Here is a 50389-nt window from a genome sequence, read left to right as displayed (position 1 = left end):
TCCCCCGTCCTCTTTCCTCTCCCCCCCCCCCCCCCCCCCCCCCCCCCCCCCCCCCCCCCCCCCCCCCCCCCCCCCCCCCCCCCCCCCCCCCCCCCCCCCCACCTCCGGAGACTCCTGCCGAGGCGGTTCCGCGGCAGCAGCTGCGCACCGAGTTCCCCTTCGAGCTGCCGCGCGGCTACGTCGACGACTCGGGCACGGTGCACCGGGACGGCGTGATGCGCCTGTCGACGGCGCGGGACGAACTCATCCCGCTGCGCGACGTGCGGGTGCAGGAGAACCCGGCCTACCTGTCGGTGGTGCTGCTCGGCCGGGTGATCACCCGGCTGGGCACCCTGGCGATGGTGCACGACGGGATCGTGGAGAACATGTTCGCCTCCGACCTCGCGTTCCTCCAGGACTTCTACCGGCAGATCAACGCGGAGGGCCACACCCGCGCGGCCGTCCAGTGCCCGCACTGCACGGAGCCCTTCGAGGTGGAACTCGGCGGGAGCCGCCTGGGGGAATCGTGACGTACGCGACCGACCGGCTGCACGAGGAGATCGCGTACGTCGCCTACCACTTCCACTGGAGCCTGGAGGCGATCCTGGACCTGGAGCACCAGGACCGCCGCCGGTACACGGACCAGATCGCGTCCCTCGTGACGCGGGGCGCGGCGGAGGGCTGATCGGTGGGATTCCTGGACCGGCTGCGAGGCCGTGGCGCCGGCACGCCGGACGGCGCGGGCACGGGCGGGGGCGGGGGTACGGCGGACACGTCGGGCACGGCGAGTGCGTCGCGTCCGGCCGGGGCGTCGGGTACGACCGCTTCCGCGCCCGCTAACGCTACGGCGCCCGCTTCCGCTCCCCCGCCCGTGGCCGTCGCCGCCTGGTCGGGTCTGCCGCCGATCCAGCGGGCCACGGGGGGCGCCCGTACGGGGGTCGCGGACGCCGGGTTCGGCGGCCGGCTGCCGACCTGGCAGAACCCGTCGTTCACGGGAGCGCCGTCCCCCGCGGTGCTGGACCCGGCGGCGGGCCACGGCATGCTGTCCGGCGCGTTCGCCGAGTCGGCCCGGCCGGGAGCGGGGCCCCAGGGTCCCGCTCCGTCCCAGCCGCCGTCGGCGCCGGCGGGCGCGGCCCCGGTGCAGCGGATGCCGGTCGTGCCGCTGCGGGCGATACCCACGACGGCCCCGTCGACGCCCACGGGCCCCGTGCGGGGCGCGGGTACGGGCGCGGGTACGGGGGCGGAGGCGGCCGTCCCGCCCGCGACAGCGCCCGCACAGGCCGCGCCGGTCCGGCGGGCGCGGTCCACCGACCCGGCGTCGTCCGACGCACCGGCCACCACGCCGCCCCGGGCCGCCCGCGGGGTCCGCGTGTCACCGGTGCCGTCCGCGGCACCTCACTCCCGGACTCCGCTGACCAGGGCTCCCTCCGGGTCGGCGGCCGTGCAGCGCCGGTCCCTGCCCGCGAGCCGCCGGACCACCGACGCCCCGGCGGCCGCACCGGGCCCGGCACCGTCGTCGGCGGACGGCGACCGAGCGGACCCCGGCCCGGCCCCGGTCCCGGCCGCGCCCTCCCCGGCCCGCCCGTCCGGCGCCGCGCCGTCCCCACCGACGGCACCGAGATCCGCCCCGCCGCCCCCGTCCGGCGGCGGCGACACCACCGGCCTGCCCGTACAGCGCGCGGTGCCGCGCTCCGATGCCGGTCAGCGGCCCGCGGGCCGCCGTACCGCCCCGGCCTCCGCGCCTCCCGCGCGCGGCACGGGACCCACCCGCGCTGCCACCGGCGAGGCCGGCACCCCCGTACCGCGCGCCACACCGCAACCCGGCCCCGCGCCGACGACCCCCGCCCGGCAGACCGCCCCGGCGCCCGCACCCGCCCCGTCCGGCGACAGCCCGCCGAACGCTGCCCCCGTCCAGCGCGCGCGGGCCCGGACCGGCCCCGCACCGGCCACCACCCCGGCCACCGCGCCCGGCGCCCCACCGCGCCCGACGGTGAACGGCCCCGCTCCCGCCCCCGGTTCCGGCGCCGCGAGCACGGCCGGCCCCGTCGCGGACGGCCGGACCGCCGCACCGGACGCCCCCGGCAGAGCGGTGCGGCGCGTCGTACCGCAGCCCGGCACCACGGCGGGCGACGGCGGCGCCGCACGGGCGGCCCGGACCACGCCCCCGGCCGGCGCCGACACGCCGGTGCAGCGGGCGGTGACCCGGCCCGGACCCACCCGGAGCGACGTGAGCGGCAGCCGTCCGGCATCCCCGGCGGTGCCCGCGTCCCCGCCCGCCTCCGGCCGGTCGGCCACCTCGGCCGACGGTGCGCCGGGCACATCACCCGTGCGGCCTGCGGCGGCGCACCCCGCCCCCGTCCCGCCGTCGTCCGGCGCCGGCCCCGCGCGTTCCGTCCGCACCCCGGGGGCGCCGTCCCCGGGCCCGGCACCGTCGCCGGCACCGTCACGGCCACCGGCCCATGCGTCGGCACCGTCGCCGTCTCCGTCGGGTGCCACCCCGCCCGTCCAGCGGGTCACCGCACCGCGCAACCCCTCCACCACCGGCCGCACGGCGCCCCCCGGCACCCCGGCCCGGCCCACCGCCTCACCGTCCGACCGCTCCCCCGCGGTCCCCGGGAAGCGCGACGCGCGCCGAGCCGAAACGGCCCCCCAGGGCACCGCCCCCCGGCCGGCGGCCCCGCCCCCGCCGGTGCAGCGAGCGGCGATCCGGACCGGCCCCACGTCCACCCCGGGCCACGCCACCGGCACACCCCCGGCGTCCCGCCCACCGACCGGCAACACCCCGCCGACCGGCAACAATTCGACGTCCGGCGGCGCGACGACCGCACCGTCAGGCCGCCCCGCAGCCGGGGGAAGCGCGCCCGCGCCCTCCCGCGGCCCCCGTGGCACGACCGAGCCGCCGCGCCCCGCCCCCGCCTCGCACCCCGCCCCCGCCTCACCTCCCGTCGCCCCGCCCGGCGGCGCCCAGCCCCCCGTACAGCGGCAGGCGGCACCCGCCGACCTGGCGAAGCCGCCCCACCCCACGCAGCCCACGCACCCCCGGCAGCCCACGCAACCCCGGCAGTCCGCGCAGCCCCCGCGCCCCGCCCCGGCCCGCCACGCCCCCGCCGCACCCACCCCGGCCGCGTCCACGCCCACGGCCGCCGCCCCGCCCCCGGTACAGCGCTCCGCGGCAGCCCGGGCGGCCACGGCACCGAACCCGCCCGCCGCCGCGCATCCCGCCACCTCACCGCCCGCCGGCACCGGCGCGGGACCGGCCGCCGTTCCTCTCTCCCACCCGGGGGCCGAGAAGCCGACCGCCGCCGCCCCCGCACGACCGGTGCAGCGCAGCGTCACGGCGCCCCGGCCGGGGCTCGGCGCTCCCCTGTCGTCCCGACCCGCCGCCCCGGCAGGCCAGCCCGTGGGACCCGCCGCCGCCTCGCGCCCGGCCCCCGGCCCGGCACCGTCGGCACCGTCGGTCCCTGCCACCCCGGCCCCCCGCCCCGCACCGGCGGCCCCCTCCTCCCCGGCGCCGCGGCGTTCCCCCCTCGGTGCTCCCCGCTCCGCCCCGCCGGCCGACGCCACCTCCCTCACCGCACGCTCGTCGGCGGCGGTACCAACCCCCGGCACCGGCCGCGCCGCCGCCCGTTCACCGTTGCCGTCGCCGTTGCCGCCGGTCCAGCGGGCCACCGCCCCGTCCGGCCCGGCCCCCACCGTCACGGCACCGGCGCCGCCCTTCACATCCGCGCCCCCCGCCGTACCCGTACCGGCGCCCCCGACCGGCCCCTTTCCCACCCCCGTACCGGCACCCCCGTCCGGCCCGGCCTCCGCCCTCCCGGCACCGGTCCCGCCCGTCACCCCGGCGCCCCCCGCCGTACCCGTACCGGCGTCCCCGACCGGCCCCGCGCCCACGACCGCCGCGCACCGGACCGAACGCCCCGTCGTCCAGCGCTCCGCCCGGCCCGCCCCCGCCCGGGCCGTACCGCTGCGCCGGCCCGCGCCCGCCGGGGCCACGGCCACCGGGGCCCCGCTCCCCGTGGCCCCCCTCGCTCCCCCCGCGCCGTCACCCTCGGACCCGCCGCGGCCGGTCGTCGCACCGACGGCGCCGCCGGCACCCACGGCACCCGGAGCCGCCTCCGCACCCGGCGCCGCCCCCGCGCCCCCCGTCCAGCGCCTCTTCGGCCGGCACCGCACCACCGGTGCCCTCGCCGCCGCGACGTCGGTCGCCGTGGCCGAGACCCTGAGCCGCCTGCACACCCCGCCGCGCCGGCCCGCCCCGGCCGACCCGCCGCCGCCCTACAGCCCGCCGGAGACCCCGGGCGCCGCACCGCCCGGCGGCCCGCCCCCGCAGTCGCCGCACGCCGCCTCCCCGGCCCGGGAGGACCCGCCCCCGGCGTACACGGCGGTCCCGGCCGGCGGCTTCGACCCGCGCGCACTCACCGAGTTCCAGCTGGACGAACTGGTGCACCGCATCGTCGGCCGCGTCACCCGCCAGGTCCGTACCGAACTGCGCATGGACCGCGAACGGATCGGCAGACTCCGCGACCCCCGCCACTGACCGGCCCACCGCTCCCCGCACCCCACCCGCTCCCGACCGCGACGCGCCTGCCCCACCTGCCCCGCCCGACAGAAAGGCCCACCCCCGATGCCCCGCCAGGACCCGGGCTCCACGATCTGGTTCACCCTCACCATCGACGGCGAGAGCCTCGGCTACTGGAACGGGTGCGAAGGCCTGTCGTCCCAGGTGGAGATCGAGCAGCGCCAGGAGGGCGGCAACAACGGGTTCGTGTGGCAACTGCCCACCCGTGTCTCCTTCTCCAACATCCGCCTGACCCGCCCCCTCACGCCGGACACGACCAAGGTCGCCAAGTGGATCTCCTCCGTCCAGACGGGGATCAAGCGGCCGACCGCGCAGATCTCCGCGCTGCGCGCGGACGGCTCGCTGGTCGCCCGCTGGGGGCTCATCGACGTACTGCCCGTCAGCTGGCAGGGCCCCAGCCTCGACCCCGGCAACCCGGCCGTGGCCAACGAGGTACTGGAGATCACCCACCACGGCTTCACCGACTGACGGCGTCGCGGAGCAGAGAGGAAGACCCATGGCACAGAGCGGCAAGGGCGCCGGCAAGAGCCTCGTACGCGCCAACCTCGCCATCCACGAGCCCCCCACCGGCACGACCACCACACCCGGGGCGCTGATGCGCACCTTCGGCTTCGAGTTCAACCCGGCCCAGCTGTCCCTCTCCCAGCGGACCCAGTGGAAGGCGACGCCGACGGCGGCCGTGCGCAAGGCCGCGAAGCCGCAGTTCATGGGCGCCGAGCCGCGGGAGATGACGCTGGAGATCTTCCTGGACTCCTCCACCAGGCCGGGCGGCAACACCGTTCTGAAGAAGGTCGAGTCGCTGCTGCGCTGCTGCGAGGTGACCGCCAAGAGCCTCGCCGCCGACCAGCCGTCGCCGCCCTGGGTGGTCTTCGAGTGGGGCTCCTTCTCCACGGCCCGGTTCACCGCGTACGTCGCCTCCGTCGAGGCCTCCTACACCCTCTTCGGCACCACCGGCATCCCCATCCGCGCCACCTGCCAGGTGCACCTCGTCGAGATCCCCGGCCCGACCCGGGGGCAGAACCCGACCTCGGGCGCGCTCACCGCCCAGCGCGTGCACCGGGTCGTCGCCGGGGACTCGCTCCAGTCGCTGGCCTGGCGCGAGTACGGCAGCGCGAACGCGTGGCGGGCGATCGCCGAGGCCAACGGCATCGACGACCCCGCGCGCCTGCCGACCGGCACCGAACTCATGCTGCCCGCCGCCGAGGAGGTGCCGCACTGATGGTGCGCCCCGCGTTCTCCAGCATCGTCCAGGTCCGGATCGGTGCCGCGAAGCTGCCCGACGACATCGCCCTGATGCTCGTCGACGGCTGGGTCGACCAGGGCATCGGCGTGCCCGCCGCCTTCCGCATCACCTTCCGCGACCCCGACCACCTGGTCCTCGGCAAGCTGAACGTGCAGTTCGGCACCCGGGTGGTGATCACCCCGGTGGCCGACGGCCAGGGCGTCGGCAAACCCCTGCTGACCGGCGAGGTCACCGCCATGGAGGCCGACTACGACGGCACCGGCAGCTACACCGTCATCCGCGGCTACGACTTCGGGCACCGCATGATGCGCCAGCGCCGCGTGGCCGCCTACCGCAACCAGAAGGCCTCCGACATCGCCCGCAAACTCGCCGCCATGGACGGCGTGTCCATCGGCCGGATCGAGCCGACGAAGGGCGCATACGGGTTCATCAGCCAGTCCAACGTGACCGACTGGGACTTCCTCGCCCGGCTCGCCGACGAGAACAACATGGTGATGTCCGTGGACGCCAAGGGGAAGTTCCGGTTCGTCAGGCCGACCCCGGCCGCCGGGGCGCCCTCCCCGAAGACCGACGGCGACCAGAGCGCCTTCGTCCTCCAGGCCCGGCACGACATCATGCGGCTGCGGGCCGCGGTGACCGCCGCCGACCAGACCGGCAAGGTCGAGTCGCGCGGCTGGAACGTCACCACCAAGAAGAAGATCACCGAGGTCGCGCCCGCCACCACCGACCCGGGCCTCACCATCGGCTCCACCCCGGGCGAGGCCGCCGGCAGGTTCAAGGCGGCCAAACTCGTCGAGACCGCCAACCCCTACGACCGCCAGGACGAGGTCCGGCACGCCGCGCAGTCCCTCGCCGCCGACGTCACGTCCTCCTTCGCCGAACTGGAGATCGCGGTCAAGGGCAGCCCCGACCTGCGGCCCGGCGTACCCGTGGCGCTCAGCGACGTCGGCAAGCCCTTCGAGGGCAAGTACACCGTCACCTCCGTACGCCACCACTTCGGCGACAGCGAGCCCTACCAGTCCTGGATCACCGTCAGCGGACGCCAGTGGCGCTCCCTGTACGGGCTGGCCTCGGGCGGCGGCGGCGGTGCGGACCCGGCGAGCGCCGCCCGCATCCCCAGCGTCGCCAACGCCATCGTCACCGACGTCCAGGACCCGCTGAAGCAGGGCAGGGTCAAGCTCCAGTTCCCGTGGCTGGACGACGCCTACGTCAGCGACTGGACGCGCAGCGTGCAGCTGGGCGGCGTGGGCGGCGGCGGCGTCTTCCCCATGGACGTCGGCGACGAGGTGCTGGTCGCCTTCGACCGGGGGGCACTGGACCACCCGTTCGTCATCGGCGGGCTCTACAACGGCCGGGACCTGCCCACCAAGGTCGACGTCCCGCTGCACGACGGCCTGAAGAAGAAGGCCGCCCGGCACACCCTGTCCGACCGCCAGGGCAACCGCGTCGACCTGCTCAGCCAGCGCACCGGCGGGCGCAGGCAGGGGGTCCGCATCGCCAGCGGCAACGACAAGCTCACCATCAACCTCGACCGCACCAAGACCGAGATCACCGTGGACAGCGCGGGCACGGTCAGCATCACCGGCAGCCGCTCGGTGTCGGTGGAGGCGGGCACCAGCCTGTCGCTCAGCGCCGGACGCTCCCTGACCATCAAGAGCGGCGGCCCGCTCACCCTCCAGGGCGGCAGCGTGATCAACATGCGCAGCGCCGGCCAGATCGGGGTGAACGCGGGAGGTGCCCTGAACCTGGTGGCGGGCGGCGCGGCGAGCCTGACCGGCGGGGCCGCCACGAACATCACCGGCGGCGCCAGCCTCCAGCTCAACTCCGCCACGACGAGGGTCGTCGGAGCGAGCTTCTCCGTCCTGGCCCCCTCGTTCAAGGTCATCACGATCCCCGTGCCGGGTGCGTCGTGAACCGTCCCCGCGGAAGGCAGGTGGCCCTCTGATGGCCGAACAGTTCGTCGGCTCCGGCTGGTCGTTCCCGCTGCGCATCGGGCCGACCGGCGGCATCGCCCTGGTCAGCGGCGAGCGCGAGATCGAGGAGGCCATGCAGCTGGTGCTGGCCACCGCCCCGGGCGAGCGGCCGATGCGGCCCGAGTTCGGCTGCGCCATCCACGACCTGGTCTTCGCCCCGGTCAACGAGCAGACCGCCGGCCGCATCCAGCACGAGGTGTACACGAGCCTGGACCGCTGGGAGCCGCGCATCGAGGTCCACCAGGTGGAGGTCACCACCGGCGGCGACCAGAGCGTCCTCTACATCGACGTGCGCTACTCGATCCGCGGCACCAACAACCCGCGCAGCCTCGTCTTCCCGTTCTACGTCATCCCCTCCCACGACGAGCCGGACCTCACCGAGGGTCCCGCCGGCCCCGCGGGCCTCCCGGGCTCTCCCGAAAGCGACCGCTGATGTCCCTGCCCTCCCCCAACCTCGACGACCGCCGCTTCCAGCAGTTCGTCGACGACGCCAAGCGCTACATCCAGCAGCGCGCCCCGGAGTGGACCGACCACAACGTCTCCGACCCCGGCGTCACCCTCGTCGAGACGGTCGCCCACATGGCCGACCAGATCGTCTACCGGCTCAACCGGGTACCGGAGAAGAACCACCTCGCCTTCCTCGACCTGGTCGGCATCACCCTCTTCCCGCCGTCCGCCGCCCGCACGGACGTCACCTTCTGGCTGTCCGCGCCGCAAGAGGACACGGTCCTGGTCCCGGCCGGCACCGAGGTCGCCACCCTGCGCACCGAGCGGGACGAGGCCGTCGTCTTCGCCACCGTCGGCGACCTGACCGTCCTGCCGTGCGCGCTCGGCCGGCTGATGGTGCAGCACCGCGGCGAGGCCGTCACCGACCGGACCACGGACCTCGCCGAGGGCCAGCACCTGATGTGCTTCTCCGAGGCCCCGGCCCCCGGCGACTGCATGCTCATCGGCCTCACCGCGGCCGTCCCGCACTGCGCGCTCGCCCTGGAACTCGACAGCCGCGTCGACGGCGTCGGCGTCGACCCCCGCCAGCCGCCCCTGGTGTGGGAGGCCTGGACCGAGGACGGCTGGCAGCCCTGCGAGGTCGACCGGGACGGCACCGGCGGCCTCAACCGCCCCGGCGACATCGTGCTCCACGTCCCCGGCGGGCACGTCCTGTCCCGCAACGGCGGCCAGGAGGCCGGCTGGATCCGCTGCCGGGTCACCGACCCGCTGCCCGGCCAGCCGTTCTACACGACCTCGCCGACCATCCACTCCGCCGAGGCGTACACCATCGGCGGCACCACCGGCACCGTGCACGCCGAGACCGTGCACGACGAGGCCCTCGGCGAGTCCACCGGCCTGCCCGGCCAGCGGCTGCGGCTCGAACACGCCCCCGTCGTCGCCGACGACCCGCCCGTCGTCCTCCAGACCGCCGCCGACGACGGCTGGCAGGACTGGCAGGTCGTCCCGCACTTCGCCGGCTCCCGGCCCGGCGACCACCACATCACCCTGGACGCCGCGACCGGCCGGATCGCCTTCGGCCCCGCCGTCCGCGAGGCCGACGGCACCCTGCGCCAGTACGGCGCCGTCGCCCCCAAGGGCGCCGTCGTCCGCGCCCTGCGCTACCGCACCGGCGGCGGCCGGGCCGGCAACGTGGCCCGCGGCGCCGTCCAGGTGCTGCGCACCTCCATCCCGTACGTCTCCGAGGTCGTCAACCGCGAGGCCGCGCGGGGCGGTGTGGACGGCGAGACCGTCGAGGAGGCGAAGCTGCGGGCCCCGATCACGCTACGGGCCCAGGAGCGCGCCGTGACCCTGCGGGACTACGAGGAACTCGCCCGCCGGGCCGCCCCCGAGACCGCCCGGATCACCTGCCTGGAGGGCGAGGAGGGCGACCACGGGGCCTACGCGGTCCGCGTCCTGGTCGTGCCGCAGGCCGTGCCCGACCCCGGCGGGCGGCTCCGCTTCGAGCAGCTCGTCCCCGGCGACGCCCTGCTGGACCGCATCACCCGCCACCTCGACGAACGCCGCCTGATCGGCACCCGTCTCGCCGTCGGCCCGCCGTACTACCAGGGCGTCACCGTCGTCGCGACCGTGCACGCCTTCCGCGGCGTCGACACCGACCGCGTCCGCCGCCGGGCCCACGACGCCCTCTACCGGCACCTGGACCCGCTCACCGGCGGCGCCGACGGCACGGGCTGGCCCTTCGGCCGCCCCGTGCAGGCCGGCGAGGTCTTCGCCGTCCTCCAGCGGGTCCCCGGCGTCGAACTCGTCGACGAGGTCGTCCTGCACCCCGCCGACCCGCTCACCGGCAAGCGCGGCGACCCCACCGACCGCATCGACCTCGAAGCGCCCGCGCTGGTCTTCTCCTTCGACCACCGGGTCCGCGTGATCGGGGACAACGGGTGACGGCCGGCTCCCGCCGGGGCTCCGTCGACGGCCTCGGCTCCTCGTTGCCCATCGGCTCGATGCTCCCGGCCGTCTTCGCCGACGACGACCTCGCCCAGCGCTTCGTCGGCGGCCTCGACGACGTCCTCGCCCCGATCCTGAACGTCCTGGACTGCCTGGACGCCTACTTCGACCCCGCCCTCACCCCGGCCGACTTCGCCCGGTGGCTCGGCACCTGGGTCGGCGCCGAGACCGACGGCACCGAACCCGAGGACCGGCTGCGCGCCGCCGTGTCCGCCGCCGCCCGCCTGCACCGCGTACGCGGCACCCGGCGCGGTCTGTCCGAGGCGGTGCGGCTCGCGTTCGGCGTCGCACCCGAGATCACCGAGAGCGGCGGCGCCGCCTGGAACGCCCGCCCGCTGGGCCCCTTCCCCGGCGCCCCGCGCCCCCGCCTCCACGTCGCCCTGCGGCTGCCCGACCCGTCCCCGGCCGACACCCACCGCCTGGACCGGCTCGTCGCCGCCGCCCGCCCCGCCCACATGCCCTACACCGTCGAAGTGACCGCCCCCGAAAGGACCCCGGAGAGATGACCACCCAGAACTGCGCCGAGTGCGGAACCCGCGCGGAACCGGGCCAGTCCTTCTGCGACGCGTGCGGCGCCGTACTCCGCTGGGACCAGGCCGGCGGCGCCCGCACCACGCAGCCGGCGGCCTCCTCGCCCGACCGGGACCCCGGCTGGGACGCCTTCTCGCGCCCCGGCCCGGGCGGCACCGGCGTGCCCCCCGCCCGCAACGGCCTGCCCGCCCCGGAGCCCACCGGCGGCAGGCGCGGGGACGACGGCACCGCCGGCCCGCCGATGGTGCCGCACCCGCGCCGCCCGGCCGACGCGGACGGCCCCGGCGGAACGGACCCCGCGGGACCGGCCGCCGCCGCGCACGCACCGGGCACCCCGGACCGCACCGCCGACGACCCGGCGGCCCCGCCCCGGGAACCCGGCGCCGCGACCGCGGGAGCCGCGGGGACCACCGCGGGACCGGCCGCACCCCGCGTACCCGGGACCGCCGCCGGAGGCACCGCACCCTCCGCACCCCCCGCCACCGGCCCCCGCACCCCCGACGTCGACGAGACCGCCCCCACCACGCCGGTACCGTCCGCCCCGGCCCCGAACGCCCTCACCGACACCATGTCCGACCGGGCCCGCTCCCTCCTCGTCCCCGTCGCCGACCCGAACGCCCCCGCGCCCGCCGCGCCCCCCGCCGTCGCGCCCGTCCTGCCCGGCCGCCCCGACGCCGACCGGCCTCAGGTCCGCGCGCCCGGCCACCAGCCGGACTTCGCCGACGGCCCGCCCTGCCCGTGGTGCTCCACCCCCAACCGCCCCGACCGCCACTACTGCGCCCGCTGCGCGATGCCCCTGGTGCGCACCGGCGAGCACACCACCGCGCCCGCCCCCTGGTGGCGCCGCCTCTTCGGCGGCCGGCGCCGCGAGACCCCCTGGGCCGGCGACCGCCCGCGCCTGCGCCGGGTGTTCGACCGCATCGGCACCTGGATCACCCTCGCCGTCGTCGTCACCCTGGCGGTCCTCGGCTTCGTCTACATCCCCGACGGCATCCAGGCCACCCGCGACCACTTCGCCAAGCGCGCCCCGGTCTCCCCGGACCGGATCACGGCCTCCCGGTCCTACGCCGGCCACAAGCCGGAACTCCTCATCGACAAGCTCAGCAACACCTGGTGGGGCCCGGGCATCTCGCAGTCCGGCCAGGGCCAGTGGTTCGAGGTCTCCTTCACCGAGCCCACCCGCCTGCTGGACCTGATCATCACCCCGGGCGTGTCCACCAAGGCCGACCAGCTGAGCGAGTCCGCCCTGCCGCACCGCGTGCGGGCCGCCGTCACCACCAAGGACGGCCGGACCACGACCCGCGACCTCACCCTCGACCAGGGCCCCGGCGGCCAGCGCCGCCCCTTCCGCGTCGGCGAGGTCACCAAGGTCCGCTTCACCATCGAGTCGGCCCACGCGGCCTCCGCCGACAAGCAGGTCGCCATCGCCGAGATCGAGTTCTTCGGCCCCTCCAGCGCGAACCGCTGACCCACCCGGACACGACGTCGGCCCCCCGGCTCACAGGCCGGGGGGCCGACGTCGTACGGAGCCCCCTGTCGGATTCGAACCGACGACCTACGCATTACAAGTGCGTTGCTCTGGCCATCTGAGCTAAGGAGGCGTCGCGCGGCTGCGCGCGCGGAGGCTGCTCCACTGTACACAGCGGCGGTGAACGATGTGATGCGAAAATTTCGGCGAAGTTCACAGGCCCACAGGTACTGACAGACCAGGTGAACGCCAGGTACCGTCCTGACCCAGTTCACCCGTGTGGACTACACCACACCACCTTCCTACAACGGATCGTCCGGCACGTTCCTGCCGGTAGAAGGGGGCCCATCACCATGGCCACTGTTACGTTCGACAAGGCGACCCGCGTCTACCCGGGTTCCACCAAGCCCGCCGTCGACGGTCTCGACATCGCGATCGAGGACGGCGAGTTCCTCGTCCTCGTCGGACCCTCCGGCTGTGGCAAGTCCACCTCGCTCCGCATGCTCGCGGGGCTCGAGGACGTGAACGGCGGCGCCATCCGCATCGGCGACCGCGACGTCACGCACCTGCCGCCGAAGGACCGGGACATCGCCATGGTGTTCCAGAACTACGCGCTGTACCCGCACATGACGGTCGCCGACAACATGGGCTTCGCGCTCAAGATCGCCGGCGTCAACAAGGCGGAGATCCGGCAGAAGGTCGAGGAGGCCGCGAAGATCCTCGACCTCACCGAGTACCTGGACCGCAAGCCGAAGGCCCTCTCCGGCGGTCAGCGCCAGCGTGTGGCGATGGGCCGCGCGATCGTGCGTGAGCCGCAGGTGTTCCTCATGGACGAGCCGCTGTCCAACCTGGACGCCAAGCTCCGCGTCTCCACCCGTACGCAGATCGCCTCGCTCCAGCGCCGCCTCGGCATCACCACCGTCTACGTCACCCACGACCAGGTCGAGGCCATGACGATGGGCGACCGCGTGGCGGTCCTCAAGGACGGTCTGCTCCAGCAGGTCGACTCGCCGCGCAACATGTACGACAAGCCCGCGAACCTCTTCGTGGCCGGCTTCATCGGCTCCCCCGCCATGAACCTGATCGAGGTGCCGATCACCGACGGCGGCGTGAAGTTCGGCAACAGCGTGGTCCCGGTCAACCGGGACGCCCTGAAGGCCGCCGCCGACAAGGGCGACCGCACGGTCACCGTCGGCGTCCGCCCCGAGCACTTCGACGTGGTCGAGCTGAACGGCGGAGTCTCCGCGAGCCTGTCGAAGAGCAGCGAGGACGCCCCGGCGGGCATGGCGGTCACCGTGAACGTCGTGGAGGAGACCGGCGCCGACGGCTACGTCTACGGCAGCGTCGACGTCGGCGGCGAGAGCAAGGACCTCGTGGTCCGCGTCAGCAGCCGCGCGGTGCCGGAGAAGGGCGCGACCGTCCACGTCGTGCCGCGTCCGGGCGAGAGCCACGTCTTCTCGTCCTCCACGGGCGAGCGCCTCTCCGACTGATTTCACCCGAGTTCCCCCGAGTTGACGAGAAGGGCCCCGCGGCCGGCCGCGGGGCCCTTCTCGTTGTCGACAAATACCCCGGCACAACGGACGTTTCGAGCGACGTACGTCAACCCCCTACCCACTGAGTAGCTCTTCCTCGTCACCCGAAGGGGTGACCAAATGTCGCCATATGGTTACCGGGCGCTACCCTCACTCGCGTGAAGCACTCCGTGAAGCACTCCAGCAACCGACAGACGCGACGCGGCCGGGGCCCCGCCCGCCGGATCGGCCGCTCTCTCGCCTTCGTCCTGCCCGTGGTCCTGGTGCTCTCCGGGACCCTCGCGGTCACCCGGGTCAACTGGTCGGGGGATCCCTCCGACTCGGTGCTCGCCGCGTCGGAGGCCTCCTCCTCGAAGGCCTCCTCCCGGGCCGCCGCCCGCGCGCCGCACGAGGTGCTGCGCGACCGGCTGCTGACGGAACTCCAGGAGGAGGACCCGGGCGTCGCGCTCACCCACCTCCAGCAGGCGGTGAACGAGCGCCCGTCGCTGGCCGGGCACTGCGCCTCCCTGGCCCGCGCCCTGGGCCGCGCCGCGGTCAAGGTGTACGGCCCGACCCGCGCCCAGTCCTACGCGCGCCCGGTCTGCGACACCGCCTTCGCCTCGGGCGTGCTGGCCGCGCACGGCTGATCGCGCTTCGGCGGCCGGTGGGGCGCCGCGTACAGTTCGGGCATGACCGATCCGAACGCCGCGTCCCGCCGCCCCGTTCAAGCCGTCGTCCTGGCCGGCGGACAGGGTTCCCGGCTGCGTCCCTACACCGACGACCGGCCCAAGCCGATGGTCGAGATCCCCGGCACGGGCACTCCGATCATCGGCCACCAGCTCGCCTGGCTCGCCGAGGAGGGCGTGACGGACGTCGTCGTCTCCTGCGGCCATCTGGCCGAGGTGCTCCAGCAGTGGCTGGAGACCGCCGACCTGCCGCTCTCCGTCACCACGGTCGTCGAGACCGAGCCCCTCGGCCGGGGCGGCGGCCTCAAGTACGCCGCCGCGCGCCTCCCGCACCCCGACCGGCCCTGGTACGCCACGAACGGTGACATCTGGACCCGTTTTTCGCTGCGCGACATGGCCGACTTCCACGCCGAGCGGGACGCCGTCGCCACCCTCTCCCTGGCCCGTCCGCGGCTGCCTTGGGGCGCCGTGCAGACGGACGGCTTCGGCCACATCACCGACTTCATCGAGGCACCCCCGTCGACCTTCGAGATCAACGCCGGGGTGTACGTGTTCTCGCCCGGGTTCGCGGCGATGCTCCCGGAACGCGGTGACCACGAGCGGACGACGTTCCCGAGGCTGGCCCGGGAGCGCCGGCTGGCCGGCTTCCCGATCCCGCAGGGCTCCTACTGGCGGGCGATCGACACCGCCAAGGACCTGACGGAGGCGGCCCGCGAACTGGCCGCCCAGGGTCGCTGAAGCCTCCGGAGCCCCCGGGGCGGCCTCCCGGACGTCCCGGGCACCCCCGGCGCCCGTGACACGCAGCAGGGGCCCCGCACGGACGACGTGCGGGGCCCCTCGGCGTGGGTGGGGCCGGTGCGGCCCCTCGGGCTAGCCCAGGAGGCCGCCCACCAGCCGGCTGCCGGGCTCCCCGGTGGTGGAGGAGTCCCCGCCCTCGCTGCCGCTTCCGGTGCCGCCGGTGGAGCCGCTGCCGCCGCCGCCGGTCGTGGTGCCGCCGGAGGTCGGCCCCGCCGTGGTGCTCGGCGCCTGCCCGGCCGGGGTGGACCGCTGCGGCGGGGCCTGGCCCGTGGTGCCCTGGGTCTGGCTGGGCACGGTGCCCCCGGGGGCGGTGCCGCCGCTGTCGCGGGTGGCCCCGGCCGTGGCCGCGGCGTCCTCGGAGGGGGTGGCCGCGCCGCTGGTGGCGCCCTGGGTGGGTGAGGCGGAGGCCTCCGGGGACTTCGGCTCGCGCGTGCCGGGCTCCTGCGGGAGCGGGGAGCCGGGCAGCTCGTTGCGCGGGGCCTCACCGGGCCCGGGCACGACCACGCGGTCGGCGTCCCGGACGGCACCGCCGAGGAGCGAGCCGACGAGGAGGGTGACTCCGGCGACGAGGAAGGTGACGAGCGCGCCGCGCCGCAGGACGTAGCGGCGCAGGTCCCAGATGTCGGCGCGGGGGCCGAGCCGCCGCCAGGCGCTGCCCGCGAGCCGGCCGTCCACGGAGTAGACGGGTGCACCGGCGATGATCAGCGGGGACCAGGCGGCGAGGTAGATGATGTCGGGCGCGTCGTAGACGGGGACGCTCTTCCAGCTGACGGTGAGCAGGAGCGCGGCGGACAGGCCGGCGCCGAAGACGGCGGCGACGCGCTGCCAGCAGCCGAAGATGGTCAGGACGCCCACCAGCACCTGGAGGAAGGCGATGACGAGGCCGGCGCCGACGGGGTGGGCGAGGGCGAACTGGCGCAGGGGCTCGGCGACGTCCCAGGGGTGCAGGGTGTTGAGCCACTTGACCATGGAGCCGCGTTCGCCGCCGTCGAAGTAGACGGGGTCGCAGAGCTTGCCCATGCCGGCGTAGATGGAGATGAAGCCGAGGAAGACGCGCAGCGGCAGCAGCACGACGCCGAGGTTCATGCGGCGGCCGGGGAAGTAGGCGTGCCGCGCCGGGTCGTCGGCGTGGCGCCTGGTGCGCGGCTCGGCCGGTGCGGTCTCGTCCTCGCCGTAGCCGTCGGGGCCGGGGTCGAAGTCCTCGCCGGCGTAGGCGGGTTCGTCGTAGGCGCTGCCGACGGTGCGCATGGCGGGCAGCAGCCGGGTGCCGTCGGGGACGGGGCCCCGCTGGGCGCCCACGAGGGGGGTCTCGAGGGTCTGGGTGGCGGGGCCGTCGTCGTAGCCGTCGTAGCCCTCGTAGCCGTCGTAACCCGGTGCGCCCCCGTCGACGCGGGGGATGACCTGGGTGGCCCCGGCGTCGGCCGGGGCGTCGGCGGTCTGGTCCGCGAGGTGCCGGCCGGCTCCGGCCCGCACCGCCTGGAGCAGACGGTGGGCGCCGGTGTCGTCCGGGTCGGAGCGTCCGCTCCAGACGACGGCGCGGCGCCGGGCGGCGGCCGGGGCGGTGCCCGCGACGGGCATGCGGGCGGTGTCCTGGGTGGCGCTCAAGTGCCGCGCGATCCGCGGGGACCGGGTCCGCTTCGCGGAGGCACCGAGCTGCACGCGGAAACTCGCGTGGTTGACGATGACCTGGGCCGGATCGCTCGGCACCTTCACCATGCTCAGCGCGGGAGCGTCGTCGATTCCCGACGAGCGGTCCCCCGTGGGTGTGCGGGGTGTTCTGGTGTCCACACTCATCTAACCGAGTGATGTGTCGTTAGGACACTGCCTTGACCGGCCGGATCTGTCCGGACCGCGTCAAGCATGTCCGGACCGTCCGGAACACCCCGTACGGGCTACGGTGTCGAACCCTCGTTCACGACCGCCGACGCGCCGCCTCGTACAGCACGATCCCCGCCGCCACACCGGCATTGAGCGACTCGGCCCCACCCGGCATCGGGATCCGCACCAGGTGGTCGCAGGTTTCCCCGACGAGCCGGGACAGGCCCTTGCCCTCGCTGCCGACCACGACGACCACGGGGCCGCCGAGGGCCTCCAGGTCACCGATCTCGACGTCGCCGTCGGCGGCGAGGCCCACGACGGTGATGCCGGCCTTCTGGTACGACTCCAGCGCACGCGTGAGGTTGGTGGCGCGCGCCACCGGCGTACGGGCGGCCGTACCGGCGGACGTCTTCCAGGCACCCGCCGTCATGCCGGCCGCGCGCCGCTCGGGCACGACGACGCCGTGGCCGCCGAAGGCGGAGACGGAGCGGACGACGGCACCGAGGTTGCGCGGGTCGGTCACGCCGTCGAGGGCGACGATCAGCGGGTCGGCGCCCTCGTCGTGGGCGGCGGCGACCAGGTCCTCGGGGTGCGCGTACTCGTAGGGCGGGACCTGGAGGACGAGGCCCTGGTGGTTGAGCCCGTTGGTCATCCGGTCCAGCTCGGGGCGCGGCGCCTCCATGAGGTTGATGTTGCCGCGCTCGGCCGCGAGCTGGAGCGCCTCGCGCACCCGCTCGTCGTTGTCGATGAACTGCTGCACGTAGAGCGTCGAGGCGGGCACGCCCTCACGCAGGGCCTCGTAGACGGGGTTGCGGCCGACGACCAGCTCGGACGTCGACCGTCCGCCGCCGCGTCGCTGCTGCTGCTGGCGTCCCGTGGCGCGGCGCGCCTTCGCGTTGGCGGCACGCTGCTTGACGTGCCCCTTGCGCATCTCGGCGGGAGGCGTGGGCCCCTTGCCTTCCAGGCCCCGGCGTCGCTTGCCGCCGCTGCCGACCTGCGCGCCCTTCTTGCCGGACATGCGGCGGTTGTTCGCGGCCATGAGTTACCTGTCTCCGCTCTCTACGGGAGTGTGCGTGCTGCTTGCTTCACATGCAGTGTGCCGCCCGGGAGGCCGGGCGGCACAATCGATCTACGAGACCGGACCGCGGGGAGCCGGTCGGGTCAGCGGGAGCCGAGGCTCCAACGGGGCCCCTGGGGGCCGTCCTCGATGACGAGACCGGAGTGCCCGAGCTGGTCGCGGATGGCGTCCGCGGTGGCCCAGTCCTTGCGGGTCCGCGCGGCCTCGCGCTGGTCGAGGACGAGGCGTACGAGGCTGTCGACGACCTGCTTCAGGTCCTCGCCCTGCTCCTGCTCGCCCGCCCACTGCGGGGCCAGCGGGTCGAGCCCGAGCACGCCGAGCATGGCCCGCACCTCGGCGAGCCGGCCGACGGCGGCCTCCTTGTCGTCGGCGGCCAGCGCGCTGTTGCCCTGCCGGACGGTGGTGTGCACGACGGCGAGGGCCTGCGGGACGCCCAGGTCGTCGTCCATCGCCTCGGCGAAGGCGGGCGGCACCTCGGCGGCGGGCTCGACGGCCCGGCCGGCCAGTTCGGTGACGCGCTGCGCGAAGCCCTCGATCCGCGCGTACGCCGACTCGGCCTCGCGCAGCGACTCCTCGCTGTACTCGATGGTGGAGCGGTAGTGCGGGGTGCCGAGGTAGTACCGCAGCACGACCGGCCGCCACTTCTTGACCATCTCGCTCACGAGCACGCTGTTGCCGAGCGACTTCGACATCTTCTCGCCGCTCATGGTGACCCAGGCGTTGTGCACCCAGTACCGGGCGAAGGCGTCGCCGAAGCCCTCGGCCTGGGCGATCTCGTTCTCGTGGTGCGGGAAGATCAGGTCGATCCCGCCACCGTGGATGTCGAACTCGCTGCCCAGGTACTTGTGCGCCATGGCGGAGCACTCCAGGTGCCAGCCGGGACGGCCGCGCCCCCACGGCGTCTCCCAGCTCGGCTCGCCGGGCTTGGCCGCCTTCCACATGGCGAAGTCCCGCGGGTCCCGCTTGCCGCTCTCGCCCTCGCCGGAGGGCTGGCGCAGCTCGTCGAGGTCCTGGTTGGACAGCGACAGGTACCCGGGCAGGGACCGCACGTCGAAGTAGACGTTGCCCTCGGCCTCGTAGGCGTGGCCGCGCTCGATGAGGCCGCGCATCATCTCGACCATCTCGGTGATGTGGCCGGTGGCGCGGGGCTCGTAGGTGGGCGGCAGGCAGCCGAGGGCGTCGTAGGCGTTGTTGAAGGCCCGCTCGTTCTCGTAACCGATGGACCACCAGGGGCGGTTCTGCTCCGCCGCCTTCTTGATGATCTTGTCGTCGATGTCGGTGACGTTGCGGACGAACGTGACGTCGTAGCCGCGGTGGGCGAACCAGCGGCGCATGATGTCGAAGTTCAGGCCCGACCGGATGTGCCCGATGTGCGGGGCGGCCTGCACGGTGGCACCGCACAGGTAGATCGAGACACAGCCCGGCACGAGGGGGGCGAAGTCACGGATCTGCCGGGCGCTGGTGTCGTACAGGCGAATAGTCACGACTCCAGGGTAGTAGGCGCCGGGCAGTGCCAAGGGCACACGGCCCCACGCGCCCCTTCCCCCCACCCGCCTTCCACCCCCGCGCGAGGGGCGGAGGCCCCGGCGGGGGTGGAGTCCGGCGCGGACCCGCGGCACCCGGCGCGCACCGGGGCCGGCGCCCCCGTACCCGCCGCAGACCCGCCGGGATCCGTCACCCCACCCGGACCACCAGGGCCGTCGCCACCGCCATCAGCCCTTCCTCACGCCCGGGGAAGCCGAGCCCGTCCGTCGTCGCGCCGGACACCGACACCGGCGCTCCCACCGCCGCGGACAGCACCGCCTGCGCCTCCTCGCGCCGCTTGCCGATCTTCGGGCGCGCCCCGACCACCTGCACCGCGACGTTCCCGATCCGGAACCCGGCCGCGCGCACGATCCGCGCCGCCTCGGTCAGCAGCGTCACCCCCGACGCCCCGGACCACTCGGGCCGTCCGGTGCCGAAGTGCTGCCCGAGGTCCCCGGCCCCCGCCGCGGAGAACAGCGCGTTGCACGCCGCGTGCGCGACGACGTCCGCGTCGGAGTGCCCGGCGAGCCCGGGCCCCTCGCCCTCCCACTTCAGCCCGGCGCACCACAGCTCGCGCCCGTCCTCGAAGGCGTGGATGTCCGTACCGATCCCGACCTGCGGCAGCACCATCGGCACCGGCACCGCCCCGTCCGTCTCAGAACCCATCGTTCAGCCTCCGTCGCGCCAGTACCGCCTCCGCGAGGACCAGGTCGAGGGGTCGCGTCACCTTGAACGCCTCCTCGTGCCCCGGCACGACCACCACCGTCGGCCCGAGCCGCTCGACCATGCTCGCGTCGTCGGTGACCTCGCCGGTCACCGTCTCGTGGGCCCGCACCAGCGTCGCCCGGTCGAAGCCCTGCGGCGTCTGCACCGCCCGCAGCCGCGCCCGTTCCGGCGTCGCGACCACCGGCTCGGGCTCCCCCGGCGCGGTGGCGGGCTCGACCTGCTTGACCGTGTCGGCCAGCGGCACCGCCGGCACCACGGCGGGCGCGCCCTCGCGCACCGCCTCGATCACGGCGTCCACCGTGTCCACGGGCACCAGCGGCCGGGCCGCGTCGTGCACGAGGACGATGTCGTACGCGGGCGGCAGCGCGTCCAGGCCGAGCCGGACGGACTCCTGCCGCGACGCACCGCCGGGCACGACGAGGAAGTCCGTCCGCTCCGGCAGCGCGTGCGCGTCGAGCAGGTTCCTGACCTCGGCCGCGCCGTCGGGCGGTGCCACGACGACGACCAGGGAGACGGCCCGGGAGGCGGCCATCGCCCGGACGGCGTGGATGAGCATGGGTGTGCCGCCCAGTGCCCGGAGGGCCTTCGGCGCGCCGGGACCGAGCCGTACGCCCCGGCCGGCGGCCGGGATCACGGCCGCGGTCCGGGTCCGCGTACGGGTGTCGGGGGGCGTCTGCGCGGGCGAGGGACGCGATTCGTCAGACATCGGTTCCTGTCAGGTTTGTGTGCTCGACCTAGTTGGGTATGGCCTCACCGTGCCGGGCGCGAAGCCCCGACCGGACCCTTCCGTGACCCCGGTCGAGCCAGCAGCCCGGGCCCGGCACGCCAGTACCCGGGGGGAATCCCCCGGGAAGAGCCTACGAACACGAGGGCGTACCGGGACGGGTGTCCGGGTACGAACATGCCGCAGCGCCCGGCGACAGCAAAGATGTCATCGGGCACCGCGGCATTCAGTGCGCTGTTCCGAGCGGGCAGCGGGCTGCGTTCCGCCTCGGGAGGCGACTCACCTCGGGAGGCGGCTCAGGAAGCGAGCACCTCGTCGAGCAGGGCCTCCGCCTTGTCCTCGTTGGTGTTCTCCGCGAGAGCCAGCTCGCTCACCAGGATCTGGCGGGCCTTGGCGAGCATGCGCTTCTCACCGGCGGAGAGTCCGCGCTCGCGCTCCCGGCGCCACAGGTCGCGTACGACTTCCGCGACCTTGATGACGTCGCCGGAGGCGAGCTTCTCCAGGTTTGCCTTGTAACGACGCGACCAGTTCGTGGGCTCCTCGGCATACGGCGCGCGCAGCACCTCGAAGACCCGGTCCAGCCCGTCCTGACCGACCACATCACGCACGCCGACGAACTCCGCATTGTCCGCTGGCACACGTACCGTCAGGTCGCCCTGGGCGACCTTCAGCACCAAGTAGGTCTTGTCCACGCCTTTGATCTGGCGAGTTTCGATAGCCTCGATCAGCGCGGCCCCGTGATGGGGATAGACCACGGTGTCGCCAACCTTGAACGTCATGTGACAGGTACCCCTTCCGTGGCTATCCAGGGTAACACGGATACGGCGTCTTCTGAATGGCGTTTTCGCAGGTCAGGGCATATCTCGGGGCTTGACAACAGCAACAGGAACGTGCTGCGGCGGGCGAGCGGAAGAAAGTATTCGCAGGTCGGAGCGGCTCTTCAGGCACGGCGAAACACGCACGTCACACACATCCGGAGGGCCCTCCACCTGCCCGAAACACGCCCTATGTCCGGTTCCATGCGTGCGACTTCCGCTACTCCGTTCGGTGGCCGAGGCGGGCTTCCGGGCGAATCCGGAATTGATCACGCGGCGCCCCGGCGGGCCCGCCGATGATCAATTTCCTGGCCGCCCGCGCATTCCTCCGGGAAATCTCGCGCACCCGCCGGCCGACCCGTATCACGAGGGCTTCTTATGTGAATGACGGACGAGTGCCGACCGCAAAGCGACCGCGGCGAGCGCCCCCGCGGGACGCCCTCCGCGCACCCCGCCCGCGCTCCCCCGGCCACCCGGCGGCGCCGTCACCCCGCCGCCGTCCCACCGCCGTCCCGCCGCTCTCCTACCGCCTGCCGGGCGAAGCCGGGTGCCTTCGGGGAGGGTCGGGTGCGGCCGCCCGGGAACGGCTCGGTAGCCTAAGGCCGCTGACAGCCACTTAGGGCGGCTTTATCCGTTGCCGCCGTCTCGCTCGAGTCTAGGAGTTGCCGCCGCCGTGAGCAGCAGCCTTCGACGCGGCGCCCTCGCCGCCGCCGCCATCGCGTTCTCGATCGCCTCGCTCGCCGCGTGCGGTGCCGGTCACAACGCCCAGACGCTGGAGATCAAGCCGGACAACGCCGCGACGACGGTCGGTGACATCCAGATCCAGAACGCGATCGTCATCACGCAGCCCGACCTGGAGTCGACCGGCCCGGCCGTGGTCTCCGCCACCCTGTTCAACAACGGCAGGACGGACCAGACGCTCGAGTCCATCACCGTGGTGGGCACCGACAAGTCCGCCGAGCTGAAGCCCGCCGAGGGCGAGAAGGGCGGCAACGGCCTGACGGTGCCCGCGGGCGGTTCCGTGGTCATCGGCGGCGAGAACAACGCCTCCGCCGTCCTGCCCAGCAGCCGCGAGGCCGTCAGGGACGGCAACGCGCAGGAGATCACCTTCACCTTCAGCAAGACCGGTGAGGTCAGCCTGAAGGCGTTCGTCGTCCCCGCCGAGAGCTACTTCTCCGGCTGGGGCCCGAGCGACGTCCCGGCGGCCCCCGGCGCGTCGGGGCAGCCCTCGCAGGAGACCTCCGGCGAGCCGTCCGACGGCCAGACCTCGGGCGCGCCGGCCGACGGCGAGTCCCCCGCGGCCGGCGAGTCCGCCACCGGGACCGAGGACGGGTCCGGCACCGGCACGGCGACGGACGGCTCCTCGCACGAGGCCGGCGCGGGTCACTGAGCCGCGCGGAACGAACGGCGGAAGGGCGGGACCTCCTCGGAGGTCCCGCCCTTCTTCGTACGGCCGCTGGGCGCTTCCCGGACGCGGACGCCGGGCGCGCCGGGCGCTCTACGGCTCGAACTTGTAGCCGAGGCCCCGCACCGTGACCAGGTAGCGCGGCGCCCCCGGGTCGGGCTCGATCTTGGCGCGCAGCCGCTTGACGTGGACGTCGAGGGTCTTGGTGTCACCGACGTAGTCGGCGCCCCACACCCGGTCGATCAGCTGCATGCGGGTCAGCACGCGGCCGGCGTTGCGCAGCAGCATCTCCAGCAGGTCGAACTCCTTCAGCGGCAGGTCGACCTTGGTGCCGCCGACCGTCACCACGTGCCGGTCGACGTCCATGCGGACGGGACCGGCCTCCAGCGCGGCCGGGGTGACCTCCTCCGGCTCGCCGCGGCGGCGCAGTACGGCGCGGATACGGGCGACCAGCTCGCGGGACGAGAAGGGCTTGGTGACGTAGTCGTCGGCCCCTATCTCCAGCCCGACGACCTTGTCGATCTCGCTGTCCTTGGCGGTCACCATGATCACGGGGACGTTCGAGCGGCCGCGCAGCTGGCGGCACACCTCGGTGCCCGGCAGGCCGGGCAGCATCAGGTCGAGGAGCACGAGGTCGGCGCCGTTGCGCTCGAACTCGTCGAGTCCGTCGGGGCCGGTGGTCGCGACGGCGACCTCGAAGCCCTCCTTGCGGAGCATGTACGACAGGGCGTCGGAGAAGGACTCCTCGTCCTCGACGACGAGCACACGGGTCACGGAAGGACCTCCGGGGCGGGAAGCGTTGCGTACGGGGAAGTATGGGGGGAAGTGGGGGGCCGCTCGGTCTCGGCACTGAGTCCGGCGCGGCCCGAGCCGTGCGCTGCGCGGTCGCGGGACGCGCCCGACTCCGGCAGTCGCAGGGTGAACGTGGAGCCCTGGCCTTCGGCACTCCACACCGTGACCTCCCCGCCGTGCGAGGCGACCACGTGCTTGACGATCGCCAGACCCAGGCCGGTGCCTCCGGTGGCCCGGGAGCGGGCGGGGTCCACGCGGTAGAAGCGCTCGAAGACGCGCTCCTTGTCCTTCTCCGAGATGCCGATGCCCTGGTCGGTCACGGCGATCTCGATCAGGTCGCCCCCGGGGGCCCCGACCCGGCGGGCGGCTATGCCGACGCGGGTGCGGGCGGGCGAGTAGTTGACGGCGTTCTCGACCAGGTTGCCGAGGGCGGCGGCGAGCTGGCCGCGGTTGCCCCGTACGTGCAGATCCGCCGTTCCTCCGGCGGCCATGGTGATCTGCTTGGTGCCGGCCGCGTGCCGGCAGCGGTCGATGGCCTCGGCGACCAGCTCGTCCACCCGGACGGGCTCGGCGTCGTCGAGGGGGTCGTCGTTCTGGACCCGGGACAGGTCGATCAGCTCCTGCACGAGGTTGGTGAGCCGGGTCGCCTCGATCTGCATGCGTCCGGCGAACCGCTCCACCGCCTCCGGATCCTCGGAGGCGTCCATGACGGCCTCGGAGAGCAGGGAGAGGGCGCCGACCGGCGTCTTCAGCTCGTGGCTCACGTTGGCGACGAAGTCGCGGCGTACGGCCTCGATGCGGCGGGCCTCGGTGAGGTCCTCGACGAGCAGCAGCACCAGCCGGGAGCCGAGCGGGGCGACGCGCGCGGAGACGGCCAGTGCCTCACCGCGTCCGTTGCCCCGCCTCGGCAGGTCCAGCTCGACCTGCCGTATCTCGCCGTCCCGCCGGGTGTCCCGGGCCATCAGCAGCATCGGCTCGACGGCGAGCTTGCCGCCCCGGACCAGGCCGAGGGCGTACGCCGCCGAGCTGGCCTTGACCACCGCGTCGGCCTCGTCGAGGACGACCGCGGAGGAGCGGAGCACCGACAGGACGGTGTCCACACCGGGCGGGAGCACCGGATCGGTGTGCAGGGAGGTACGGGTGGGGCGTTTCTGGTCGCGCTCGCTCCAGCGGAACGCCAGCATGGCGATGACACCGGTGAGTACTCCGGCGATCGCTGCCGCTGCGGCGACCGCCGCGTTCACGTCCATGCTTCCAGGTTAGGCATGCCGAACGGCCCCGCCCCAGCCATCGGACTGCGACCTCGAACACTCGTCGCCCAGAGTTCACCTTGGAGCCAGGGATGGTTCATTTGTGATGCCGGAAACGGACGCGTAGGGGCCGGACCGTGTAAGCGTGGGGGCACGGCAAGGGTGAGAGCCGGTGCCGAGCCGGTGCGAGCCCCCGAAATGGACGTACGAGAGGGAAATCCTGATGCGGGACGCGTACCACGAGGAACTGGACTCGATCGGCGACAGCCTGGTGGAGATGGCCCGGCTCGTCGGGTCGGCGATCGGGCGCGCCACGACCGCCATCCTGGACTCGGACCTGAAGCTGGCCGAGAACGTGATCGAGGGCGACCAGAAGGTCGACGAGCTCCACCACGAGCTGGAGGCCCGGGCGATAGCCCTCCTGGCCCGGCAGCAGCCGGTCGCCACGGACCTGCGCATCGTCGTCACGTCGCTGCGCATGTCGGCCGACCTGGAGCGCTCGGGCGACCTGGCGCAGCACGTGGCCAAGCTGGCCCGGCTGCGCTACCCGGAGCGGGCGGTCCCGAGCGACCTGCACGCCACCATCCTGGAGATGGGCCAGCTCGCGCAGCGCCTGATGGCGAAGGCCGCCGAGGTGATCATCACCAAGGACGTCGACCTGGCCCTCCAGCTGGAGCAGGACGACGACGCGATGGACCTCCTGCACCGCGCCCTCTTCCAGCACCTGATGGACGACCGGTGGAAGCACGGCATCGAGACGGCCGTGGACGTCACCCTCCTCGGCCGCTACTACGAGCGCTACGCCGACCACGCCGTCGCGGTCGCCAAGCGGGTCGTCTACCTGGTCACCGGCGAGCACGCGGACAGCCTCCAGGCGGACATCCAGCCGCCCACCCAGGTCGAGGGCGCCTGAACTCACCGCGCGCGGGCGCGCGGGGCCGACGGGCGCGCGGGCGCGGCGGGCCGGGGGCGCGCGCCCGCCGACCCAGTGCGCCGTTGATGCGACGGCCGCTCGGGGCGTGCAATGGGGCCAGGCACCAGCCTCTAGGAGGAACCCGATGGCCGATTCCCCCAGCACCGAACCCGCTCCCACCGAGGAACGCCGCACCGAGCGGCCGCCCGAGCTGCGCAGCCTGCCCCTGGTCGCCGCCTGCGGCTGCGGCTCGGGCTGCGGCTGCGGCTGTCAGTCGGGCAATCCCTGCCAGTGCGGCTGACCCGCCGACGGCAGCGGCAGGCACACACGCGCCCCCTCGGCGGCCGGGTTCGCCCCGGCCGCCGAGGGGGCGCACCCTGGAGGGGAGACCCTGAAGGGGGTGCGAGGCCATGGCTCACTTCATGGACGTGCACCACGGGATGCACGGCATCACCTCGGACCAGCTCCACGAGGCCCACCAGGCGGACCTCGCCGTCGAGAAGGACGAGGACGTCCACTTCGAACGCGCGTGGGCGGACCCGGGTTCCGGCACCGTCTACTGCCTCTCCGAGGGACCGTCGGCCGAGGCGGTCCAGCGCGTCCACGAGCGCGCGGGCCACAGGGCGGACGAGATCCACGAGGTCCCGCTGACGGTGTGAGCCTCGTGCGCCTCCCCTGGGTGCCGCGTCCCTCGACCTGAGTACGGCTACTCAGGCCCGGGGGCCCGTCTCCGTCCCACCCTGGAGACCGGAAGACGACCCACGGTGACCCACGGGGAGACGAGAACCGCATGAAGCCCAGCCCGGAACCGACGAAGCCCAGCCCGAGGGGCACCCTTGCCCGCCTCACCGTGGCCAACCGCGTCTCGGCCGCCTACCTCACGCTGGTCGGCGGCGCGACGGCCGTGGCCGCGCTGGAGCCCCTGTTCGCGTCCGGCCCCGACGCCTCCCTCGCCTGGGTCTGGCCGGCCCTGCTCACCTTCCCGGCCTTCGGCTTCGTGGCGTGGCTCGGCGAGGCGACCTGGGGCGGCGAGGCGCCGACCTGGTTCTTCGTCGGCGGCATCGCGGTCTCGGCGCTGGCCCAGTCGCTGGCGCTGGGCGCGGCCTGGCGGGCGCTGCGCGGGCGGCGGGAACGCCGGAGCCGGCTGACGACGGCGGGCTGAGCCGACGCCCTGCGGCGGGGCCCGGCGGCACGGGAGGATGGACGCGGCCACCCGGGAGCAGGAGAGCGCCATGACCGTAGGCACGGGCAGAGTGATCTGCGACCTCACGATCTCGGCCGACGGTTTCTCGGCGGGCCACGGCCAGACCGAGGAGCGCCCCTTCGGCGACGACGGCGGCGACGGCACGGGCGCCGGGCTGCACGCCTGGATGTTCGACACCCCCGACGAGAACCGGGCCGAGATCGCGGCCATGACCGACGCCGGCGCGTTCGTCATGGGCCGCAACATGTTCGGTCCGGTGCGCGGTGCGTGGGACCGGCCCTGGAACGGCTGGTGGGGCGAGGAGCCCCCGTTCCACGCGCCGGTGTACGTCCTCACCCACCACGCCCGCGAGCCGCAGCCGATGGCCGGCGGCACCACGTTCCACTTCGTCACCGACGGCATCGCCCCGGCGCTGGCCCGGGCCCGCGTGACGGCCGGCGACGGCGACGTTCTCGTCCTGGGCGGCGCCAGCACGATCAACCAGTACCTCGCCGCCGGTCTGGCGGACGTCCTGCGCCTGCACATCGTCCCCTTCACCCTGCGCACCGGCACCCGCCTCTTCGAGGACGTACCGCCCCTGCGCCTGGACCAGGTGGAGTCCCGCCCGGCGACCCAGGTCACGCACGTGACGTACCGCGTGCGGTCCTGAGCGGGCGGGCCGGACGGCGGCCCCGGCGACCGCTCCTCAGGGCGTGCGCCGGGCCGGCTCCGCCCCCGTCCCGACGAGGAAGTCGGTCAGCACCTCGGCGAGCCGTTCGGGCTGGTCCTCGGGGACGAGGGTGGAGGAGTCGGCGATCTCGACCAGCCGCCCCTGGGGATACAGCGCCGCCAGCCGGGGGCCGTGCTCCCGCGGCATCAGCCGGTCCTCCTTCGCCCAGACGACCAGGACCGGGCGGTCGAACGCCCGCAGCCCCTCGCTCCAGGCCAGCAGGGTCCGGCGGTCGGGCGCCCCGGTGGCGAACTTGGCCAGGTCCCGGCGGATGTCCCTGCTGCGGGCGGCGGGGGCGAGCCAGTCGTCCATGACCTCGTCGGGGATGCCGCGCAGGCTCATCCCGCCGTAGCCGGAGCGCATGTGCCGCACGGCCGGGACGCCCATCAGCCGGATCAGCAGCCGGACGCCACCGGGGATCCGGCACACCTGGGACATGGCCTTCGCGGGGCCGGGCGGGAAGTTGTCGAAGGCCTCGCAGGCGACCAGCACCATGCGCGCGATGCGCTCGTCCCGCCCCTCCGTCACCAGGAACTGGCCCCCGCCCCAGTCGTTGAGGACGAGCGTCACCCCGTCCAGCCCGAGCCGCTCGACGAACTCCCCCAGCAGCCGGGCCACACCCCGCTGCGACAGGTCGGCGTCCGGCTTCATCGGCAGGCGGTGACCACCGAGCGGCAACGTGGGCAGCACGCACCGGTACCCGTCCAGCAGCGGCACCACCTTGCGCCACTGGGTCCCGCTCATCGGCATCCCGTGGCCGAAGACCAGTACCGGCCCTTCAGCTCCGGTGTCCTGGTACTCGACCGGCCCGGACGACAGCTCGACACTCGGCATCGCGGTTCCCCCACTTGATAGAGTGTTCTACTGCCACAGTGACGGCCGGAGAGGCGGACGGCAATGGGGCCGGCAAGCGGACCGGGCACGGAACCGGGACCGGGACCTGCATCGGAACCGGGACCTGGACCTGCATCGGAACCGGGACCTGGACCTGCATCGGAACCGGGACCTGGACCGGGACAGGGACGACCGGACACGCGAGCCAGGATCCGGGATACGGCCGGGACCCTGTTCCGCCGCCACGGCTACTCCGCGACCGGCCTCAAGCGGATCGCCGCGGAGGCTCAGGCGCCGTTCGGCTCGATCTACCACTTCTTCCCCGGCGGCAAGCAGCAACTGGCCGAGGACATGATCCGCACCTCGGGCCCCGCGTACGGCCGCATGGTGCTGGCCCTGCTCGACTCCGTCCCGGACCCCGCCGAGTCCCTGGTCCACGCCTTCGACGCGGCCGCGACCGACCTGGCCGCCGCCGACTACGCCGACGCCTGCCCGATCGGGACGGTGGCCCTGGAGGTGGCGAGCAGCAACGAGGTCCTGCGGACGGCGACGGCGGAGGTCTTCGAGGAGTGGGTGGAGGCGGCGGCCGGATGGTTCACCCGCTGGGTCCCCGCCCCGGAGACGGCCCGATCGCTCGCGTACTCCCTGGTCATGATGCTGGAGGGCGCGTTCATGCTCAGCAGGGCCACCCGCGACCCGGAACCCCTCCGCGTGGCCGGCCGCACGATGGCCCACCTCCTGCGCACGACCCTCGCCGAGCCCGGGGCGCCGGCTTCGGACTAGACGGAGATCGACCTCGCCCGGGAAGGACCCGACGGCCTTCGGCACACCGGCGAACACGTCGCCGTTCCGGTGGGTCTCCGCCTGACCGACGGCTCGGCTTCGTCGATGGCCAAGCAGTGACCTGCCGGCGTCGGCCGCGCACCACTTCTTGCCGGGGGCGACAGTCGGTGCGTGCGCTCCAACTGTGTCGCAAGGGTGGAGAACGACGGCCCTGAAGGGCTGGCAGAAGCCGGGGAGACGCTCAGCTCAGGCGTCGAAGTCGTATTCCAGGATGTACGAGGCCGCGTCCAGCGTCATCTCGCTGATCTCGACGGGGCGGCCCTCGTCCGTGAACGCCGTGCGGCAGACGAGGATGACCGGGGTGCCCGCGGACATGCCCAACTCGGCGGCCTCGTCCTTCGTCGGCATCCGGGAGCGGATCTCCTCACGGAAGTGCACCGGCTCGTGGCCGAGTTCGGCGAGCCTGGCGTACGTACCACCCGGCCCGGTGTCCTCCCGCGTGATCGCCGAACCGGCGACCAGCGACGCGGGCAGGTAACTCGTGGCGAGGAGGACGGCCTTGCCGTCCAGGACGAAGCGTCGGCGCCGTACGCACACCGCCTCCCCGCCGTCCAGGTCCAGTACTGCGCTCACGCGGTCGGGGGCGGCCTCCTCGGAGACGGAGACCCGGTCGACCTCCAGCGAGCGGTTCTCGATGTCCGCCGACCAGATGGAACGGCCGTTGCCCCACTGCTCCGACGCCAGGCGCTGGATGCCCCGGCGCCGGAGCGGCCGGAACTCCCGGACGAACACGCCGGCGCCCTTGCGGGCTTCGGCGACGCCTTCGTCACGGAGGACGCTCAGGGCCTGACGTGCCGTCATGCGGGCCACGCCGTAGGTGGCCATGAGGTCGTTCTCTCCTGGCAGCCGATCACCGGGACCGTACCGACCCGACTGGATCGCCTCGCGCAACGCGTCGGCGATCCGCTGGTACTTGGGCCGACGGTCGTGCTCGGTGCTCGCCATCCCGTGGACCTCCCTCTCTTCTCTAGACACCTTAGGTCACGGGTTGGAGGTCCGCTCGACGCATGTACCCGCGGTGCGCGAAGCCTGACCGGATGAGGTCGCTTCACATGATTCGCCTACATCTCTAGAGACCTAGCCCTAGAGTAGATGTCTAGAGAGGTTGCAGAACTTCCAGTGAGGGGTGCTCATGGCATCGTTCGACATCGATTCTTCGGCTTCCATGAAGCGCACGTGGGCGGCGAGAGCGTCTGCGGCGCAGACGGGGAGTGAGTACCGATGACCTACGTCGTCGACCGCTACCCCTGCGAGGAATCGCCGCGCCTCGGCGCAATGACCCTGCCCCCCGTCGCCGAATCCGTGCCTCGCGCCCGGCGCTGGTTCCGGAAGTTCATCAGTCCCTACGCGCCCGCCTGCTCCGTGGACGACTGTCTCCTGCTGATCTCGGAGCTGGTGACCAACGCCGTCATCCACGGCAGCTCGGCCGAACCCTGGGTCGTCCGGGTGGAGTGGTTCCGTGAGGGGACCTTCCTCCGGGTCGAGGTGCACAACGCGGGACTCCCGGAGAACGTGCGCCTGCGACACCCCGACGCCCGCGACGCGCACGGCCGCGGGCTGCTCCTGGTGGACTCCGTCTCCGACTCGTGGCACTCCGGGCCCAGCCGTTTCGGCGGAACGGTGGTCTCCTTCCGGATGGCCGACGCCTGGCCGTCCTGAGTGCCGAACCGCCCCCCTGCGAGGGCGCACACGGCAGAACAGTGGGCTCGCGCCGACGAACAAGCCCCCGGCCCCGGGGAACCGCAGGGTCAGGGGCTCACTCGGGTGGGCCTACTTCTCGTCTTCGTAGTCCTCCTCCTCTTCGTCCTCCTCGTCCTCGTCCTCCTCGTCCTCGTCTTCGTCGTCTTCGTCCTCGTAGCGGGCGTCGTCGTCGGTGTCCTCGTCGGACTCGTCGTCCTGGTCGTCGTCTTCCTGATCCTCCTCATCCTGGCCGTCCGCCTCGAGGCCCTCCTCGTGAGAGCGGACCACCTCGCCGTCGCGGATCTCGCCGCGCCAGCCCTCGAGGTCCTCGTCGTCGGAGAGGGTGGCGTACCGCAGGAAGTGCTTGAGGTCGAGGCGCAGGCGACGCCCCTGTGCTCGCCAGATGTTGCCGGTCTTCTCGAAGAACCCGGACGGGTAGTACTCGACGACGGCGACGACGCGGGTGAGTTCCGGTGCCAGTTCGTGGAAGCTGATCGCACCGCGCGTGGTGCCCTTGGCCCCTTCGGAGTTCCAGACGATGCGCTTGTCCGGGATCTGCTCCTGCACGGTGGCTTTCCAACTGCGGCTGGAGAACGCGATCTTCGCCTTCCAGTCGCTCTCGGTCTCGTCCGACTGGGAGACGCTCTGGACACCCTTGGTGAAGCCGCTGAACTCCTCGAGCTGGGTCCAGCGGTCGTACACGGTGCGCAGCGGCTTGCCGACGTCGATGACCTCGACGATGTTCGTGACCTTCACGCTCCCCGCCTTGCCACCGCGGCCGAAGGCGCCCTTGACGGTGTCGACCACCTTGTCCTTCACCTCGCCGGTCTTCTCGCCGAGGAACGCCTTGACCGGCGAATCCCCCTCGCCCAGGACGCGCTTGCCGACGTTGAGCAACGTGCTGTTGCCGTCGCCGACGTCTCCCAGGCCCTGCGCGAGATCACTGATCTTGCCGCCGGCCTTGTCCGCCATCCGCTGTCCCTGCGCCGTGGCGTAGGCCGCCACCTGCTCCTTGAGCCGGTCGAGGCCCGAGGTACCGGTGGGGGTGGACTTCTCCTCCGTCTTGGCCATGGCCTACCTCCTACGGCTGCTGCGGGTCGCATCCCTGCCGGCGGCGGTCTTCTTTGCGGCAGGCTTCGACGCGGCGGTCTTCTTTCCCGCAGGCTTCTTCGACGCGGCGGCCTTCTTCCCGGCGGGTGCCTTCTTCGCCGGAGGCGCTCCGGCTCCGGACCGCTTCGCGGCAGCCTTCTTCTTCGCCGGGCTTCGGGAGGGCGGCGCCTCGGCCTCCTCTTCCCGCTCCTCCTCATCGTCGGACTCGTCGTCCGGCCGCTCCTCGTCCTCCGCATCCGAGTCCTCCGAGTCCTCCAAGTCCTCCGAGTCCTCCGAGTCCCCGGCCGGCTCCTCTTCCTCGTCGTCGGCTGGCCGCCCCAGAGACTCGGTGCGCTGCTGCAGCGAGTCGGCGAGTGCTCCCAGGCCGCGGTCGGTGGACGCGGACAGCGCGGACCGGGCGGAGTCCATCAGCTCCCCACGGAGCTGGCCGAGCAACTGTGCGGCCTGCGGACTCTCGGCCACCGTGTGCAGCACCCGCGTGACCAGCTTCTTCGGGGTCAGCAGCCCTTGTCCGGCGAGCAGGGAGGCGGCCCCGACGGCGAATTTGCCCTTCTTGGTGCGTCCCAGGACGTATCCGGCCGCGAGGGCCGCGCCCAGAGTGGCTTTCGTTTCGGTTTCCATGAATGGCCTCAAGTCCAGTCAGCGGAATCAGGCAGCTCAGGTCACGAACGGCCGGTGCCGCCCCAACCCCCGCGCGCCCCTGATGCACCCCGCGCACGACACGGCCCCGCGCCCCGGCTCGGCGGCCGCAACAACCGCCCCTTCCACCCTCCACCCACATCCGCGGACACGCATCTCCCCGGGACGCGGGACAGCGGGAAGCCCCCTGCCCGGCACAGTTTGCTCGGGGTGGGGAGGCGCGTCAGAGAGCGATGATGCGGACCTGGTTTCCGCAGAGCTTGGTCATGTCGTCGCTGTCGGACGTCAGGAGGGCGACGGGTTTCGGCTGGCGCAGTGCGACCTCGGCCACCGTGGCGTCGAGGGCGTACTTGTGCCCGTGCAGGCCGGCGCCCTTGAGCAGTTCCGCTGCCGCTTTCGCCGCCTGTTCGGTGACCGGCTCCACCTTGACGCGGGAGAGGGCCCAGTTCAGGCGGGGCATGTGGGTGCGGGAATGAGTGATTTCCACGATGGTGTTGGCCCCGATCACCAGGTCGGCGCCCATGTCGTGGAAGACCCGGAGCATCGCGAGGAGCTTGCGGTCCTGTGCGATCCAGGCGGAGAGCCCTTCCGCGTCCAGGACAACGGTCTCGATGCGCTCGCTCACGCGGCGTCCGCGCCCTCGGCGGAACCGTCGCCGCCGAAGATCTTCGCGCGCGCCTCGGCGAGCTCCTCGTCGCTGAAGTCTCCGTGCTCTTCTTCGTACCGGCGAAGGTCGTCGCCCAGAAGCTGGTGCCGGATCTGGCGGGCCACGGCTTCCGCTACATAGCCGGAGACGTTGTCCGTGAGCTTGCGGAGCTCCGCCACCTGATCGCTGGGAAGCGTGACGGTGATGCGAGTCGTCGACGACATGAGGCAAGCATACTGAAGTATGCGGCATGTCGCCGCCGTGCGGTGCCTGGGCGGGGCCGCGGCCGGAGTTCCTGTCCTCCGGCCGCCACAGAACCCGCCACGCCGAGGTCCCGCAGCGTGCCCAGGCCGCGAAAATGCCCCCGCCCCGCGCCGTACGCGCAGGTCGGGGGCATGTTCACAGTCTCTACTTCTTCTTGCCCTGGTTCTTGACCGCCTCGATCGCCGCCGCGGCCGCGTCCGGGTCGAGGTAGGTGCCGCCCGGGTTGAGGGGCTTGAACTCGGCGTCCAGTTCGTAGGAGAGCGGGATGCCGGTCGGGATGTTCAGGCCCGCGATGTCCTCGTCCGAGACGCCGTCCAGGTGCTTGACCAGGGCGCGCAGCGAGTTGCCGTGGGCCGCGACCAGGACCGTGCGGCCGGTGAGCAGGTCGGGGACGATCGCGTCGAACCAGTACGGGAGCATCCGGACGACGACGTCCTTGAGGCACTCCGTCTGCGGGCGCAGCTCCGGCGGGAGGGTCGCGTAGCGCGGGTCGGAGAACTGGGAGTACTCGGCGTCGCGGTCCAGCGCCGGCGGCGGGGTGTCGTAGGAGCGGCGCCACAGCATGAACTGCTCCTCGCCGAACTCGGCGAGGGTCTGGGCCTTGTCCTTGCCCTGGAGGGCGCCGTAGTGGCGCTCGTTGAGGCGCCAGTGGCGGTGGACGGGGATCCAGTGGCGGTCGGCGGCCTCCAGCGCGAGCTGGGCGGTGCGGATGGCGCGCTTCTGCACGGACGTGTGGACCACGTCGGGCAGCAGGCCGGCGTCCTTGAGCAGCTCGCCGCCGCGCGTCGCCTCCTTCTCGCCCTTGGGGGTGAGGTTGACGTCCACCCAGCCGGTGAACAGGTTCTTCTCGTTCCACTCGCTCTCGCCGTGGCGGAGGAGGATCAGCTTGTACGGTGCGTCGGCCATGGGTCCGAGCGTAATCGAACCCCCTCACCGTCCGCGCGGGGCGCCCGATGGACGGACGGTTGACGGGAAGTGCTAATTCACTGGCCGGGTCGGGCCGCCCGTTCGTAGGTTGTGCGTCGTAGGCGGTGCGTAAGACGTGCGTGCCGCCTCCGCCGCTTACACCTGCGGGTCGCGCCAACTCAACGGGGGTCCCATGTCAGTCGCCGGACTGAGACGTGCCGCACGCGAGACCGTCTCCGGCCTCCCCCGCGAGTTCTGGTGGCTGTGGACCAGCACCCTGGTCAACCGGCTCGGGGCCTTCGTCGCCACCTTCATGGCCCTGTACCTGACCATCGACCGCGGCTACTCCGCCTCGTACGCCGGTATGGTCGCCGCCCTGCACGGGCTCGGCGGGGTCGTGTCCTCGCTGGTGGCCGGGGTGATGACGGACCGGTTCGGGCGGCGGCCCACGCTGCTCGTCGCCCAGGTCTCCACCGCGCTGTCGGTCGCCCTGCTCGGCTTCGTGCGCGACCCCGTCGCCATCGCGGCCGTCGCCTTCCTGGTCGGCATGGCCAGCAACGCCTCCCGGCCCGCCGTGCAGGCGATGATGGCGGACATCGTGCGCCCCGAGGACCGTATCCGGGCCTTCTCGCTGAACTACTGGGCCATCAACCTCGGCTTCGCGATCTCCTCCATGGCGGCCGGGTTCATCGCCGAGGCCAGCTACCTCGCCGGGTTCCTGATCGAGGCGGGGATGACCATGGCCTGCGCGGTCCTGATCTTCGTCAAGCTGCCCGAGTCCCGGCCGGAGCGGTCGCCCGGGAAGGGCAGCGCCGGCGGCGTCCCCGCGGCGGGCGAGCCGGCCGTCTCGCTCGGGACGGTGCTGCGCGACGGGCGTTACATGAGCGTCGTCGGGCTGTCCTTCCTCATCGCCCTGATCTTCCAGCAGGCGTACGTGGGGCTGCCGGTGGCCATGGGCGAGGCCGGGTTCACACCGGCGGACTTCGGGCTCGCGATCGCCGTCAACGGCGTCCTGATCGTCGTCCTCCAGATTCCCGTCACCCGGTTCATCCAGCACCGGGACCCGCGGCTGCTGCTCGTCGCCTCGTCCCTGCTCGCCGGGTACGGCTTCGGGCTCACCGCCTTCGCCGGGTCGGTCGGCGTCTTCGCCCTGACCGTGTGCGTGTGGACGCTGGCCGAGATCGTCAACGCGCCGACCCAGACGGGGCTCGTCGTCCGCCTCTCCCCCGTGCACGGGCGCGGGCGCTACCAGGGCATGTACACGATGTCCTGGGCGGTCGCCGCCCTCGTCGCCCCGCTGATGTCCGGTTTCGTCATCGACCACTGGGGCGCCGAGTGGCTGTGGGGCGTCTGCGCGGTCGTCGGCACGGTGGCGGCGGCGGGGTACTGGGCCCTGATGCGGGGGCTGCCGCGCGAGGACGACGAGGCGACGGCGACGACCCTCCCCGGAGCCGGCCCCTCCAAGGCCGCCGCGCCCGCGAAGGACGAGGTCAGCACCGCCTGAGGCACGCCTGCACCCGCCCTCACGGGTGCATCCGCGCTCCCTTCAGCACCTTGTCCACCGCGTTCTTCGGGCCGTACACCGCGAGGCCCACCAGGTCCAGCTCCGCCGTGGTGACCGCCCGCACCGCCGCCCGGTTGTCGCGGTCGTTGCCCGTGGTGAAGAGGTCGGACGTGAACAGCGCACGGGGCAGGGCCCGGGACAACGCGCGGGTGTGGGCGTTCCTCAGCGTCTCCTTGGTGCCCTCGAAGACCAGCACCGGCTGGCGGAACATCGGCAGGTAGCCCACCGCGTCGGCGTCCTCGTAGGGCTCCCCGATCACCTCGGGGAACTGCGTGCTCAGGCCGCTGACCAGGAAGGCCGTGACGTTGAGGCGCTGCCAGGTCTCCAGGTCCTCGCGCAGCAGGACGGCGATCTTGGTGTCGAAGCGGACGGGTTCGTCGGTGTCGCGCATGCTCATGGAGTGAGACTGCCGGTCGGCGGACGGCCCGGTCTTGTACGTTTTTTGCATGGCGGGCCGGCGCAAGGACGGAAAGGGCGCGAGGGACGGGAGCGACCTGCGGACCGTCTCCGCCTGGCGCCCCCGCGTCCCGGGCGTCGTCGAGGTCTTCCACGCCCACTACACCGAGTACGCCTACCCGATGCACGTCCACGAGGCGTGGACGCTGCTCATCGTCGACGCCGGGGCCGTACGGTACGACCTGGACCGGCACGAGCACGGCACCCCGCACGACACGGTGACGCTGCTGCCGCCGCACGTGCCGCACAACGGCTCCCCCGCCACCCCGGACGGCTTCCGAAAACGGGTCCTGTACCTGGACGCCACCCGCCTGGGCGACGACCTGATCGGCCCGGCCGTGGACGCTCCCGACCTGCGCGACCCGGTGCTGCGGCGGCGCGTCGGACGACTGCACGCGGCGCTCTCCCGGCCCGGGGAGGAGCTGGAGGCGGAGAGCAGGCTGACCCTGATCGGCGAGCGGCTGCACGAGCACCTGCGGCCCGGGGACGACGCGAGCGGTGTGCGCCGGGACCCCGTCCTCGCGCGGCGGCTGCGGGAACTGCTCGACGAGCGGGTCGTGCCGGGGATCGGGCTGGCGGAGGCTGCCACGCTCGTGTCCGCTCACCCGGCCCACCTCGTACGGGCGTTCAGCGGCGCCTACGGCATCGCGCCGCACCAGTACCTGATGTCCCGCCGCGTCGACCGGGCCCGGCGGCTGCTGCTGGCGGGGCGCTCCCCGGCGGACGTGGCGGGGGCCACCGGCTTCTACGACCAGGCCCACCTGACCCGGCACTTCAAGCGGTTGGTGGGGGTCACCCCGGGGCGGTACCGCGCCGGCGGGCGGTGAGCGAGGGGGCGGGTCAGTCGGCGGGGCGCTCGATGAGGTGCTGGAACGCCTCCAGGTTGCGGGTCGACTCGCCGCGCGAGGTGCGCCACGCGTGCTCCTTGCGGATGGCGGACGCGAAGCCCAGCTCCAGCAGGGTGTTGAAGGAGCCGTCGGCGGCCTCCAGGACCTGGCCGAGGAGGCGGTCGATCTCGTCGGCGGTGACGGCGGCCAGGGGGAGCTTCGCGGTGACGTAGATGTCGCCGAGGCGGTCGACCGCGTAACTCACGCCGTACAGCTTGAGGTTGCGCTCCAGCAGCCAGCGGTGGACGGCCGGTTCGTTCTCGTCGGGGTGGCGGATGACGAACGCGTTCAGGGAGAGCGAGTGGCGGCCCACGATGAGGGAGACCGTCGTCGAGAGTTTGCGGGTGCCGGGGAGCTTGGCGACGTAGGTCCCGGGCTCTGGGCTCTCCCATTCCAGCTCGGCGTCCTTGAGGGCGCCTTCCAGGACCTGTGCCGCCTTCGGTGCGTCAGCCGTCTTCGGTACGTCAGCCATGGTGGGAGCGTACGCGACGGCGGTGCGACTGGATCGCGGCCGTGTAGGCGTCGGCCGTGGCGGCGGCGGAGGCGTCCCAGCCGAAGGACCGGGCGTGCCGGGCGGCGGCCTCGCCCATCCGGGACGTCAGCTCCGGGTGGTCGGCGAAGTCGCGCAGTACGCGCGCGTACGCGGCGGGGTCGTGCCCCTCGACGAGCCGGCCGGTGTGCCCGTCCCGCACGGCCACCGGCAGACCGCCGACCGCGGCGGCCAGCACCGGCGTACCGGCGGCCTGGGCCTCTATGGCGACCAGTCCGAAGGACTCGCTGTAGGACGGCATCACCAGCACGGAGGCGGCCCGGAACCAGTCGGCGAGCTGCTCCTGGTCGACCGGCGGGCGGAACCGTACGACGTCGGCGATGCCGAGGCGCGCGGCGAGCTTCTGAAGCCCCTCCGGCTTCGCGAGGCCGCTGCCGCTGGGGCCGCCGACGACGGGGACGAGGATGCGGGAGCGCAGCTCGGGGCGTTCGCCGAGGAGGACGGCCACGGCGCGCAGCAGCACGTCCGGCGCCTTCAGCGGCTGTATGCGGCCGGCGAAGAGCGGGATGAGCGCGTCCTGGGGCAGTCCGAGGCGGGCGCGGGCGGCGGCCCGGGCGGCGGCGATGTCCCCGGTGCCGGGGTCGGCGCCCCGGGGGAAGGGGCGGAACCGGTCCAGGTTCACGCCGGGGTGGACGACGGCGACCTTCGCCGGGTCGGCGGCGTAGTGGCGGACGAGTTCGTCGGCCTCCTCGGCCGTGTTGGCGATCAGCCGGTCGGAGGCGGCGACGATCTGCGTCTCGCCGATGACCCGCGCGGCCGGTTCGGGGGTGTCGCCCGCGGCCAGGCTGGCGTTCTTGACCTTGGCCATGGTGTGCATGGCGTGCACCAGGGGGGTGCCCCAGCGCTGGGCGGCGAGCCAGCCCACGTGGCCGGAGAGCCAGTAGTGGGAGTGGACCAGGTCGTAGTAGCCGGGGCGGTGACCGGCCCAGGCCTGCATCACCCCGTGCGTGAAGGCGCACAGCTGGGCGGGCAGCTCCTCCTTGGCCAGGCCCTCGTAGGGGCCCGCGTCGACGTGCCGCACCAGGACGCCGGGCGCCAGCTCGACGGTGGGGGGCAGGGCGGCGGTCGTCGCGCGCGTGAAGATCTCGACCTCGACGTTGATCGCGGCGAGGCGCTGCGCGAGTTCGACGATGTAGACGTTCATGCCGCCGGCGTCTCCGGTGCCGGGCTGGTGGAGCGGCGAGGTGTGCACGGAGAGCATGGCGACGCGGCGGGGCCTGCGCAGCAGCCGGAGCCGCGGGGAAGCCGCCGGTGAGCGACGCCCGAGCCTGCTGACGTACTGGCTCACGAGCCGATCCTCCTCGCTGCGGGCATGCCGGTCGGAGGACACGCGCCGCCCTCCAAGAGGTGGGAACACCGGATCACGGTGCTCCATTTCCGGTTTTCCGACCTTTGCCGAATCATTACCGCTGCTCGCTCAACCGTTCGAGCAGGCGTTGCGTCAGAAGCGTCGGGAGGGACAGGTGCGCCCAGGGGCGGAAGCCCCCTTCCGGGCCGCCCCCTTCCGGGCCGCGCCCTGCCCGTACGCCCCCCGGGATTCCCGCCGCATACCCTCGTACGCATGCCTGTCCGCCCCACCGACCACCCCCGCTCCCGGCCCGGCCCGTCGGGCAGGGGACCCCAGGTCGTCGGCACGGTGACCCGCGGGACGACCAACCCGAACCGGCTGCGTCGCATGGACCGCTGGATCGCCGCCGCGCACGGCGCGGAACTGCGCCGCGCCGTCGACCCCGTCGCCGTCGACCTCGGCTACGGCGCCGCCCCCTGGACCGCCGTCGAACTGCTGCACCGCCTGCGCACGGTCGCGCCGCGCGTGCGCGTGGTGGGCGTGGAGATCGACCCGGCACGGGTGGCGGCGGCCGAGCCGTACGCGCGCGAGGGGCTCGTCTTCCGGCACGGCGGCTTCGAGGTCCCCCTCTCCCGCCGGCCCCTCCTGATCCGCGCGGCGAACGTGCTGCGCCAGTACGACGAGGCCGAGGTCGCCGCCGTCTGGCAGCGGCTGTGCGCGCGCCTCGCGCCGGCGTCGGAGCACTCCCGCGGCGGGCTCCTGGTCGAGGGGACCTGCGACGAGATCGGGCGCCGGCACGTGTGGGTGGCGCTGGGGCCCGAGGGGCCGCGCACGGTCACCTTCGCGACCCGGCTGGGCTCCCTCGACCGCCCCTCCGACCTGGCGGAACGGCTGCCGAAGGCGCTCATCCACCGCAACGTCCCCGGGGAGCCCGTGCACGCCTTCCTGCGCGACTTCGACCGCGCCTGGGCCGCCGCCGCGCCCTACGCCTCCTACGGCGCCCGCCAGCGCTGGATGCGGGCCGTGCGGGACCTGCGGGCCGACTGGCCGGTGGCGGACGGGCCTGCGCGGTGGCGCCAGGGCGAAGTGACGGTGCGGTGGGAGGCGTTGGCGCCGCGCGCGTGAAACGCCGGCGGCACACGCGCCCCCCTCGGCCGGGAACGATCTCCCCGCAGCGTTCGTCACACAGCGGGGGAATCGTCGTACGGCCAGACAGAAGGGGGGAAGGAGAAGGAAAGCACGACCTCTGTCGCTTTCCCCGCCGACGTGGCACGATCCCCCAGGCGACCTAAGTTACTGACGGTTAACCAGTTTTGGGGGCGAGGTATGCGTACGGGGAAGCATGGCTTGATGACCGCTGCCGTGACCGTGGTGTGCGCGGTCACCGTGCTCGCGGCACCGGGCACGGCGTTCGCCGATCCCGGACCCACCCCGTCGCCCGGCACCCCCAGCGCCTCCCCCGCCCCGGCGGCCACGCCGGGCAAGGACCTGGAAGCCGTACGCAAGAAGCTCGACAAGCTCTACCGCGCGGCGGCCTCGGCCACCGACGAGTACAACGCCGCCGAGGAGAAGGCGGACCGGCAGTCCGCCGAGATCGTCGAACTGGCCAAGAAGATCGTCAAGGGCCAGGAGAAGCTGGACGGCCTGAAGGACCGCGCCGGTGCGGCGGCCCGCTCCCAGTACCGCACCGGCGGCCTGCCCGACGAGGCCAAGCTGCTGCTGAGCGAGGACCCCGCGGACTTCCTCGACGGCACCGGCCGGGTGAGACAGGGACAGCGCGCCACCAAGGGCCTGCTCGGCGAGATGACGCGCACCCAGCAGGACCTGGAGGCCTACGCCGCGGACGCCTCCGCCCAGTTCCAGAAGCTGGAGGCGAACCGCAAGGCCAAGGCCACCGCCCAGAAGAAAATCGAGAAGCAGATCGCGGCGGCCGAGGAGCTGGAGGCCGACCTGGCGCAGGAGGAGAAGGAGCGCCTCGCCAGACTGGAGCGGGAGGCCCAGGCCAGGGCCCAGACCGCCTGGCTCGACTCCGGCATCCTGAAGGACCTCGACGCCGAGGCGACCGAGCGCGGCAGGAAGGCCGTCGAGTACGCCACCGCCCAGGTCGGCAAGCCGTACCAGTGGGGCGCCGAGGGCCCGAAGGCCTACGACTGCTCCGGCCTGACCTCCCAGGCCTGGGTGTCGGCCGGGAAGCCCATCCCGCGCACCTCGCAGGAGCAGTGGAAGCAGCTGACGCGCGTCGACGTCGAGGACATGCGGCCCGGCGACCTGATCATCTACTTCGACGACGCCAGCCATGTCGGCATGTACGTCGGCGACGGCTCCGTCGTGCACGCCCCTCGCCCGGGGCGTTCGATCACGATCGCGGGCGCCGGCTCGATGCCCATCCTCGGAGTGGTGCGCCCGGACACGGGCACGATCCCCTCGCGGTGACCCGGACCACACGCCCCGCGCCACGGGCGTGAAGCGGGCCACGTGACCCACTCCACGCGCTGACGCACCCCCCGCGTGACGTTCGTCATCCCCGGCCCCCGGGCGACGTGTCCAACTGCGGTACTTAACGCGGCATATGACAGTGGCCGATGGCGGTCCGGCGTGTCCTGGACCATTCCGCAGCGGCGCCGTCACCCGCTATGGTCCCCGTCGGTGGGTCGAGGTCCTTCGCCCCGCCATGCCCTCGGGGGGAGGGAAGGAAACCAAGACGATGCCCGTACCCGTACCGCGGCAGAGGGCGATCCCGGCCGTGGAGTGTGGTCAGGCGCCCGCCGCGTCCCCGGACAGCGGCCCTTCCACGGAACTGGCCCCGCCCGGGACGCCCCCGGCCGAAAGCCCCACCAGTCAGCGAGAGAACCCGACGGAGAAGCGCGAGAAGACGACGGAACGGACCAGGGACGAGCGCGAGAGCGCGGTCCCCACCAACCTGACGGTGCTGCTGATCGAGGACGATCCGGGCGGCTCCCCGATCGTGCCCGACCTGCTCGACCCGGCGGGCCGGCCGATCCGCGTCCGCACGGCCCGCAACCTCACCGAGGCCGGGCGGCTGCTGACCGACGACGTCCACTGCATCCTGCTGGACCTCGCGCTGTCGCCCGCCCCGGCCCGCACGGGCGCCGAGGGCGGCGACGGCGCCGGTGACGGGGCGGACGAGCTGGCGGTGCTCCGGCACGTGCTGGAGCTGGCGCCCCGGCACGCCGTGCTCGCCCTCACCTCCTCCAGCGACGCCGAGCGCGGCGCGGAGGCCGTGGCGGTCGGCGCCCAGGACTACCTGTTCCGCGACGAGCTGGACGGCCGCCTGCTGAGCCGGGCGATCCGCTACGCCGTCGAGCGCAAGCGGTCCGACTCGGCGGAGCGGCGCCTGGCCGAGGGCCGCCTGCGCGCCCAGGAGAACCGCCGGCTGGAGCGCGGCCTGCTGCCCACGCCGCTGCTGGCCGGCTCCCCGCTGCGCTTCGCCGCCCGCTACCGCCCGGGCCGCTCCCGCGCGCTGCTCGGCGGTGACTTCTACGACGTCGTCCGCACCCCGGACGGCACCGTGCACGCCATGATCGGCGACGTCTGCGGGCACGGCCCGGACGAGGCGGCCCTCGGCGTGGAGCTGCGGATCGCCTGGCGGGCGCTGACCCTCGCGGGGCTCTGCGGCGACCAGCTGCTGGGCACCCTCCAGCAGGTGCTGGAGCACGAGCGCGCACACGACGAGATCTTCGCGACCGTGTGCACCGTGGACATCACCCCGGACGGCCGCCGCGCCGGCCTGTGCCTGGCCGGCCACCCGGCACCGCTGATCGCCGGCCCGGGAACGCCCGCACGGCTCCTGCCCTACGACAACAACGGCCCGGCGCTGGGGCTGCTGCCCGGCGCCCGCTGGCCGCGGATGCAGGTGGAGCTGGGCGCCGAGTGGAGCCTGATGCTCTACACCGACGGCCTCATCGAGGGCCACGTCGGACAGGGCCGGGAGCGGCTCGGCCAGGACGGCATGGTGGAGATGGTCCGCCGCCAGCTCGCCGAGGGTCTTCAGGGCGAGCAGTTGCTGCGGGCGACCGTCAACGAGGTCCGCCGGCTCAACGGCGGCGAACTGGCGGACGACGTGGCCGTGGTCCTGCTGGACCGGTCGGCCTGAGCGGCTCGCTGGGCGGGTCGGCCTGAGCGGGCTCGCTGGGCGGGTCGGCCTGAGCGGTGCCGCCGGACGGGTCGGCCTCAGGCCGCCCGGTCCCGCCGCGGCGGCAACCGCGCGCCCCCAGCGCCCCGTGGCACGCGCCCCGCGGCACGCGGCCCCAGGCCGGCGGGACCTCAGCGCCCGCCGTTGTACGGACCGTAAGGGCCGTCGCTGCTGGAGCCGCGGCGGCTGCTGCGTCCGCCACCCGGCAGGCCGCGCAGCGCGGGCCGTACGTCGACCATGTACACGATCGTCGCGATGAGGCCGATGATCGGCAGGAACGACAGGACGTTGAAGATCAGGTTCACCACGAAGGCGAGCCCGAGGATGATCAGCCAGAACGGCTTGGTCTTCTTGTCGGCCGCGCGGTAGGCGTCCTCACGGCGCGTGGCGGCGTCGATCAAAGCGAAGCCGCTGAAAACGATCAGGGCCATGCTCAGCAGCCACATGAAGCCTGCGAACCCCTGCATCAGCACAACGTCCACCACCAGACTCGGGTCGTCCTTACGCGGTCACCGTACCCGGAGAACGGGCCGGACACCCCAAGGGTGCCCGGCCCGCTCCGGACTCGTCGCGCCCCGCGTCCCTACTGGGCGGGCGGCACCGTCTTCTTGCCGGTGGTGCTCTTCTTGGCCGGAGCCTTGCGCGGGGCGGGCGTCTTCTTCGCCGCGGCGGACTTGTCGTCGGTGACCTGGACCGGCTCGGGCTTGGCGGGCTCGACCGCGATGGCGAGCTCCTCCACCTCCGCGGCGACGTCCTCGATGCCGTCGGCGGCCTGGCCGCGCCAGGTGCGCACCGCGTGCTCACCGCGCTCGGCGACCTTCTCGTAGGCCTCCCGGGCCTTGACGGCGTACTCGGCGGCGACGCCGACCGAGCGCAGCGCGAGGTCCTGGGCGGTCTCGCCGAGTTTCTTGAAGTCGGTGTCGAGGGAGCCGAACAGCTCGTTGGCCTTGGCCTGGAGGCTGCCCTGCGTCTCCTTGACGCGGGCCGTCGCCTTCTCCTGGACGGCCTTCGGGTCGGTGTTGCGCACGGCCTCGATCCGCGCCGGCGCCTCGGCGCGCAGCTGCTCGACCAGCACCGGCACCTTCTTGGCCTGCTGGAAGGCCAGGTCGGCGGTGCCCGCGGCGAAGTAGAGCGGGGTGGGGTCGCTGAGGGTCTTGCGCAGGTCGTCGGTGATGGCCATGGTGATGGTCCTCCGGAAAATACGTTCGACTGAGGGTTGTGTGGTGGTCCCGCGCCCGGTCGGCTGCCGGCTCCCGCTCATCCGGCCGTCCGCGGCGGGCCGGCGTCGCTGCCGCCGGTCGTGCGGGGGTCGAGGCCGGGTATGGAGGCCGCCACCCCGGCGGTGCCGCCCGCCGTCGCGTCCTCGTCGTACCGCGCCTCGCCGTCCGTGTCGTCAGCGTCTTCGGCGTCGGGCCCGAAGCCGTTCTCCTTGCGGAACGACTCGTAGATCTGGAGCAGCACCTGCTTCTGCCGCTCGTTGAGCGAGGGGTCGGCGAGGAGGACCGCACGCGTCTCCACGTCGTCCCGGTCCCGCTCCGCGTCAAGGATCCCGGCGCGCACGTACAGCGTCTCGGCGGAGATCCGCAGCGCCTTGGCGACCTGCTGGAGCACCTCCGCGCTCGGCTTGCGCAGGCCGCGCTCGATCTGGCTCAGGTACGGATTGGACACGCCGGCGGCCTCGGCGAGCTGGCGCAGCGACAGCTGCGCGCTGCGCCGCTGCTCGCGCAGGTACTCACCGAGATTGCCGACGTTGAGCGATGCCATGCCTCCACCATGCAACACGTCGCTAACTATTGCAAGCAGGTGCTTGCAATAGTGCGCTAGGCGCCGCCGCGTGTCCCCCTACCCACTTTTTTGTGGGTACTTGGCAGGGCGGGGCCGCCGTCGGAAGCTGAGGGGGCGGGCAGGGATCAGGAGGCCGGGCGTACGGCGGCCTCCGGGCCGGCCAGCCGGTCCAGGCGGCGGTGGCCCCAGTCGGAGAGGGGGGAGAGGGCCTCGGCGAGATCGCGGCCGAACGCGGTCAGCGAGTACTCGGTCTTCAGCGGCAGCACGTCGTACACCCGGCGGTCCACCAGACCGTCCGCCTCCATCTCCCGCAGTGCCTGGGTCAGCACCTTCTCGGTGAGACCGGGTGCCTTCCGGCGCAGTTCGGCCGGCCGGTGCGGGCCGGACTCCAGCAGCCACAGCAGCGTGGTCTTCCACTTGCCCTCGATCACGGCGATCGCGGCGGTCACTCCGCAGACGTCCGGATCGTGCCGCCGGTGTGCCATCTCACGCCCCCATTCCTCAGCAATTGTTCACTACGTTACGGGAGTTGCAGCATGACCGCACAGACCGACCAGCCCGCCGCCGTCACCGTCCTCGGGCTCGGCCCGATGGGCCGGGCGCTGGCCGCCGCGTTCCTGGACGCCGGGCTGCGCACCACCGTCTGGAACCGCACGCCCGGCCGGGACACCGACCTGGTCGCCCGGGGCGCGGTGTCGGCGCCCTCGGCCGCGGAGGCCGTCGCGGCATCCCCGCTGACCGTCGTCTGCGTGGTGAACTACGACGCCTCGGACGCCGTCCTGCGGCAGGACGCCGTCACCGCCGCCCTCAAGGGCCGTACGGTCGCGAACCTGAGCGCCGACATCCCCGACCGTGCCCGGGACACGGCCGAGTGGGCCGACCGGCACGGCGTCCGCTACCTGGACGGCGCGATCATGACGCCCACCACCACCATCGGCACGGACGCCGGGGTGTTCCTGTACAGCGGCCCCGAGGAGCTGTACGGGGAGCACCGCGCCGTGCTGGCGGCGCTCGGCGGCAGCCACACCCACCTCGGCGAGGACGCCGGCCGGGCCGCCGCCTACGACGTCGCGCTGCTCGACGTCTTCTGGACGGCGACGGCCGGCTTCACGCACGCCCTCGCCATGGCCCGGGCGGAGGGCATCACCGGCGCCGAGTTCGCGCCCTTCGCCCAGGGCATCGCCGCGATCCTGCCGGAGCTGTTCACCGAGTTCGCCGCCGACACCGACGCCGGCACGTACTCGGGCGAGCTGAACCCGATCACCTCGGCCGCCTCGACCATGGCGCACGTCGTCCACGCCTCCGAGGCGCACGGCATCGACGCGAGCCTGATGCGGGTGATCGAGGGCCAGGCCCGCCGGGTCATCGCCTGCGGGCACGGCACCGACGGTTACTCCCGCGTCGCCGAGGTGCTCACGGGGCGCTGACGGGCGGGCGCCGGAGGGGAGAGGACCGGCCCCGGGGCGCTGCCGTCCCGGGGCCGCTAGCGCCCCGCGGGCCCCGGCTCCCCGGCCGGTGCCCCGGCGGACCCGCGGTGCCGGCGGACCAGTGCCGCCATGATCTGCCGCCGGTTCGGCACGTCCTCCAGGGCGAGCGGCCCGGCCGCGGCGGTCAGGACGTCCTGCAAGTTCCCGGCCACCCGCGGAAGGGCGGACCAGCGCAGGCCGGTCTCGTCGCGCAGGGACATCGCGGCGCGCACGATGTCCGTGCAGACGGACTGCGCCCGCTTGAAGTCCGTGATCACCCGCAGGTCGCGCTGCCACCCGCGGGAACTGCCGGGGCGGACTCCTTCCACCGCCCCGCACCATTCCCGGATCAGGCGCTCCTCCTGATCGGCCGGGTATCCCATCAGGTAGAGATGGGTGGCCAGGTCGTAGAGCGGGTCACCGACCATGGCCAGCTCCCAGTCGATCGTCCAGAGGCCGCCCCGCGGGTCGATGACGAAGTTCTCCCGGTGCAGGTCCGCGTGGAGCAGGCAGAAGGGCCGCTCGGTCAGTCCGGTCGCGTTCTCCGCGAGCCGGACCAGGGACGCGTCCCGTACGCCGAGGTCCGCGAAGAGCGCACCGAACTCCGGCCGGTTGGCCTCGTAGACCTGCTCCTCGACGAAGGCGACCAGGCGTTGCAGGAAGCCTTCGGTGTCTCCGTCCTCCGGGGCGTCCCGCGGTGAGCAGCGCCGCTCCACGCGCAGCGTCCGGGCCGTGATGGGGACCATCTGCCGGAACAGGCCGACGATCTGCTCGAACACCGGGTCGGGCACCCGCCGGCCCCACCGGCGGTGCGCGCCGAGGGTCCGGCCCTCGATGAACGTCTGGAGTCCCATGCCCTCGACGTCGACGATGTCGGGCACCCGGTCGATCCGGCCCTTCAGGCCCCGGAGCAGCTCCTCCTCCGACCGGAAGCACCTGCGGTCGAACCAGAGGCTCGTGGAGCGCGGCTCCCGCAGCTTCACGGGTCCCGCCCCACCCGGCGGCGAGAGCACGTACGTCTCGTGGTGGTAGCCCGTGAGCGGGCCCCTGACCAGGGACGCGCCACCACTCATCGCTTCGGCTCGCTGCCTGACGGGCGAGGCCAGTCGGGGTGTCATCCTGTGCGTTCTGCCCGTCCCGGTGGTGCCAGTGGGGTAAGACGGACGGCACGTTACTGCACGGTCCTGGAGCGCGCGTGGAGAACCCGGCCCTCGGACACCTCCCTCCCCGCCCCCGGGGGAACGGGCGCACGCCCGAACGGTTCCGCCGGGCGGGACTTCAGGGCCTCCTGGGGCTCCGCAGCAGCCGCAGCAGTGGCTCGAAGGAGTCGACGAGGGTCTCGGCTCCGGCGTCCCTGAGGAGCTTCGCCTTGCGTTCGTCGCGGGCGTAGCCGAGGAAGGGGACGCCGGCCCGCCGCGCGGCCTCGCAGTCGGAGGGGGTGTCGCCGATGAACAGCGACCCGGACGGGGCGGCGCCCAGCGCGCTGAGGGCGCGGACGAGTGTGTGCGGGTCGGGCTTGAGCAGGCCGAGTTCCCGCGTGCGCCCGTAGATGTGCGGGGTGAAGCAGGGCAGCAGGCCGCGGCCGGCGAGGTAGGTGCGCACGACCCGCGGGGAGTTGTTGGTGGCGACGGCCAGCCGCACGCCCACCGCCGTCCAGGTCCGGATCAGCGGATCGGCGTACGCGGTCGGCATCGCGGAGGCGGTGGCCCGCAGCTCCTCGTGGGTGAGGCGTTCCTCCAGCTCCTCGACCAGGTCGCTGCGCGGGTGCCGGCGGTCGACGGCGCGCAGCACCGCGTGCGGGTCGGGGGACTCCCGTTCGTCCTCGGTCAGCAGCCCGCGCAGGCCGCGCCGTTCGAGCCAGTCGACGAGGTCGCCCGCCACCAGCTCCGCCCGGTGCCCGGCGAACAGGCGGCAGATCGGCCCGTCGAAGTCCCAGAGCACGAAGCGGGCACCGCTCACCAGTCGCTCGAGGTTCCCCGTGTCCGCCGCCGGCCCGGTCCGCGTCGCATCAGAAGTCACTAGGAGAGTGTCATGTCCGAGGTGATGGTTTCCCAGAGGGCGTCGAACCACTTCTGCGATTCCTCCACGAACACCGCGTCCCGGTGCCCCGCCCGCTTCAGGAAGGAGAACAGCAGCGACTGGGAGCCCAGGGCGTCGTACATCTCCAGCGTCCGGCTCTCGTACTCCTCCTCGCGCCGGGTGAGCATGTAGTAGCCGAACAGCGCCTCCTCGCCGTTGAGCAGGTAGAGCTTCATCGGCGGGGTGAACGGCAGCGCGCGGAAGGCGATGTGCACGTCGACGCGGTGGGTGGACCGTACGGCGTGCAGGTTGTGCTGGAGCACCCGGGCCTGGGCGTTGCGCATCTGGAGCCAGCGCTGGTGGACCGGGTCGTCCGGCTCGTCCTCGACCAGGACGGGGAAGGCCAGCGCGATGTCCCGCGACGGCATCAGGACGCGGAAGTCGATGGCCTCCGGACGGATGCGGCCCTCGTGGATCAGGCGGAGCGGCTCGCTCAGGGCCAGCATCAGGGTCTCCGAGGTGTGGCACACGACGTCGACCCGGACGCGCGGTACGGAGAACGCCTCCGAGAGCCGGGGCCCGAGGGACACCATGGTGGGCTGCGGTTCGCCCCGGGGGGTGGCGGGCTCGGCGATGCGGGGCGGGCTGCCCTTGCTGACGTTGGTGAGCAGGCCGTCCTCCTGGAGCGCCCGCAGGGCCTGGCGGACGGTGCCGCGCTCCACGCCGAACTCGTCGGCCAGCTCGGCCTGGGTGGGCAGGCGGTCGCCCGCCTTGAGATCCCCCCCGCGGATACGTTCCCGCAGGACGTCGGCGATCTCCTGGGACGAGAGCCTTCTGCTGCCGTTCACCGAGACGTTCTCCTGAGTCACGACCAAACGCTACAACTCCGACCTACCTAGAGGGAGTTGTTTGAAACTCGTTTACAACTCCCCGCCAAGTGGGGACAACCTAATCAGAGTTGGTTGCCAACTTGGTCTAGTTGGCGGAAGTTTTCCCGTCCCGAACTTCCGAAGGGGGAAAGACCATGCCCGTCCTCGCTCTCCTCTCCACGCTCCTCGTCGTCACCTTCGAGCAGGTCGTCCAGTGGAAGTACGGCGCCACCGGACTCATCGGCCTGCT

The 50389-nt window shown here is 73.4% G+C and carries 54 protein-coding genes, 1 tRNA gene and 1 pseudogene (1 of these 56 running past the window's edge); 29 read left to right on the top strand and 27 right to left on the bottom strand.

Annotated features, from left to right (window positions below; translation table 11 throughout):
• Together AC07FV_RS26840 and AC07FV_RS26835 are read left to right on the top strand one after the other, a co-directional pair.
• Nucleotides 1-509 (top strand): hypothetical protein (locus AC07FV_RS26840; RefSeq protein WP_479089827.1); only part of this gene is annotated, 509 nt, incomplete at its 5' end.
• Nucleotides 506-664, top strand: a complete 159-nt coding sequence (locus AC07FV_RS26835; RefSeq protein ID WP_167392550.1) for a DUF6760 family protein — start codon at nucleotides 506-508, stop codon at nucleotides 662-664. The genes AC07FV_RS26840 and AC07FV_RS26835, both read left to right, overlap by 4 nt.
• Before the next feature lie 1016 nt (nucleotides 665-1680).
• Here AC07FV_RS26835 and AC07FV_RS26830 read toward each other — a convergent pair.
• Nucleotides 1681-2496 carry a hypothetical protein gene (locus tag AC07FV_RS26830; protein WP_479089826.1) on the bottom strand — a complete coding sequence of 272 codons (816 nt, stop codon included), beginning with the start codon at nucleotides 2494-2496 and terminating at the stop codon, nucleotides 1681-1683.
• 1498 nt (nucleotides 2497-3994) lie between these two features.
• Between AC07FV_RS26830 and AC07FV_RS26825 the strand changes: the two genes are divergently transcribed.
• The 8 genes from AC07FV_RS26825 to AC07FV_RS26790 all read left to right on the top strand — a co-directional run bounded on the left by AC07FV_RS26825 (nucleotide 3995) and on the right by AC07FV_RS26790 (nucleotide 12227).
• Complete coding sequence (locus AC07FV_RS26825) at nucleotides 3995-4516, top strand: extensin (RefSeq protein WP_479089824.1); 522 nt, start codon at nucleotides 3995-3997, stop codon at nucleotides 4514-4516.
• 87 nt (nucleotides 4517-4603) lie between these two features.
• Nucleotides 4604-5026 carry a phage tail protein gene (locus tag AC07FV_RS26820; RefSeq protein WP_121747713.1) on the top strand — a complete coding sequence of 141 codons (423 nt, stop codon included), beginning with the start codon at nucleotides 4604-4606 and terminating at the stop codon, nucleotides 5024-5026.
• A 28-nt stretch (nucleotides 5027-5054) separates the two neighbouring features.
• The gene (locus tag AC07FV_RS26815) at nucleotides 5055-5777 is read left to right on the top strand and encodes a CIS tube protein (protein ID WP_383644307.1); all 723 of its coding nucleotides are present in this window, start codon (nucleotides 5055-5057) and stop codon (nucleotides 5775-5777) included.
• Nucleotides 5777-7714 carry a VgrG-related protein gene (locus AC07FV_RS26810; RefSeq protein ID WP_479089822.1) on the top strand — a complete coding sequence of 646 codons (1938 nt, stop codon included), beginning with the start codon at nucleotides 5777-5779 and terminating at the stop codon, nucleotides 7712-7714. The genes AC07FV_RS26815 and AC07FV_RS26810 overlap by 1 nt, the downstream gene beginning before the upstream one ends.
• 31 nt (nucleotides 7715-7745) lie before the next feature.
• Nucleotides 7746-8207 carry a GPW/gp25 family protein gene (locus tag AC07FV_RS26805; protein ID WP_479089821.1) on the top strand — a complete coding sequence of 154 codons (462 nt, stop codon included), beginning with the start codon at nucleotides 7746-7748 and terminating at the stop codon, nucleotides 8205-8207.
• The gene (locus AC07FV_RS26800; RefSeq protein ID WP_479089820.1) at nucleotides 8207-10165 is read left to right on the top strand and encodes a putative baseplate assembly protein; all 1959 of its coding nucleotides are present in this window, start codon (nucleotides 8207-8209) and stop codon (nucleotides 10163-10165) included. The genes AC07FV_RS26805 and AC07FV_RS26800 overlap by 1 nt, the downstream gene beginning before the upstream one ends.
• Before the next feature lie 59 nt (nucleotides 10166-10224).
• A complete protein-coding gene (locus AC07FV_RS26795) occupies nucleotides 10225-10734 on the top strand; it encodes a phage tail protein (RefSeq protein WP_479090058.1) in 510 nt (169 codons plus the stop codon).
• Nucleotides 10731-12227: an NADase-type glycan-binding domain-containing protein gene (locus tag AC07FV_RS26790; RefSeq protein WP_479089818.1), complete on the top strand. Its 1497-nt coding sequence runs from the start codon at nucleotides 10731-10733 to the stop codon at nucleotides 12225-12227. The genes AC07FV_RS26795 and AC07FV_RS26790 overlap by 4 nt, the downstream gene beginning before the upstream one ends.
• A 59-nt stretch (nucleotides 12228-12286) precedes the next feature.
• On the opposite strand, the gene AC07FV_RS26785 is transcribed toward AC07FV_RS26790, so the two are convergent.
• Nucleotides 12287-12360, bottom strand: a tRNA-Thr gene (locus tag AC07FV_RS26785).
• A 220-nt stretch (nucleotides 12361-12580) separates the two neighbouring features.
• Here AC07FV_RS26785 and msiK point away from each other — a divergent pair.
• From msiK to AC07FV_RS26770, 3 genes are all read left to right on the top strand, one after another.
• Nucleotides 12581-13717: a diacetylchitobiose ABC transporter ATP-binding protein MsiK gene (gene msiK, locus AC07FV_RS26780; protein ID WP_479089817.1), complete on the top strand. Its 1137-nt coding sequence runs from the start codon at nucleotides 12581-12583 to the stop codon at nucleotides 13715-13717.
• 212 nt (nucleotides 13718-13929) lie between these two features.
• Nucleotides 13930-14385, top strand: coding sequence for a hypothetical protein (locus AC07FV_RS26775; RefSeq protein ID WP_383650441.1), 456 nt, complete (start codon nucleotides 13930-13932; stop codon nucleotides 14383-14385).
• A 42-nt stretch (nucleotides 14386-14427) separates the two neighbouring features.
• Nucleotides 14428-15162, top strand: coding sequence for a nucleotidyltransferase family protein (locus tag AC07FV_RS26770; protein ID WP_356608525.1), 735 nt, complete (start codon nucleotides 14428-14430; stop codon nucleotides 15160-15162).
• A 132-nt stretch (nucleotides 15163-15294) separates the two neighbouring features.
• Here the strand turns inward: AC07FV_RS26770 and AC07FV_RS26765 are convergent, their stop codons facing one another.
• The 6 genes from AC07FV_RS26765 to AC07FV_RS26740 form a co-directional block, all read right to left on the bottom strand.
• Nucleotides 15295-17016 (bottom strand): DoxX family protein, encoded by a 1722-nt coding sequence (locus AC07FV_RS26765; RefSeq protein ID WP_479089816.1) that lies wholly within the window; start codon nucleotides 17014-17016, stop codon nucleotides 15295-15297.
• A gap of 118 nt (nucleotides 17017-17134) precedes the next feature.
• On the bottom strand, nucleotides 17135-18079 hold the full coding sequence (rlmB, locus tag AC07FV_RS26760) for a 23S rRNA (guanosine(2251)-2'-O)-methyltransferase RlmB (protein ID WP_479089815.1): 945 nt from the start codon (nucleotides 18077-18079) through the stop codon (nucleotides 17135-17137).
• A 122-nt stretch (nucleotides 18080-18201) separates the two neighbouring features.
• Nucleotides 18202-19602, bottom strand: a complete 1401-nt coding sequence (gene cysS, locus AC07FV_RS26755; protein ID WP_479089813.1) for a cysteine--tRNA ligase — start codon at nucleotides 19600-19602, stop codon at nucleotides 18202-18204.
• Nucleotides 19603-19792: 190 nt separating this feature from the next.
• Nucleotides 19793-20308: a 2-C-methyl-D-erythritol 2,4-cyclodiphosphate synthase gene (gene ispF, locus AC07FV_RS26750; RefSeq protein ID WP_479089811.1), complete on the bottom strand. Its 516-nt coding sequence runs from the start codon at nucleotides 20306-20308 to the stop codon at nucleotides 19793-19795.
• A complete protein-coding gene (gene ispD / locus AC07FV_RS26745) occupies nucleotides 20298-21074 on the bottom strand; it encodes a 2-C-methyl-D-erythritol 4-phosphate cytidylyltransferase (RefSeq protein ID WP_479089810.1) in 777 nt (258 codons plus the stop codon). Before ispD ends, ispF begins: the two co-directional genes overlap by 11 nt.
• Before the next feature lie 314 nt (nucleotides 21075-21388).
• On the bottom strand, nucleotides 21389-21871 hold the full coding sequence (locus AC07FV_RS26740) for a CarD family transcriptional regulator (RefSeq protein WP_003953493.1): 483 nt from the start codon (nucleotides 21869-21871) through the stop codon (nucleotides 21389-21391).
• 709 nt (nucleotides 21872-22580) lie between these two features.
• On the opposite strand from AC07FV_RS26740, the gene AC07FV_RS26735 reads away from it, so the two are divergent.
• Entirely contained in the window at nucleotides 22581-23297 is a 717-nt protein-coding gene (locus AC07FV_RS26735) for a copper chaperone PCu(A)C domain-containing protein (RefSeq protein WP_479089808.1), read from the top strand.
• A 108-nt stretch (nucleotides 23298-23405) separates the two neighbouring features.
• Here AC07FV_RS26735 and phoP read toward each other — a convergent pair whose 3' ends face one another.
• Together phoP and phoR are read right to left on the bottom strand one after the other, a co-directional pair.
• On the bottom strand, nucleotides 23406-24077 hold the full coding sequence (phoP, locus tag AC07FV_RS26730; RefSeq protein WP_465270560.1) for a two-component system response regulator PhoP: 672 nt from the start codon (nucleotides 24075-24077) through the stop codon (nucleotides 23406-23408).
• 5 nt (nucleotides 24078-24082) lie between these two features.
• Nucleotides 24083-25354 carry a two-component system sensor histidine kinase PhoR gene (phoR, locus tag AC07FV_RS26725; protein WP_479089806.1) on the bottom strand — a complete coding sequence of 424 codons (1272 nt, stop codon included), beginning with the start codon at nucleotides 25352-25354 and terminating at the stop codon, nucleotides 24083-24085.
• A 223-nt stretch (nucleotides 25355-25577) separates the two neighbouring features.
• On the opposite strand from phoR, the gene phoU reads away from it, so the two are divergent.
• The 5 genes from phoU to AC07FV_RS26700 all read left to right on the top strand — a co-directional run bounded on the left by phoU (nucleotide 25578) and on the right by AC07FV_RS26700 (nucleotide 28120).
• The gene (phoU, locus tag AC07FV_RS26720; protein ID WP_383650356.1) at nucleotides 25578-26267 is read left to right on the top strand and encodes a phosphate signaling complex protein PhoU; all 690 of its coding nucleotides are present in this window, start codon (nucleotides 25578-25580) and stop codon (nucleotides 26265-26267) included.
• A 145-nt stretch (nucleotides 26268-26412) separates the two neighbouring features.
• The gene (locus AC07FV_RS26715; RefSeq protein ID WP_479089804.1) at nucleotides 26413-26568 is read left to right on the top strand and encodes a hypothetical protein; all 156 of its coding nucleotides are present in this window, start codon (nucleotides 26413-26415) and stop codon (nucleotides 26566-26568) included.
• A 109-nt stretch (nucleotides 26569-26677) separates the two neighbouring features.
• Nucleotides 26678-26926, top strand: coding sequence for an SCO4226 family nickel-binding protein (locus AC07FV_RS26710; protein WP_356608544.1), 249 nt, complete (start codon nucleotides 26678-26680; stop codon nucleotides 26924-26926).
• A 131-nt stretch (nucleotides 26927-27057) separates the two neighbouring features.
• Nucleotides 27058-27429 carry an SCO4225 family membrane protein gene (locus AC07FV_RS26705; protein WP_479089803.1) on the top strand — a complete coding sequence of 124 codons (372 nt, stop codon included), beginning with the start codon at nucleotides 27058-27060 and terminating at the stop codon, nucleotides 27427-27429.
• A gap of 70 nt (nucleotides 27430-27499) precedes the next feature.
• The gene (locus AC07FV_RS26700; protein WP_479089802.1) at nucleotides 27500-28120 is read left to right on the top strand and encodes a dihydrofolate reductase family protein; all 621 of its coding nucleotides are present in this window, start codon (nucleotides 27500-27502) and stop codon (nucleotides 28118-28120) included.
• 36 nt (nucleotides 28121-28156) lie between these two features.
• On the opposite strand, the gene AC07FV_RS26695 is transcribed toward AC07FV_RS26700, so the two are convergent.
• A complete protein-coding gene (locus AC07FV_RS26695) occupies nucleotides 28157-29014 on the bottom strand; it encodes an alpha/beta fold hydrolase (protein WP_479089801.1) in 858 nt (285 codons plus the stop codon).
• Between the two features lie 63 nt (nucleotides 29015-29077).
• Here AC07FV_RS26695 and AC07FV_RS26690 point away from each other — a divergent pair.
• Nucleotides 29078-29353: pseudogene (locus AC07FV_RS26690) on the top strand (TetR/AcrR family transcriptional regulator); the annotation flags it as partial.
• Between the two features lie 12 nt (nucleotides 29354-29365).
• A complete protein-coding gene (locus AC07FV_RS26685; RefSeq protein ID WP_479090056.1) occupies nucleotides 29366-29797 on the top strand; it encodes an LmrA/YxaF family transcription factor in 432 nt (143 codons plus the stop codon).
• Between the two features lie 246 nt (nucleotides 29798-30043).
• On the opposite strand, the gene AC07FV_RS26680 is transcribed toward AC07FV_RS26685, so the two are convergent.
• Complete coding sequence (locus tag AC07FV_RS26680) at nucleotides 30044-30802, bottom strand: GntR family transcriptional regulator (RefSeq protein ID WP_479089799.1); 759 nt, start codon at nucleotides 30800-30802, stop codon at nucleotides 30044-30046.
• A gap of 276 nt (nucleotides 30803-31078) precedes the next feature.
• On the opposite strand from AC07FV_RS26680, the gene AC07FV_RS26675 reads away from it, so the two are divergent.
• Nucleotides 31079-31516, top strand: coding sequence for an ATP-binding protein (locus AC07FV_RS26675; protein ID WP_479089797.1), 438 nt, complete (start codon nucleotides 31079-31081; stop codon nucleotides 31514-31516).
• 111 nt (nucleotides 31517-31627) lie between these two features.
• Here the strand turns inward: AC07FV_RS26675 and AC07FV_RS26670 are convergent, their stop codons facing one another.
• The 5 genes from AC07FV_RS26670 to AC07FV_RS26650 form a co-directional block, all read right to left on the bottom strand.
• Nucleotides 31628-32608, bottom strand: a complete 981-nt coding sequence (locus tag AC07FV_RS26670) for an SRPBCC family protein (RefSeq protein ID WP_479089796.1) — start codon at nucleotides 32606-32608, stop codon at nucleotides 31628-31630.
• Between the two features lie 3 nt (nucleotides 32609-32611).
• Complete coding sequence (locus AC07FV_RS26665) at nucleotides 32612-33268, bottom strand: hypothetical protein (RefSeq protein WP_479089795.1); 657 nt, start codon at nucleotides 33266-33268, stop codon at nucleotides 32612-32614.
• Nucleotides 33269-33509: 241 nt separating this feature from the next.
• Nucleotides 33510-33911 carry a DNA-binding protein gene (locus tag AC07FV_RS26660; protein WP_479089793.1) on the bottom strand — a complete coding sequence of 134 codons (402 nt, stop codon included), beginning with the start codon at nucleotides 33909-33911 and terminating at the stop codon, nucleotides 33510-33512.
• On the bottom strand, nucleotides 33908-34156 hold the full coding sequence (locus AC07FV_RS26655; RefSeq protein ID WP_479089791.1) for a type II toxin-antitoxin system CcdA family antitoxin: 249 nt from the start codon (nucleotides 34154-34156) through the stop codon (nucleotides 33908-33910). Before AC07FV_RS26655 ends, AC07FV_RS26660 begins: the two co-directional genes overlap by 4 nt.
• 184 nt (nucleotides 34157-34340) lie before the next feature.
• Entirely contained in the window at nucleotides 34341-35102 is a 762-nt protein-coding gene (locus AC07FV_RS26650; protein WP_356608562.1) for a phosphoglyceromutase, read from the bottom strand.
• 193 nt (nucleotides 35103-35295) lie between these two features.
• Here AC07FV_RS26650 and AC07FV_RS26645 point away from each other — a divergent pair, with 193 nt between their 5' ends.
• The gene (locus tag AC07FV_RS26645; protein ID WP_479089789.1) at nucleotides 35296-36606 is read left to right on the top strand and encodes an MDR family MFS transporter; all 1311 of its coding nucleotides are present in this window, start codon (nucleotides 35296-35298) and stop codon (nucleotides 36604-36606) included.
• A 19-nt stretch (nucleotides 36607-36625) separates the two neighbouring features.
• Here AC07FV_RS26645 and AC07FV_RS26640 read toward each other — a convergent pair whose 3' ends face one another.
• Nucleotides 36626-37063, bottom strand: a complete 438-nt coding sequence (locus AC07FV_RS26640) for a DUF2000 family protein (RefSeq protein WP_479089787.1) — start codon at nucleotides 37061-37063, stop codon at nucleotides 36626-36628.
• A 49-nt stretch (nucleotides 37064-37112) separates the two neighbouring features.
• On the opposite strand from AC07FV_RS26640, the gene AC07FV_RS26635 reads away from it, so the two are divergent.
• Entirely contained in the window at nucleotides 37113-37949 is an 837-nt protein-coding gene (locus AC07FV_RS26635) for a helix-turn-helix domain-containing protein (protein WP_479089785.1), read from the top strand.
• 13 nt (nucleotides 37950-37962) lie between these two features.
• On the opposite strand, the gene AC07FV_RS26630 is transcribed toward AC07FV_RS26635, so the two are convergent.
• Both AC07FV_RS26630 and mshA read right to left on the bottom strand, forming a co-directional pair.
• Nucleotides 37963-38481 carry a type III secretion system chaperone family protein gene (locus tag AC07FV_RS26630; RefSeq protein ID WP_479089783.1) on the bottom strand — a complete coding sequence of 173 codons (519 nt, stop codon included), beginning with the start codon at nucleotides 38479-38481 and terminating at the stop codon, nucleotides 37963-37965.
• Nucleotides 38474-39847 carry a D-inositol-3-phosphate glycosyltransferase gene (gene mshA / locus AC07FV_RS26625; RefSeq protein WP_479089781.1) on the bottom strand — a complete coding sequence of 458 codons (1374 nt, stop codon included), beginning with the start codon at nucleotides 39845-39847 and terminating at the stop codon, nucleotides 38474-38476. Before mshA ends, AC07FV_RS26630 begins: the two co-directional genes overlap by 8 nt.
• Before the next feature lie 387 nt (nucleotides 39848-40234).
• Between mshA and AC07FV_RS26620 the strand changes: the two genes are divergently transcribed.
• The 3 genes from AC07FV_RS26620 (at nucleotide 40235) to AC07FV_RS26610 (ending at nucleotide 43961) form a co-directional block, all read left to right on the top strand.
• Nucleotides 40235-40972 carry a class I SAM-dependent methyltransferase gene (locus AC07FV_RS26620; RefSeq protein WP_479090055.1) on the top strand — a complete coding sequence of 246 codons (738 nt, stop codon included), beginning with the start codon at nucleotides 40235-40237 and terminating at the stop codon, nucleotides 40970-40972.
• A 201-nt stretch (nucleotides 40973-41173) separates the two neighbouring features.
• The gene (locus tag AC07FV_RS26615; RefSeq protein WP_479089780.1) at nucleotides 41174-42280 is read left to right on the top strand and encodes a C40 family peptidase; all 1107 of its coding nucleotides are present in this window, start codon (nucleotides 41174-41176) and stop codon (nucleotides 42278-42280) included.
• 271 nt (nucleotides 42281-42551) lie between these two features.
• Complete coding sequence (locus tag AC07FV_RS26610) at nucleotides 42552-43961, top strand: PP2C family protein-serine/threonine phosphatase (RefSeq protein WP_479089778.1); 1410 nt, start codon at nucleotides 42552-42554, stop codon at nucleotides 43959-43961.
• Nucleotides 43962-44131: 170 nt separating this feature from the next.
• Here AC07FV_RS26610 and AC07FV_RS26605 read toward each other — a convergent pair whose 3' ends face one another.
• From AC07FV_RS26605 to AC07FV_RS26590, 4 genes are all read right to left on the bottom strand, one after another.
• Entirely contained in the window at nucleotides 44132-44467 is a 336-nt protein-coding gene (locus AC07FV_RS26605) for a DUF2516 family protein (protein WP_391971326.1), read from the bottom strand.
• Between the two features lie 116 nt (nucleotides 44468-44583).
• A complete protein-coding gene (locus tag AC07FV_RS26600) occupies nucleotides 44584-45180 on the bottom strand; it encodes a hypothetical protein (protein ID WP_479089776.1) in 597 nt (198 codons plus the stop codon).
• Nucleotides 45181-45257: 77 nt separating this feature from the next.
• Nucleotides 45258-45764, bottom strand: coding sequence for a helix-turn-helix domain-containing protein (locus tag AC07FV_RS26595; RefSeq protein WP_383650382.1), 507 nt, complete (start codon nucleotides 45762-45764; stop codon nucleotides 45258-45260).
• Nucleotides 45765-45910: 146 nt separating this feature from the next.
• Nucleotides 45911-46270: a winged helix-turn-helix transcriptional regulator gene (locus AC07FV_RS26590; protein ID WP_479089774.1), complete on the bottom strand. Its 360-nt coding sequence runs from the start codon at nucleotides 46268-46270 to the stop codon at nucleotides 45911-45913.
• 51 nt (nucleotides 46271-46321) lie between these two features.
• On the opposite strand from AC07FV_RS26590, the gene AC07FV_RS26585 reads away from it, so the two are divergent.
• Nucleotides 46322-47212, top strand: coding sequence for an NAD(P)-dependent oxidoreductase (locus AC07FV_RS26585; RefSeq protein WP_479089772.1), 891 nt, complete (start codon nucleotides 46322-46324; stop codon nucleotides 47210-47212).
• Nucleotides 47213-47268: 56 nt separating this feature from the next.
• On the opposite strand, the gene AC07FV_RS26580 is transcribed toward AC07FV_RS26585, so the two are convergent.
• The 3 genes from AC07FV_RS26580 to AC07FV_RS26570 all read right to left on the bottom strand — a co-directional run bounded on the left by AC07FV_RS26580 (nucleotide 47269) and on the right by AC07FV_RS26570 (nucleotide 50145).
• On the bottom strand, nucleotides 47269-48324 hold the full coding sequence (locus AC07FV_RS26580) for a phosphotransferase (RefSeq protein ID WP_479089770.1): 1056 nt from the start codon (nucleotides 48322-48324) through the stop codon (nucleotides 47269-47271).
• A 205-nt stretch (nucleotides 48325-48529) separates the two neighbouring features.
• Nucleotides 48530-49270 (bottom strand): HAD family hydrolase, encoded by a 741-nt coding sequence (locus AC07FV_RS26575; RefSeq protein ID WP_479089769.1) that lies wholly within the window; start codon nucleotides 49268-49270, stop codon nucleotides 48530-48532.
• Entirely contained in the window at nucleotides 49270-50145 is an 876-nt protein-coding gene (locus AC07FV_RS26570; protein ID WP_383650444.1) for a winged helix-turn-helix domain-containing protein, read from the bottom strand. The genes AC07FV_RS26575 and AC07FV_RS26570 overlap by 1 nt, the downstream gene beginning before the upstream one ends.
• 149 nt (nucleotides 50146-50294) lie before the next feature.
• Between AC07FV_RS26570 and AC07FV_RS26565 the strand changes: the two genes are divergently transcribed.
• On the top strand, nucleotides 50295-50389 hold the 5' portion of the coding sequence (locus tag AC07FV_RS26565) for a hypothetical protein (protein ID WP_432881522.1). 94 nt of this gene lie beyond the right edge of the window; 95 of the gene's 189 nt are visible here — the first part of the coding sequence; the start codon lies at nucleotides 50295-50297; its stop codon lies beyond the right edge, outside the window.

Source organism: Streptomyces sp. NPDC045956 (genome assembly GCF_056430705.1).
This window is presented reverse-complemented; position numbering and strand designations above follow the sequence as displayed.

What these genes read in the sequence shown, in the direction of transcription:
- AC07FV_RS26665 (WP_479089795.1), bottom strand. Translation starts at nt 33,268, where the DNA reads ATGGAAACCGAAACGAAAGCCACTCTGGGCGCGGCCCTCGCGGCCGGA.
- AC07FV_RS26715 (WP_479089804.1), top strand. Translation starts at nt 26,413, where the DNA reads ATGGCCGATTCCCCCAGCACCGAACCCGCTCCCACCGAGGAACGCCGC.
- phoU (WP_383650356.1), top strand. Translation starts at nt 25,578, where the DNA reads ATGCGGGACGCGTACCACGAGGAACTGGACTCGATCGGCGACAGCCTG.
- AC07FV_RS26795 (WP_479090058.1), top strand. Translation starts at nt 10,225, where the DNA reads ATGCTCCCGGCCGTCTTCGCCGACGACGACCTCGCCCAGCGCTTCGTC.
- AC07FV_RS26705 (WP_479089803.1), top strand. Translation starts at nt 27,058, where the DNA reads ATGAAGCCCAGCCCGGAACCGACGAAGCCCAGCCCGAGGGGCACCCTT.
- AC07FV_RS26770 (WP_356608525.1), top strand. Translation starts at nt 14,428, where the DNA reads ATGACCGATCCGAACGCCGCGTCCCGCCGCCCCGTTCAAGCCGTCGTC.
- ispD (WP_479089810.1), bottom strand. Translation starts at nt 21,074, where the DNA reads ATGTCTGACGAATCGCGTCCCTCGCCCGCGCAGACGCCCCCCGACACC.
- AC07FV_RS26685 (WP_479090056.1), top strand. Translation starts at nt 29,366, where the DNA reads ATGATCCGCACCTCGGGCCCCGCGTACGGCCGCATGGTGCTGGCCCTG.
- AC07FV_RS26655 (WP_479089791.1), bottom strand. Translation starts at nt 34,156, where the DNA reads ATGTCGTCGACGACTCGCATCACCGTCACGCTTCCCAGCGATCAGGTG.
- AC07FV_RS26675 (WP_479089797.1), top strand. Translation starts at nt 31,079, where the DNA reads ATGACCTACGTCGTCGACCGCTACCCCTGCGAGGAATCGCCGCGCCTC.
- AC07FV_RS26620 (WP_479090055.1), top strand. Translation starts at nt 40,235, where the DNA reads ATGGACCGCTGGATCGCCGCCGCGCACGGCGCGGAACTGCGCCGCGCC.
- AC07FV_RS26635 (WP_479089785.1), top strand. Translation starts at nt 37,113, where the DNA reads ATGGCGGGCCGGCGCAAGGACGGAAAGGGCGCGAGGGACGGGAGCGAC.
- AC07FV_RS26630 (WP_479089783.1), bottom strand. Translation starts at nt 38,481, where the DNA reads ATGGCTGACGTACCGAAGACGGCTGACGCACCGAAGGCGGCACAGGTC.
- AC07FV_RS26810 (WP_479089822.1), top strand. Translation starts at nt 5,777, where the DNA reads ATGGTGCGCCCCGCGTTCTCCAGCATCGTCCAGGTCCGGATCGGTGCC.
- rlmB (WP_479089815.1), bottom strand. Translation starts at nt 18,079, where the DNA reads ATGGCCGCGAACAACCGCCGCATGTCCGGCAAGAAGGGCGCGCAGGTC.
- AC07FV_RS26790 (WP_479089818.1), top strand. Translation starts at nt 10,731, where the DNA reads ATGACCACCCAGAACTGCGCCGAGTGCGGAACCCGCGCGGAACCGGGC.
- AC07FV_RS26650 (WP_356608562.1), bottom strand. Translation starts at nt 35,102, where the DNA reads ATGGCCGACGCACCGTACAAGCTGATCCTCCTCCGCCACGGCGAGAGC.
- AC07FV_RS26800 (WP_479089820.1), top strand. Translation starts at nt 8,207, where the DNA reads ATGTCCCTGCCCTCCCCCAACCTCGACGACCGCCGCTTCCAGCAGTTC.
- AC07FV_RS26765 (WP_479089816.1), bottom strand. Translation starts at nt 17,016, where the DNA reads ATGAGTGTGGACACCAGAACACCCCGCACACCCACGGGGGACCGCTCG.
- AC07FV_RS26610 (WP_479089778.1), top strand. Translation starts at nt 42,552, where the DNA reads ATGCCCGTACCCGTACCGCGGCAGAGGGCGATCCCGGCCGTGGAGTGT.
- AC07FV_RS26600 (WP_479089776.1), bottom strand. Translation starts at nt 45,180, where the DNA reads ATGGCCATCACCGACGACCTGCGCAAGACCCTCAGCGACCCCACCCCG.
- AC07FV_RS26595 (WP_383650382.1), bottom strand. Translation starts at nt 45,764, where the DNA reads ATGGCATCGCTCAACGTCGGCAATCTCGGTGAGTACCTGCGCGAGCAG.
- AC07FV_RS26820 (WP_121747713.1), top strand. Translation starts at nt 4,604, where the DNA reads ATGCCCCGCCAGGACCCGGGCTCCACGATCTGGTTCACCCTCACCATC.
- AC07FV_RS26710 (WP_356608544.1), top strand. Translation starts at nt 26,678, where the DNA reads ATGGCTCACTTCATGGACGTGCACCACGGGATGCACGGCATCACCTCG.
- AC07FV_RS26680 (WP_479089799.1), bottom strand. Translation starts at nt 30,802, where the DNA reads ATGGCGAGCACCGAGCACGACCGTCGGCCCAAGTACCAGCGGATCGCC.
- AC07FV_RS26740 (WP_003953493.1), bottom strand. Translation starts at nt 21,871, where the DNA reads ATGACGTTCAAGGTTGGCGACACCGTGGTCTATCCCCATCACGGGGCC.
- AC07FV_RS26805 (WP_479089821.1), top strand. Translation starts at nt 7,746, where the DNA reads ATGGCCGAACAGTTCGTCGGCTCCGGCTGGTCGTTCCCGCTGCGCATC.
- AC07FV_RS26640 (WP_479089787.1), bottom strand. Translation starts at nt 37,063, where the DNA reads ATGAGCATGCGCGACACCGACGAACCCGTCCGCTTCGACACCAAGATC.
- phoR (WP_479089806.1), bottom strand. Translation starts at nt 25,354, where the DNA reads ATGGACGTGAACGCGGCGGTCGCCGCAGCGGCAGCGATCGCCGGAGTA.
- AC07FV_RS26645 (WP_479089789.1), top strand. Translation starts at nt 35,296, where the DNA reads ATGTCAGTCGCCGGACTGAGACGTGCCGCACGCGAGACCGTCTCCGGC.
- AC07FV_RS26700 (WP_479089802.1), top strand. Translation starts at nt 27,500, where the DNA reads ATGACCGTAGGCACGGGCAGAGTGATCTGCGACCTCACGATCTCGGCC.
- msiK (WP_479089817.1), top strand. Translation starts at nt 12,581, where the DNA reads ATGGCCACTGTTACGTTCGACAAGGCGACCCGCGTCTACCCGGGTTCC.
- AC07FV_RS26670 (WP_479089796.1), bottom strand. Translation starts at nt 32,608, where the DNA reads ATGGCCAAGACGGAGGAGAAGTCCACCCCCACCGGTACCTCGGGCCTC.
- AC07FV_RS26615 (WP_479089780.1), top strand. Translation starts at nt 41,174, where the DNA reads ATGCGTACGGGGAAGCATGGCTTGATGACCGCTGCCGTGACCGTGGTG.
- AC07FV_RS26585 (WP_479089772.1), top strand. Translation starts at nt 46,322, where the DNA reads ATGACCGCACAGACCGACCAGCCCGCCGCCGTCACCGTCCTCGGGCTC.
- AC07FV_RS26580 (WP_479089770.1), bottom strand. Translation starts at nt 48,324, where the DNA reads ATGAGTGGTGGCGCGTCCCTGGTCAGGGGCCCGCTCACGGGCTACCAC.
- ispF (WP_479089811.1), bottom strand. Translation starts at nt 20,308, where the DNA reads ATGGGTTCTGAGACGGACGGGGCGGTGCCGGTGCCGATGGTGCTGCCG.
- AC07FV_RS26815 (WP_383644307.1), top strand. Translation starts at nt 5,055, where the DNA reads ATGGCACAGAGCGGCAAGGGCGCCGGCAAGAGCCTCGTACGCGCCAAC.
- AC07FV_RS26605 (WP_391971326.1), bottom strand. Translation starts at nt 44,467, where the DNA reads ATGCAGGGGTTCGCAGGCTTCATGTGGCTGCTGAGCATGGCCCTGATC.
- AC07FV_RS26590 (WP_479089774.1), bottom strand. Translation starts at nt 46,270, where the DNA reads ATGGCACACCGGCGGCACGATCCGGACGTCTGCGGAGTGACCGCCGCG.
- AC07FV_RS26695 (WP_479089801.1), bottom strand. Translation starts at nt 29,014, where the DNA reads ATGCCGAGTGTCGAGCTGTCGTCCGGGCCGGTCGAGTACCAGGACACC.